The following is a 57,544-nucleotide window of genomic DNA, read 5'->3' on the forward strand; positions in this document are numbered from 1 at the left end:
CCCCGGGCCCCCTCCGTCCTGCGGGTCGCCACGGACCCGCCGGCACGCTCAGCGCGCGGCGCGGAGGAACCCCTCGATGATCGGCCCGGCCGTGCCGGAGCCCGAGTCGCCGAGGTCCACGTAGACCGCCACCGCGAGGTCGCCCTGGGCTGCGACCATCCAGGCGTGGGTGCGGGTCGTGCCGTCGTCGTCGAACTCGGCCGTGCCGGTCTTGGCGATGACGGGGGCACCGGGCACGTCGAGCAGGCCGCGGCCGGAGCCGTCGGTGACGACGCCGCGCAGCAGCGACGTCAGCTGCCGGGCCTCGGCCCCGGTGAGCGGCGCGGCGTCGGCGGGAGCCTCGTCCTGCTCGCCGCGGACCAGCCACGGGACGACGGTCTCGCCGGCCGCCACCGAGCCGATGACCGCGGCCATCGTCATCGGGCTGGCCAGCACCCGTCCCTGCCCGATCATGTCGGCGGCCGCCTCGGTCTCGCTCTCGGGCTCCGGCACCTGGCCGAAGTAGGCGGGGAAGCCGACCTCGTGGTCGACGCCGAGGCCCAGCGAGGCGGCGGCCGCGGCCAGGTCGCCGTCGTCCAGGTCGTCGTAGGAGGAGATGAAGGCGGTGTTGCAGGAGTTGGCCACCGCGGTGGCGAGCGTGACCCGTCCCAGGCCGGAGGCCGGGTAGTCGTCGTAGTTCTCGAACGCGCGGCCGTCGACGGTCGCGGTCGGCGTGCAGGCCACCTGCGTGCTCGGGGTCAGGCCGGCACGCAGCAGCGCCAGGCTGCTGACGATCTTGAAGGTCGAGCCCGGGGCGGCCTGCCCGTAGGTCGCGACGTTGACGCCGCCGGTGCCGGGCCCGTTGGCGGCGGCCAGGATCGCGCCCGTGCTGGGGCGGATCGCCACCAGGGCGCTGGCGGGGCCGACGTCGGCCAGCAGCGCCTCCGCGGACTCCTGGAGCCCGAGGTCGAGGCTCAGCCGGAGGGGCTTCCCGTCGGTGGGGGCCACCCGGAACAGCTCGCGGGCCTCGCCGTCCCCGTCGTCGGCGGCCGGCTCGGCCTCGACCACGAGGCCGGGCGTGCCGCGCAGCGTGTCGTCGTAGCGGGCCTGGAGGCCGGAGACGCCGGCGACGTCGCCCACGGCGTAGGTCTCGGGGTCCTCGGCGACCATCTCGGCCGTCACGTCCCCCACCGAGCCCAGGATCTCGGCGGCGAAGCCGCGGGTCGGCGCCAGGTCCTGGGTGGAGCGGACGGCCAGGACGCCGGGCACGTCCTCGTAGCTCGCCCCCAGCCGGGCCGGCACGTCGGCCAGGCGGTACGTGATCGCCTCGACGTAGGCCTGGTCGCCTGCCTGGCGCACGCGGGAGACGAAGGAGGCCGCGTCCACGTCGGCCAGGCCGGCCAGCGTCCGGGCCGAGGCCAGGGCCCGCTGGAGGCCCACCTGCGACTTGTCGATGCCGAAGGTCACCACCGGGCGAGCGGTGACGAGGGTGCGTCCCCCGGCACCGACCACGTCGCCGCGGTCGGGCGTGAGGGTGGTGGCGTCCAGCGTCTCGCCCTCGGCCAGGGAGGGCTCGACGACGGAGGGCTGCCACACCAGCGTCCAGGAGCGGTCGTCGGTGCCGTCCCCGTCCTCGTCGCGGGCCTGCCCGGAGACCTCGAGGTCGGCGGTCGTCTCGTACTCCCAGGCGCCGGCCGTGAACGGCCACGACCAGCGCAGGGTGACGCTGGCGCGCGGCTCCTCACCCTCCTGCGTCCCGTCGGCGGTGATCTCCGCGGAGGTCACGGTGACCGTGGGCTGGAGGTCGCCGAGACCGGCAACGATCTCGTCGAGCTCGGCGTTGACCGCGCGCGGGGGCGCGCCGACGACGGCACCCTGGAGCGCTCCGGCGCTCAGCTGGGTGGCGAGGGCCTCGGCCGTGCCGGCGGGGTCCGCCAGCTCGGGGTCACCGCCCAGCCCCAGCACCGAGCACGCGGAGAGCGGGCCGACGGCCAGGACCGCGAGAGCGGCGAGCCCGGCGGTGCGGGCGCGGGGGGACGAGGGGGACCGAGACATGCGCCCATGGTCCCAGGACGCACCGACGGCCCCGGCGGCAACCCGCCGGGGCCGTGCTGGAGCGTCCGGGTCAGTCCCGGTTCTTGTGCCGCGGCTTGCGGTCCTTGAAGTCGCCGCGGCCGCCACGGTCGTCGTCACGCCGGGGGCGACCGCCACCGGAGCGGGGGCCGCCGCCGCTGAAGCGCGGGCCCTTGTCGGGCTTGATCTCGATCAGCTTGCCGGAGATCCGGGTGTTCTCCAGGGCCTGGTAGACCGAGGCCGGGAGGTCCGCCGGCAGCTCCACGAGGGAGAAGTCGGGGCGGATCTGGATCTTGCCGAAGTCGCGGCGGTTGAGGCCGCCCTCGTTGGCCAGCGCGCCGACGATCTGGCGGGGCTCGACGCGGTGCCGCTTGCCCACCTCGATCCGGTACTGGGCCAGGCCCTCGCCGCCGCCGCGGCGACGGTCGTGCCCGGCGTTGCCGGAGCGCTCGTCACGCCCGCCGCGCTCGGGGCGCTCACGACCCGGCGGCGGGGTCTCGATGGCGTCGCGGGAGGGATCGAGCAGGAGCGGGGTGTCGCCCTGCGCCACGACCGCCAGCGCGGCGGCCACGTCGGCCTCGGGCACGTCGTGGTGCCGGACGTAGTGGTCGACGATGTCGCGGAAGGCGGTGATCCGCTCGCTCTGCTCCAGCGCCTCGGTGATGGCGTCGTCGAAGCGCGTGAGGCGCGTGGAGTTCACGTCCTCGATGCTCGGCAGCTCCATGGCGGCCAGCGGCTGGCGCGTGGCCTTCTCCAGGTGCTTGAGCAGGTAGCGCTCGCGCGGGGTGACGAAGGAGATCGCGTCGCCGGAGCGGCCGGCACGCCCCGTCCGGCCGATGCGGTGCACGTAGGACTCGGTGTCGGTGGGGATGTCGTAGTTCAGCACGTGGCTGATCCGCTCGACGTCGAGACCGCGGGCGGCGACGTCGGTGGCCACCAGCACGTCCAGGGTGCCGTCCTTGAGCTGGCCGACGGTGCGCTCGCGCACGTTCTGCGGCACGTCGCCGTTGATCGCCGCGGCGGCGAAGCCACGGGCACGCAGCTTCTCGGCGACCGTCTCGGTCTCCTGCTTGGTGCGGACGAAGACGATCATCGCCTCGAAGTTCTCGACCTCGAGGATGCGGGTCAGCGCGTCGATCTTCTGCTGGTAGCGGACCACCAGGTAGCGCTGGGTGATGTTGCTGGCCGTGGCGGTGCGACCCTTGACGTGGATCTCCACGGGGTCGTTGAGGTACTGCTGGCTCAGCCGGCGGATCGTGTTCGGCATGGTGGCCGAGAACAGGGCGACCTGCTTGGTCATCGGCGTCTCGGCGAGGATCGTCTCGACGTCCTCGGAGAAGCCCATCGTCAGCATCTCGTCGGCCTCGTCCAGGACGAGGAAGCGCAGCTCGGAGAGGTCGAGCGTGCCCTTGTCGAGGTGGTCGATGATGCGGCCGGGGGTGCCGACCACGATGTGCACGCCGCGGCGCAGCGCGGAGAGCTGCACGCCGTAGCCCTGGCCGCCGTAGACCGGCAGCACGCGGACGCCGGGGGTCTTGGCGGCGTACTTCTCGAACGCCTCGCACACCTGGAGCGCCAGCTCGCGGGTGGGCGCGAGCACGAGCGCCTGCGGGGAGGACTGCTTCAGGTCCAGGCGGGACAGGATCGGCAGCGCGAACGCCGCGGTCTTGCCCGTGCCGGTCTGGGCGAGGCCCATGACGTCACGGCCGGCCAGCAGCGTGGGGATGGTCTCCGCCTGGATGGCGGAGGGGGACTCGTACCCGACGGCCCGCAGCGCGTCGAGCACCGGCTCGGAGAGACCGAGGTCGGCGAAGCCCGGCGCGGTCTCCTCGACCGCCTCCTCGGGCTGGGTGGCCTGCACGTCGTCGGCGGCCGGGGAAATCTCATCACTCACCTGACAAGGGTAGGGGCTCACCCGCCCGCGGGAACCATCGTCGCGCCCGCCCCCGCCCAGGTGCCCGCTGCCACCGCCGCGACACGCTCCAGGTGAACGACGAGCGACGCAGTCGTTCACCTTCCGTTCACCTTTTCTCAGGACGCCCTCATGGGCGCCGATGAGGACATCGATGCACGTCAGCGGGCTGCGACACCGACTTCGTCAGGCCGGCGGCGACGCCGCGACACGCTCCTGGTCCGGGCAATGACGTGCGAAGGGTGAATCACCCTGCTATCTTCGGTGAACAGAAAGTGAACGGGAGGTGTCGATCATGACTGACACTCTGCTGACCGACGGCATCCACCTGGTGTGGGAGAACGTCGTCGAGTCCGATGGCTCCAGCCACCTGGAGTCGCACTGGGAGCGCGACGGCGTCGTCGTGACCCAGGCAGCCTGACAGGCCTCACGGCCCTCCACGACCTGACGGCGGACCGTCAGGCCCCTGCAGCTCGAGCCGCCCTCGGCCAATGAGGGCGGCTCGAGTGCATTTTTCCGGCACGTGCGTGCGCGGTGTCGAGCACCTTAACTCCCAGGTCAGGGCTCGTGCCAGCGCCGGTGCCGAGGGTGCTGCCACACGGGTGGTCCAGATATTTCTCCGGCGAGGGGGAATGGATCTGGACCGCGGTCCGGTTAGGGTGGTTGAAGTTTGCACGACCTCCCGCCGGGCGGTCGTCCCGCCCGGCGAGATCTCGCCGAACGACCCGATCAGATCAAGGAGAACCACCATGCCGCTCTTCGGCCGCACCAAGACCGAGGCCCCCGCCTCCGCCTTCGACGCCCCCACCCAGACCCTCTCCGACATCTCGGGCGACTACGCGATCGACGCGAGCCACAGCCGCCTGGGCTTCTCCGCCCGCCACGCGATGGTCACCACCGTCCGCGGCCAGTTCCAGGACTGGGAGGGCTCGGCCAAGGTCGACACCGCCAACCCCGCCGCTTCCTCGGTGAAGGTCTCCATGAAGGCCGGCTCGCTGGACACCGGCTCCGCCGACCGCAACGGTCACCTCTACTCCGGCGACTTCTTCGACGTCGAGACCTACCCCGAGGTCACCTTCGTCTCCACCGCCGTGTCCAAGGACGGCGACGACTGGACGATCACCGGCGACCTGACCATCAAGGGCGTCTCCAAGCCGGTCACCATCGAGTTCGAGTTCACCGGCTCGGCCACCGACCCGTTCGGCAACACCCGCATCGGCTTCGAGGGCGCGACCACCATCAACCGCAAGGACTGGGGCCTGGAGTGGAACGCCGCGCTCGAGACCGGCGGCGTCCTCGTCTCCGACAAGATCAAGCTCGAGTTCGACATCTCGGCGATCAAGTCCGCCTGATCCCGCCCGGGCGCGCTGCGCGCCGTCCCCTCTGACTGACAGCGGTCGGGACGAGCGCGCGAGCGCCCCGGACGGACCACGAGGCCGGCACCACCGTGGGGGTGGTGCCGGCCTCGTGCCGTTCCGAGAGGGCCCTCGAGACCGCTCAGGCAGCCGAGCGCGCCGCGCCGGCCGAGGTCATGAACCCGGTGCGGGTCCACTGGTGGCCCGGGAACACCGCGGCCGTGGAGGCACCGGTGCGGGCGCTGACCACCTCGGCCAGCACGTCGCGGTAGTCCGTGGTCACGGGGACGTCGGCGTCCAGGCTGTTCTCCAGGCCCGGCCAGCGCCCGTAGTAGCCGCCCTTGACGCCTGCCCCGGCGACCAGCATCACGCTGCCCCAGCCGTGGTCGGTGCCGCGGCTGCCGTTCTCCTGCACGCGCCGGCCGAACTCGGTGACGGTCACCAGCGTGACCTTCTCGGCCACCGGGCCGAGGTCGGCGAAGAACGCGCCCACGCTGGAGGCCAGCTCGGTGACGTTGTCGACCATCCAGCCGCCCGCGACCGTGCCCATGCCGACGTGCATGTCCCACGAGCCGGTGTCCACGGTGACGGCGGCGACGCCGATGTCCGCCTTGAGCACGCGCGCGACGTCGGCCAACGCCTCGCCGACCCCGCCGGTGTAGCCCCGACGGCGGCCGGTCCGGACCTGCTGGGCGGGTGCCAGGTCGACGAGCGAGGTGAGCGCGGTGCGCACGCCCGCGCCCATCTCCGAGCCCCCCTTCCCCCAGAGCGCGTTCAGCGCCCGGCGGCGCGGCGAGCGGCGGTCGCGGGCGTCCCCGCCGGCCAGCTCGGCGCGGTCCAGCTCGCCGAAGCTCATCACCGTGCTCGGCCCCGCCAGCAGGGTCGGGATGCCCGAGCCCACCGCGAGCGCCTCGACGGTGGCCTGGTCGCCGTTGGCGCCGACGAGGCGGTTGAGCCAGCCGGAGCGCTCGGCGGAGCCCGGGGCGGCGTCCTCGAGCTCCTCCATCGCCGCGAAGTGCGAGCGGTTGGCCACCGGCAGGCCGGTGGCGTGGATGGCGGCCAGCCGGCCGCTCTGCCACAGCGGCATCAGCGGCGACATCGCCGGGTGCAGGCCGAACTGGGCGTCCGCGGCCAGCAGGGCGGCGCGCGGCACGGCCGTGGTCGGCCGCCCGGCGTAGTAGGCGGCGTCGGCGTGCGGCACGACCATCGAGAGGCCGTCGGCGGCGCCGCGCAGCGACACCACGACGATGACGGACGAGGCCGGGCGCGGCTGCGGCGTCACCGGGCCGGCTGCCGCGGCGCCGCCGGCGTAGGTGATCGACGCGCCGCCGACCATGACGGAGGTGCCGCCGAGCACCGCGCCGCGCAGCAGCGAGCGGCGGTCGGTGAGGAGGCGGCCCTCGGTGCAGCCGGGGTGCGGGGCCGCGTCCCCGGTGTCGGGGGCGTCGGGGGCGTGGGACGCGGCGGGGTCGGCGTCGAGCGGGGGGACCGCGCGGAGGGGGCGGTGGGTGGGGTGCGGGGAAGTCATGGGGTTCCGTCCTGGAGGGGATGACCCGGGTCCGTCCTGGACCCGGGCGTGGCGGCTCAGTGGTAGTAGAACTCCGGGCTGTCGAGCACGGCGGCGACGAGCTGGGCCCAGCCGGCGGCGAGTCTGCGGTCGCGGGAGTCGACGCGGACGCCGGGCCCGATCCGGGTGGCGGCGGTGGCCGCCTTGAGGAGGCTGCGGGAGGCGGTGCGGCCCAGCAGCCGGCGGCTGAGGTGGTCGACGAGCTGGTCGAAGCGCAGGCGCCCCTCGGGCACCAGCTGCGTCATCGTCGGGTGGACGACGTCGACGACCGGCCAGGTGCGGCTGGCCATCTGCCAGTGCACCGTCATCGAGGCCAGCGCCCGGGTCGGGGACGCCCAGGCGCGGTTGCCCAGGGGCTGGCCGTCGGGGCGCGGCCAGGCGAAGGGGCTCAGGCCGAGGGAGGCCGCCTGGGAGCGCAGCTGGCGGGCCGCGGAGGCCTCGTTGCGCGGTCGGGTCAGGCGCACGCCCAGCACGCGGTAGGTGGCCACCACGTCGTCGTCCGCGTCGCGCAGCCGACGGTCGACCGCCCGCGCGAACTCCGGCGAGGCGACCAGCACCCGCAGCACCGGCACGATCGCGGTGTCGTGCTCGAGGTAGGCCTGGGCCAGCCGGTCGACCAGCCCCTCGGGCACCGACTCGGCGTCCACGAACGTCATGACGAGCTTGGTGGCGATCCGGCGGGCGGTGGCCGGGTGGTGCGCCAGGTAGGTGAGCATCGCGCCCACGGCGTCCTTGCCGGTGGCGTCGGTGTTGGCGTGCGCGAACCCGCACACGTCGACGGCGCCGGTGGCGTGCCAGTCGGCCCGGAAGCGGGTCTCGAACTCGCCCCAGGTGAAGGTCCAGCCGGTCAGCACGCGGGCCGCGTCCTTGATGTCGTCCTCGGTGTGGTTCCCGACGCCGACGGTGTGCAGCTCGAGGAGCTCGCGGCCGAGGTTCTCGTTCGGGTGCCACCGCGTGGAGCTGTTGTTGTTGAGGTAGGCGAGCATCGCGGGGTGCGTGGTGGTCGCGTGCAGCAGGTCCTCGAACCGGCCCAGCGCGTGGGCCCGGACGCGGTCGCCGTACTCGACGCGCAGCACGCCCATGTTGTCGGCGGCCACCGGCACGTGCAGGTGGTTCTCCCAGAACTCGGTCATCACCTCGAGCACCTGGTGGGGCGAGACGATGCGGCGGGCGAGGGCGCGCTGGGCGTAGTCGTCCATCAGCAGCCAGAGGCTGCGGGTGCCGGCGGTGTGCCGGGCGAGCACCTCGACGCCGGTGAGCGAGAGGTCGGGCCACCAGCCGGCCACCAGCCGGTCGGCGGCACCGGGGTCGGCGGTCGCGGCGGCGACCTGGGCCTCGAACCAGGCGGGCCCGCCGAGGCGGGTCACCTCCTCCACGAGGTCGGGGGTGATGCCGTAGGTGAAGCGGTTGAGCAGGTGCCGGTCGGCACGGCTCGCGACGGGGGTCGCGTTCCAGCGGCGGGGGCGGCGCGTGCGGGACGCGGCCGCGGCGGCCGGGCCGGTGGCGACGCCGGTGGCGGCGGCGCCCGCGACGAGGGTGCCGCCGCCGAGGGCGCGCAGGGCACGTCGGCGGCCGAGGCCGGTCGGGGCGGGGCGGAGGTGGAGCGGGGCGGGTGCGTCCTGGGCACCGGTGGCACCGTGGACGCTGCTGGCGGAGCTGGTCACGGGAGTTCTCCTGGTCTGGGGTCACCCGGAACGTCGGCGTCCGGCGCAACCGATTGAGGAACGCAGCCCGACGAACGTCGGACCTTCACATCTCCCTCATGCGCTCGGGACCCTCGTCCCACGGCTCCGGGACGCCCCGGGGACGCCCGTCTGCCCACCCGAGCGGGCCCTGCACCGGGCCCGCTCGCGCCGCTCGCTCGCGCTGCCCGGGCGCAAACCCGTGGCGCCGTCCGGGGGCCGTGCCCGACACTCCTCGGGTGCCCGACGACGCCGCCACCGTGCCCCTCCCGACGCTGCCCGCGGGCTACCGCGCGCGCCGGCTCGTCCTCGCCGACGCGGCGGCCGTGACCGCCGTCGTCGCAGCCCAGGACGTCGCGGACACCGGCGAGGTGATGGTCGAGGAGGCGGACGTGGTGGGCGACTGGCAGCGTCCGTCCTTCGACCTGGCCACCAGCGCGGTGGGCGTGGAGACGGTGCCGGACGACGCCGCCTCGAACTCCGGTACGGGCTCCGCGTCGGGCTCCGGGGCGGGCTCCGCGACTGGCCAGCAGCCCGGCGTCCTCGTGGCCGTCGCGGAGGTGCACCGCGACCGGGCGGAGGTCGCCGTCCACCCCGCCCACCGTGACCGCGGTCTCGGCACCGCTCTGGACCACTGGGTGCTCGCCCTGGCCCGCGCCCGGGGCGAGCGCAGCGTCGGCTCGCCCGTGCTCGAGGGCTCCGCCGGGGACCGGCTCCTCGCCGACCTCGGCTGGGCCGTGCGGTGGCACAGCTGGGTGCTCGCGCTGCCCGAGGGCGTCGACGTGCCCGAGCGACCGCTGCCTGCGGGCTACACGGCGCGTGCGGCCGCACCGGAGGAGCACCGGGCCTGCTGGACGCTGAACGAGGACGCGTTCCTGGAGTGGTCCGACCGCCCCCGCGACGGCTACGAGGACTGGGCGGCGCTCACCGTCGAGCGCCCCGGCTTCGAGCCGTGGCAGCTGCGGGTGGTGGTGGACGAGGCGGGCGAGGTCGTCGCGCTGGCGCTGGTGCAGATGATGACCACCGAGCAGGACGGCAGGGAGCGCACCGAGGCCTACGTGGCCCGGCTGGCGACCCGGGCCGACCAGCGGGGTCGAGGTATCGCGCAGGCGCTGCTCGTGGACGTCTTCGCCGAGGGACGCCGCCGCGGCGCGAGCCTGTGCACGCTGTCCACCGACTCCCGCACGGGCGCACTGGGGCTCTACGAGAAGGTCGGCATGCGGGTCACCTCGTCGTGGGTGAACCGGGCGGCCGCGCTCGACTGAGCGCTCAGGCCGGCAGCACCACCGTGGAGACCACGCGGGTGACCGAGGGCCGCACCGGCGTCGAGGAGAAGCCGAAGCCGGGCTCGGGGTCGACCGGTGCGAGGTCGCCCAGGTCCACCCCGTCCAGGCTCCCACGGGCGCGGACGACGGCGTGGTGGTCGAGCGCCCCGTAGTACTCGCGCCTCCCGTGCCCGGCGCTGCCGCGGGTGCGCACGCCGCGCAGCAGCAGGCGGGCCACCGGGTCGGTGAGGGTGCTGAACGCCGGGCTGCCGGCCAGCCCGCGGGGCACCAGGCGCAGCGCCGCGCCGAGGGCGGTGCGCCCGCCGACGTCCAGCGTGAGCTCGAGGCTGTCGGAGCGGACCCGCCACCCGTCGGCGGCCACGTCGGCGGCGAACGGCTCCACCCGCACCTCGTCGAAGGTGTAGGTGCTCGCGACGAACTCCGCGACCGCGCGGCTCGGCGCCAGCAGCAGCCGGCGTCCGCCGGCCGTGGCCACCATCGCGTCGGCGAACGCGCCGAGCGGTGAGGTGTGCCAGGCGCCCACGACGACGCGGACCCCCGACGTGGAGCCGACCCCCGCGATCGCGCCGGAGAAGCGCTGCACGCGGGGGCCGGTCGTGGTGCTCACCGCGCCAGCGTAGGCATCCGTGCCAGGGAGGCGGGCCGGGCGCGGGCGCCCCTCACTCCTGCGGGCCCTCCTCGGGCTCCGCCTCGGGGGCGGCCGGGGCATCGTCCTGGGGGCCGGGCTCGGCGAGGATGCCGTAGAGGCGGCGGCGGACGTCGGCCAGCACCCCGGCCGCGGCCTCGCGCTGGGCGGCGGAGCCGACGACGGCGACCTGCCAGACCGCGGCCAGCAGCTGCCCGACCTCGGCCCGCAGCTCGGGGTAGGCGTCCTCGCCCGCGTCGGCCTCGGCGTCGAACGGTGCCCAGACCTGCGCGAGCTCCTCGGCGTGCTCGTCGGCCCAGGCGCGGCCGACGTCCGTCAGCTCGAGTCGGCGACGGTTGCCGGCGGTCACGGTGACCACCAACCCCTCGTCCTCGAGCTGGGCGACGGTCGGGTAGACCGAGCCGGGGCTGGGGCGCCAGGCGCCGTCGGTGCGCTCGCCGATGCGCTGGATGGCCTGGTAGCCGTTCAGCTCCTGCTCCGCCGAGGCGGCCTCGACCAGCACGGCGAGCAGCGCGATGCGCACGTCCCCGCGGCGCACGGGCGGGCGGCCCTCGCGACCAGGCAGACCGCCGCGTCCGCCGGGGCCGCCGAGGCCGAGCAGCGCCACCCACGGCGGCAGCGGGCGGCCGGGGCCCTGGTGCGGGCCGTGGTGGCCGTGCCGGCCCCCGGGGCCGGGCGGCGGGCCGAAGGGTCCGGGGCCTCCGTGGGGGTGCTCGCCGGAGCGGCCGCGACCGCGGCCGTGGGCCTCCCAGGCGGGGCCGTCCCAGGTCGGGCCGGCGTCGTCGGCCCAGCGGCGGCCGGGGCCGCCACGTCCGCGGCGGCGTCCGCCGCCCGGCCCGCCACGCCCTGGGCGGCCGCGGCCCCCGTCGAGCGGGCCGTCGGCGGGACTGGTGTCGAAGGTGTCGTCGTTCATCTGTGGTTCCTCGTTCTCGTGGTGTCGCTCCCTTCGGAACGATCTGTTGGCGATATATCGCGACTGTACGCCGATGATCGGCCGCTGCCAAGAGGTGCGGGTGAGCACCGCGGAGCGGGCGCCTCCTCTACGCTGCTCGGACCGCACGGACCACCGACGCAGAGGCAGGGCCATGACCGACTGGGGGGCGCTGTACGCCGCCGTGGTGGCCGCGGTCGCCGACCTCGCCACCGAGACGCTCGAGGAGCAGGGGCCGGACGCGCTCGAGGTCGTCGTCCCGGCGACGCCCGCCTGGCGTGCGCGCGACGTGCTCGCCCACCTCGCCGGCGTGGCCGCCGACAACGTCTCCGGCGACGAGGCGGACATGGCCGGTGCGCCGAGCCCCGCCTGGACGGCCCGGCAGGTCGCCACGCGCGCCGAGGCCCCGGTGGCCGCGCACCTCGCCGAGCTGCGCGGCCACGTGCCCGCCGTCCGGGCCCTCGTGGCCGACGCGTCGCGGCCCGCCGTCGTGTGGGACGTCTGCGTCCACCACGCCGACCTCTGCGAGGCCCTCGGGACGGGGCGGCCCGACCCGGCGCTGTGGCGGCCGGTCGCGCACGCGGTGGCCCCCGGCCTGCTGAGCACCGTGCCGGCGCGCGTCACCGTGGGCGCCGCCGTCTACGGGGCCGGCGGACCCGAGGACCCCGTGCTCGCCCTGGACGAGTACGAGCTGTTCCGGGGCGCGTTCTCCCGCCGCTCCCGCCGGCAGATGGCCGGCTGGCTCGACGGGCTGCTCGACGCCGACGCGCTGGACGCCCTGTGCATCTTCGGCCCGCGCGACGACGACCAGCCGCTGCCCGTGGCCGCGCCGGCCTGAGCCACGCCCCGTACGGGTCCGCACGACGGGAGCACGACCGCGCCCTGCGAGGACGACCGTCCCGGGCGCAGCCCCGGCCGGGGACCCGTGCGCGGATGTTGCCCGTTGGCGGGACGTCGACGCCGCCTCGTCCCTACCCTGGTGCGGTGCCCCTCCCCGACCGGCGTGCACGCCGGGTGGGGCCCTCGTCCCGGACGACCCTCCTCGGGCTCGTCGGGCTCACCGCCGCCGCGGTGCTGCTCGGCCTCCTCCCGACCGGGTCCGCCGGTGCGCAGGCCCCCGCCGCGACGACCGCCCCCACCGCCCTGAACACCGCCCCGAACACCGGCCTGAACACCGGACCCAGCACCGGGCTCAGCAGCCTGAGCACCGACACGAGCACCGCCGCCCGCAAGGACCCCCGCCGCCGGCTCGGCCTGTTCGTCGACGACCACATGCCCGTGCACGGCCAGGGCCGGCGCTACCGCGGCATCGCCAAGTTCGCGCAGGCCTTGTGGCTCTCCCACGACTACTACGCGACCCGCGAGATCAAGGGCGTCGCCCGCGCCTACCTGCGACGGGCCAAGGACGCCGGCAAGACCCCGATCCTGGTCGTCTACTCGCTGCCGAACCGCGACTGCGGCGGCTGGTCCAGCGGTGGCGCCAGCGGCAAGCGGCCCTACAAGCGGTGGGTCAGCAAGCTGGCCGAGGGCATCAAGGGCAGCAAGCCGCTGCTGGTGCTGGAGCCCGACGCGCTTCCGTTCTACGGCCAGCACAGCTGCGAGGGCACCAAGCCCTGGCCGGAGCTGATGCGTTTTGCCACCAAGCGGCTCTCCGCGGCCGGCGCCTGGGTCTACCTCGACGCCGGGCACTCCGGATGGACCCCATACAAGAAGCGGGCGCGGCTGCTCGAGCGCGCGGGCGTCCAGTACGCCCGCGGCTTCTCCACCAACGTCTCCAACTTCCGCCCCACCGGCGACGAGAAGCGCTACGCCCGCTTCCTGGTGCGGCGACTGAAGGCCCTCGGGGTCACGGGCGTGCACTACGTCGTGGACACCTCGCGCAACGGCGCGAAGGACCCGGTGGACGGTGACGTCATCAACCCGACGTGGGCGCGGATCGGCGCCGGGCCGCGGCTGCTGTTCCGCCGCGCGTTCGACGGGCGGCTGTGGGTCAAGCACCCGGGCGAGTCCGACGGCGAGGTCAACGGCGGCAACGCGTCCGGGTCCTGGTGCGACCTGCTCGCCGACCGCCTGATGGGCCGGAGCAAGGTCCGCAACTACTGCTGAGCCCCCGGCAGCCCTGCACAGGTGGACTCAGCAGGAGGGCTCAGGCACCACGAGCGGCGGCCCGGTCGGGCTGCCGCTCGTCGTGGTCGTGGGGGAGGTGGTGCTCAGGGGTGGTGCTCAGGGGTGCTGCTGGTGGGGGTGGTGCCGAGGTCGGTCAGACGTCGTCGTCGGTGGACGGTACGGGGGCCGTCTCCGCGCGCAGGTTCATCAGGTCGAGCGCCGACAGCAGCTCGTCCACGCTGTCGTAGACCTCGGACGCCTTCTCGAGGAGCACGGTGCTCCACGTCGGCTCGTCGATGAAGACGTTGCCGCCGAAGTAGGCCCCGATGGCCTCGGCAGCGCTGTCATTGCTCATGCTCATGACAGCAATATGACAGGTCAGAGGCCATTTGGGGACACCCAACCCACAATTGCGGCGACCAGGGTCACACCACGGGGTGAGGCCGCGGGCACCAGCAGGGTGGTGGGAGGAACGACCGTACGGGGTTCTGTGGAGGGAGAGGAGGGGGCGGTGCAGACGTCCTCACCGTCCTGACCCACCACCGACAGAAGGTGCCCACATGTCCGAGCAGCAGCAGTCCGGCGACGCGCTGCGACCCCACGTCCTCGTGCTCTTCGGGGCGACGGGGGACCTGGCCGCCCGCAAGCTCTTCCCCGGCCTCTACCACCTCGCCGCGGCCGGTCGGCTGCCGCAGGAGTACGCGATCATCGGCTCGGGCCGGCACTCCCCCGGCACCGACGAGGAGTTCCGGGACCAGATCCGCTCGGCCCTGGAGGAGTTCGTCGACGACCTGGACGGCGGCGTGGCCGACGACCTGCTCGGCCGGCTGTCCTTCCAGACCTCCGACGCCGACGACGGCGCCGACCTCGCGAAGGCCGTGCGGGCCACCGAGGAGCAGATGGCGGACGACGTCGGCGAGGTCCGTCGGCTCGTCTACATGTCCATCCCGCCGGCCGCGATGAAGCCGATGATCGCGATGCTGGGCCGGGAGGAGATCACCGAGCGCGGCCGCCTCGTGGTGGAGAAGCCGTTCGGGCTCGACCTGGACTCCTCCCGCGAGCTCGACGCCGCGCTCAAGGAGGTCGCCGACGAGGAGCAGGTCTTCCGCATCGACCACTTCCTCGGCAAGGAGGCCGTGCAGAACCTGCTCGCCGTGCGGTTCGCCAACGGGCTGTTCGAGCCCGCCTGGAACCACGAGACCGTCTCCTCGGTGCAGATCGACGTGCCCGAGGAGCTCGGGCTCGAGGGTCGGGCCTCCTTCTACGAGGGCACCGGTGCCCTGCGCGACATGATCTCCACCCACCTCTCCCAGCTGCTCGGCTTCGTCGCGCTGGAGGACCCGGGCGAGTTCGACGCCGACGCCCTGCGCGACGCCAAGTCCGCCGTGTTCGCCGCGATGCGCCCGCTCGACGCCTCCCGTGCCGTCTTCGGCCAGTTCGAGGGCTACCGCGACGAGGAGGGCGTCGACCCGGACAGCCAGGTGGAGACGATGGTCGCCATCGAGGCGTTCGTCGACAACGACCGCTGGCAGGGCGTGCCGTTCTACCTGCGCACCGGCAAGGCCATGGCCAGCGGCCGGCGGGTCATCACGCTGCGGTTCAAGACGCCCGACACCGAGATCTTCGCCGGCCGCACCGCCTGCAACGAGATCCAGTTCGACCTCTCCGACAACCCGAAGATGCGCGTCGCGCTCCAGACGAAGAACCCCGGCCCCGACATGACCCTCGGCCGCTCCTTCATGACCCTCGACATGGGCCAGCAGGAGCACGACGAGGAGCCCCTCGAGGCCTACGAGCGCCTCCTGCTGGACGTGCTGCGCGGCGACCGCACCCTCTTCACCCGCGCCGACGAGGTCGACCGCATCTGGCAGGTCGTGCAGCCCCTGCTCGACGACCGCCCCCAGGTGCAGCCCTACGCCCAGGGCTCGTGGGGCCCGCAGGCCGCGCTCGACCTGCCGGAGGGCGGCTGGAGCTTGCACTGATCGGTCGCCTCCGGCGACATGTCGCGAGTCCGGGAGAGCACGATCCCCAGAGGTACACCTCCTGTGCCTCTGGGGATCAGTGCGTTCTCCGGGCTACCTCCCGTCCTCGCGGAGCACCGCACCCCGCGCACCGCGGACGGTGAGCACCGCGCTGGTGCCGGCGACGACACCCAGGACGACGGCCGCCACGACGGCGAGCAGCACGAGCCGGACGACGTCGACCCCGCTGGTCAGGGCCGGCGTGGAGAGGGTGTCGACGTAGCCGAGGACGAGGGTCCGCAGCACCACGACCTGGGCGAGCGTGCCGGCGAGCAGGCCGGCCACCGCGGTGCCGCCGAGCACGACGCCCAGCTCGAGCAGGACCGCCCGCGCCACGGCGCGGCGCGGCACGCCGACGACGCGCAGCGCTGCCGCGTCCCGCCGCCGGGCCGGTAGCTGCACGGCGGTGGAGACGGCCAGCGAGGCGAGGGCCATGACCAGCACGAGCAGCGCGACCACGGCGTAGAGCCGCAGCGCCAGCGCGTACGGCGTCGAGTCGAGGCCGGCCTTCACCTCGGCGTAGGTGGTGTCCTCGGTGACGCCGGCGCGCAGCAGCGCCCGACGCAGCGGCGCGGGCAGGCCGTCGCGGGCGAGCACGTAGGTCTGGGTGCCCTGGTCGTAGAGCGACCGGTCGAGGGTGAGGGTGTCGACGTCGACCAGCCGGCCGACGGGGCCCAGCAACGGCACCGAGCTCGCCTCGAGCACGCCGGTGGAGTAGATGTCCCCGCGGGTGCGGATGGCCTGCGCGTCGTCCCCCATGGCGGGGGCGTCGACGCCCGCGACCACGGGCAGCGCGGCGCCCAGGCCGCCGGTGGAGAGCTGCACGATGGCCGTGTCCTCGCCGGTGTCGACGTCGACGGTGAGGGCGTCGTCGGTGACCTCCACGCCCTCGACGACCTCGGGGCTGGAGGCATCGGCGGAGACACCCCAGTCGGCCGGTCCCAGCCAGTCCGCGACCGGCTCGCCGTCGGCGGTGAGGCCGCTGAGCGTGAGGCTCCCGGTGAGCCGGGTGGGGCGGGCCACCGTGGTGCCGATGGTGACGCCCTCGAGGCGGCAGCCTCGGGCGCAGCCCTCCAGGTCGAGGTCGAGGCGGGTCGTCTCGCCCGTGGGCAGCGGCAGGGAGTACACCGTGTGGCCGTCGCCGCCGTCGGAGACGAGGTCGAGGCGCACCACGACGGGCTCCTCGGAGGTCAGGTCGTTGGTGACGTCCACGCCGAGGCTGGTGCCAGCGACCTCGGGGATCTCGCCGGGCGGGCGCAGCAGGTCGCTGACCTCCTCGGCGTCGGTGCCGGGGGTCCAGGAGTCCGGCCACCGGCCCACGGCGGCCAGCCGGTCGGTGTCGAGCACGGCGTAGGACTCCGAGGTCGTGTAGAAGGCACCGGCCGCCATGAGCCACTCGCCGTCGGGGTCGAGCCGACGCGTGAGCGCGACCGTCTCCTCCAGGCCCAGCTGGGAGGTCCACACCTGGTCGGCCGGAGCGCGGGTGGCGGCGACGCTGGCGCGCCACTCGGCCGCGCTCTGGTCCACGCCCGCGCCGAACACGCCGATCGCGACGGCCGCGGTGAGCGGCAGGATCACCAGCGTGCCCTCGCGCCGGCGGCTCAGGGTGCGGGCCGCGACCCAGCCGGCCACCGAGCGCCCGTGCGGACGACGGCGGGTCACCCAGCGCGCCAGCACCTGCGTCAGCCGGCTGGCGGCGAGGCCCGCCACGGACGCGAGCAGCACGGGCAGCACCAGGTCGACCAGGTCGGGGTCCGAGCTCCCGGAGGTGAGCCGGCTGACGACGGCGGCCACCGCGAGCGCGACGAGCACCAGCTGCGCGAGCACGGCCGAGCGTCGGCTCGCGCCGGGGCGGCGCACCCCGGCCAGCTGCTCGTCGAGGCCGGTGCGCAGCACGAGCCGCACCGCCAGCGCGGCCACGGCCACGGAGCCCACGACCACGGCCAGCCCGGCGGCCACGGAGGACACCGGCACGCGCAGCGGCAGCCCGGGCACCAGCCAGGCGCGCTGGAGCGCGACCGTGGTCGCGACACCCAGCGCGACGCCGATCGGCACCGCCAGGCCGAGCAGCGTGAGCGGCTCGGCCAGGCCCAGGCGCCACAGGCCGCGGCGCGGGAGGCCGCGCAGGGTGGCCAGGGCCATCTCCGGGGTGCGCAGGTCGGCCGCGGCGGTCAGCAGTCGCAGCAGCAGCGCGAGCGCGACGAGCACGAGGGAGAGGACGGCCGGGGCGATCGAGGCCGCGGCCGTCCCCTGCTCGTCGGTGATGTCGGCGATGACCGTGGCGACGTCGTTGATGCCGGTCGGGGTGAGCGTGCCGGCGGCGACCGCGACGCCGGTGACGCTGTCGTCCGACCCGTGGCCCTCGGAGACCGCCTCGATCGCGGGCAGGTCGTCGACGGTGAGGTCGGCGGGCGGGTTGAGCCGCGCGTCGACCCGGACGGTCCAGGGGTGGCCCAGCCAGCCGAGCCGGTCGAACGCGGCCGGCACCGTGACGAAGGGGGCGGGTCGGTAGGGCTGCGGGGCGGCGCCCATCTCGGTCGGCGGGGCGGAGGAGAACCGGGAGACGTCGAACCAGAAGTCAGCCTCGTCCGCGCCGGGGGCCGCGTAGGTGCCGACGACCCGCACCTCGCCCGCGTACCCGGGCAGGCGCACGCGGTCGCCGATCTCCAGCCCCGTGCGGGTGGCGTCGCCGGCCAGCAGGAGCACCTCGTCGCTGTCGGCGGGGCAGTCGCCGGTCACCTGCAGGTGGTCGCAGGCGTCGGCGGCCGCCAGGAGCGTCACCTCGCCGCCGAGGGCCTCGAACGGGCCGCTGACGAGGCTGGTGCGCGGGGCGGCGTAGGCGGCGTCCGCGCCGGCGTCCTCGATCAGCGCCTGCGCGGCGTCGGCGGCCGCGGCCTGCGCCTGGACGGGATCGGTGCCCGCGTCCCCGCCTGGGCTGAGCTGCCAGGTCAGGCCGGTGAGCGGGGTGGCCGCCTCGGCGAGGCTGCGCACGAGGTAGGAGGAGGTGACGGCGCCGGCGAAGGCCGGGCCGAGCACCGCGGAGGCCACGGCGACCGCGGTCAGCAGCACGGTGCCCAGGGAGAGCAGGCCGCGCGAGCGCAGACCGCGCCAGAGCGTGCCGGCCTGGACGGGCAGGCGGGCCATCAGCGGGCCTCCTCGCGGAGCAGGCCCGGCCGCGTGGAGACCGTCCCGACGGAGCGGCCGCGGCCGACGACCGCGACGACCACCACGGCCACGACGGCGGCGAGGACGACGAGCGGGCCGGTGGTCACCCCCGGCTCGAGGGCGAGCCCGTGGTCCGGCACCCGGACGAGGCCGAGGGAGGGCAACAGCAGGGCCGCCGAGAGCGCGGTGCCCAGGGCCGCGCCGGCGGCCCCCAGGACGAGCAGGCCCGCGACCTCGCGCCGCACCGAGCCGCGCAGCGTGGCGATCGGGACGCCCGCGACGCGCAGGGCCGCCACGTCCCGCACCCACCCGCGCCGCTCGCGCACGACCGCGGTGGTGAGCACCAGCACGGCGGCGAGCAGGCAGAAGGCGGCGATGAGCAGGTAGACGCGTGCCTGCACGGCGCCGGTACCGGCCTCCACGTCGGCCCGGACGTCGGCCAAGGTGCGCGGCTGGGCACCCAGCGCGTCGGCCACCTGCGTGAGCAGGTCGTCGGAGGTGCCGGCCGCCGCCACCACGCTCAGCTGGGCCAGCGGCACCGTCGGCGAGGCGCCCTCGAGGGCGCGAGGGAGGTCCATCAGGAGACCATCGGCACCGACCAGCGGGAGGGCCGGCGCGGAGGCGACGACCACCGCGTCCAGGTCGTCGCCTCCCGGGGACTCGGCCACCGGGTCGTCGCCGAAGGTCTCCCCGTCCTCGACCTGCGTCGAGGTGAGGCCGCTGGTGGAGGCCAGGGCGGTGTCGGTGGCGGCGACGGGCACAGCACCCTCGGCGGTGAGCGGCACCGCGGTCAGCGGGTCGCGCGTCGCGGTGGCCAGCAGGCCGTCCGAGGTGACGGTCGGCGGGGCGTGCACCTCGCCCTCCTCCACGTGGTCGGGGCGGCGCAGCACGCCGCCGCGCTCGAAGGTGATGCCCGTCGTCGAGGCGCCCAGGCGCGTGGCGAGGAGGTCGCCGGCCTGCTCGTCCTCGTCCGCGGCACCCGGGGCCGTGACCCGCAGGTCGCGCAGGAGCCACGGGAGCGTGGAGGTGCCGTCGGGGCGGGCCAGGGTGACCGAGGTGAGGGTGCAGCCGTCGGTGCAGGCCACCCGCTGGGTCAGGGTCAGCGGCTCGCCGCTCCTCGGCAGCCGTCCGGCCAGCATCACGGTGAGGCCGCGCCCGTCGGGGCGCGCCAGCTCCACGACGACCTCGGGCCGCACCCGGCCGCGGCTGCGGGCGCTCACGCCGGAGACGGTGGCGGCGAGCCGGGTGCCCTGCACGAGCGTGGTGGACTCGCTGCCGCCGAGCACGTCGCCGAGGGCGGCGACGCCGGCGGCCGGGGTGGAGTCGTAGAAGTCGCCGAGCACGGCGCCGGCGCGGGCGCTGTCCCAGTACACCCGGCGCGCGGGGGCCGACCCGGTGCCGGGCACGGTGACGACGGGCAGCAGGGAGGTGCCGGCGGGGTCCAGCCTGCGGGTGAGCGCGAGCAGCGCGGCGGCGTCCAGGTCCACGTCGTCGCTCGCGCGCACCACGACCGGCCCGCCGGCCTCGAGGCGGGCGGTGTCCTCCACCCAGCCGTCCACGTCGGACGCGGCGCTCACGGCCAGGCCCGCGACGACCGCGGCGGCCACCAGCACGCGGACGGCCGCGGCCGCGTCGGCGGTGCGGGCCAGGCGGCGGGTGGCGACGTAGCCCGCCAGGCCGGCGTCGCGGCGGCGGACCAGCGCACGGGCGCCGGCGCGCAGGAGCACGAGGACGAGGCCACCGACCGCGAGCCCGACCAGCGCCGGGCCGGCCAGGACCACCAGGTCGGGCTCGCCCGTCCCGCTGCCGCTGCCCGTGCCGTCCTGGCCGGCGACCACGGCCCGGTAGCAGGCGAGCGCCCCCGCGACCACGACGAGCACCTGCCCGAAGGCGGCGGCCGCACCGGCGGCGGCGTGCCGCGGGCGTCCGCCGACCTGGTCGGCCAGCGGCTCGCGCAGCGCGGAGACCATGCCGACACCCACCGCGACCAGGCCGGCCAGCAGCACGACCACGGCCGCGACCAGCGCCCCGACGAGCACCCGGGCGGTGAGGACGACGGAGGCCGGCTCGCTCGTCCACGCGGGCACGGCCACCAGCGCGACCCCGAGCCCGGCGACGACGCCCAGCGCACCGCCCAGCAGGAGCACCAGCAGCGGCTCGGCGCTCAGCAGCGCCACCAACGGGGCGCCCTCGTGGCCGCGGAGGCGGGCCAGGGCGATCTCGCCGCGCCGCGCCACGGCCAGCTCGCGGCCGGTGGTGGGCAGGGCGACCGCGCCCAGCACGAGCAGGGGCAGCGCGAGCGCGCGGGAGGTGCCGGTGGCGCCGGCGACGCCGAGCACGGAGACGACCCCGGCCACGACCACCACCGTGAGGCCGAGCAGCGGCAGCAGGGTCCCCCGGCGGGACCACACGCCGCGCAGCGTGCGGGTCACGGTGCTCCCGGCGGACGGCGGAACGCGGCGTGGTCGTCCTCGGTCTCCGGCTCCGCAGCGGCGGCCGGTGCCTCGGGGGCCGGTGCGTCCTCGACGGGCGGGACCTCACCGGAGCCGGCCTCGTCCGTGTCGGTCGCGGAGGTGTCCGTCGCGGGGGTGTCCGTCGCGGGGGTGTCCGTCGCGGAGGTGTCCTGGGTGGGGCGGTCCTGGGGCGCCTCGGCTGCCTCGTCGAGCACCACCCGTCCGTCGTCCAGCGCGACGTGGCCGTCGCAGGCCTCGACCACGGCCGGGTCGTGCGTGGCGACCACGACGACCGCGCCCCGGTCGGCCTCGCGGCGCAGCTCGGCGAGCACGTGGCCGCGGTTGGTCTCGTCCAGCTCGCTGGTGGGCTCGTCGGCCAGCAGGACCGCGGCACCGACCGCGAGCCCGCGGGCCAGGGCGACGCGCTGCATCTGCCCGCCGGAGAGCTCCTCGACCTGCCGGGCACCCAGGTCGGCGATGCCGAACCGGGCCAGCGCGGCCAGGGCCTGCTCGTCCGCCGCCTCCGGCGCCACCCCGCGGGCGCGCAGCGCCACGGAGACGTTCTCGGCCGCCGAGAGCACGGGCACCAGGCCGTAGACCTGGAGCACGAAGGCCACGTCCGGACGCGGGTCGCCGGTGCCCGTCCAGGTGGGCTCGGCGCCGTGGGTGGCGGAGCCGGCGGTGGGACGCAGCAGCCCGCCGGCCACGGAGAGCAGCGTGGTCTTGCCCGAGCCGCTGGGCCCGGAGAGGGCGGTCATGGACCCGGCCGGGAAGCGGACCTCGACGTCGGCGAGCAGCGTGCGGCGGCCGGCGTCGTGGGTCACGCCGGTGACGACCAGGTCGGCCGGGGCCGCGACGGGCTGCTCGGCCAGCGGGCTGCCGGAGGCGCCCTCGGTCTCCTGCTCGGCGTTCTTCTGCTCGGGGGTGGTGGGCTCGGTGGTGCTCACGGGTGCCTCCGGTCGTTCTGGAGCGTCTCCGAGATCCCGCCACCGGCCCCGCCGGCGTCCGGGCCTCGTCCACGGTCCGGGCCCTGGTCCTGGTCGCCCGCCCCGCGGGAGACGACGAGCCGGTCCACGTCCTCCGGCTCGATCCGCACCAGCGTGCCGGCGGGCCACTCCTCGGCCAGGTGCGTGGGCAGGTGGACGACGCCCTCGGCGCCGACCACCACGTACTCGGCGCCCGCGTGGCCCTCGGAACCGACGCGGCCGCCCTTCATCGTGACGGTGCGGGGGAACGTGTCGGCGACCTCGGGGGCGTGGGTGACCACGACGACGGTGGTGCCGAGCTCGTCGCCGAGGTCGTGCAGGAGCGCGACCACGGCGTCGCGGTCGGCGTGGCTGAGCTGGCTGGTCGGCTCGTCGGCGAGGAGCAGCTGCGGGCCGCAGGCCACCGCGCAGGCCAGCGCGAGCCGCTGCCGCTGGCCGCCGGAGAGCGTGGTGACCACCTGGTCCGCCACCTCCTCCAGCCCCACGCGCGCGAGCAGCTCGCGCTCGGGCACCGCCTCCTTGCGCTCGGCCCGGGTCAGCGCGAGCCGCGCGAAGCCGACGTTCTGCCGCGCCGTGGCGTAGGGCAGCAGGTTGCGGGTGGCGCCCTGCAGCATGGTGGAGACCCGGCGCGAGCGCAGCGCCGCGAGCTCGGGCTCGGGCATCCGCGAGATCTCGTGCTCGCCGAGGAAGATCCGCCCGGCGCTGGGCTTCTGGATGCCGCCGAGCAGGGTGAGCAGCGTCGACTTGCCCGAGCCCGAGGGGCCGAGGAACGCGACCCGCTCGCCCGGCCGGATCACCAGGTCGACGCCGGAGAGCGCGACGACGTCGTGGCCCTCGAAGGTGCGGTAGAGGTGGACGACGCCGGAGCAGCGCACGCCGAGGCCACCGGGGTGCTCGCCGGCCGTGCTGCGGCGCGACGCGTCGTCGTGACGCAGCAGGTCCTGGGCGGGTCCGCCGGCAGGGGGCACGGAAAGCTCCTCTGGCTCTGGGGGTGACGGCGGCGATGGTCCGGCACCCGGGCCCGGCCACCGTAGACCGTCCTGCCGACCCTGCCGAAGCCCCTGTGCGGGGTCGTGCTCCTTCCGTGACCTCGGCGCGCGGTCTCCACCGGTGCGCCCGGCCGCCCCGTCCCGCTGCTCCGGCGGCGCTGGGAGTGACCCGTGCCGCAGCCGCGCGACGGCCCGCAGGACGGATGCCGAGGTCCACCACCTGCAGTGGCACAGTGCGGCGGTGAGCACCCGTCTCCGCGCCGCGCTGGCCGACACCCGCCCGCTGGCCGAGCCGCACTTCCGGCGGCTGTGGACGGCCAACATCGTCACCGTCGTGGGCGCCCAGCTGACGATCGTGGCGGTGCCCGCGCAGATCTACGCCGACACCGGCTCGTCCGCCTACGTGGGCCTGACCGGCGTGTTCGGGCTGGTGCCGCTGGTGGTCTTCGGCCTCTACGGCGGCGCCCTGGCCGACGTCTTCGACCGGCGCGCGATCCTGCGGGTCACCACGGTGGGGCTCATCGTCACCAGCGGACTGTTCGCCGCCCAGGCGTTCGCCGGCTCCACCAACGTGTGGCTGCTGCTGAGCCTGTTCGCGGTGCAGCAGGCGTTCTTCGCGGTCAACCAGCCCACGCGCAGCGCGATCCTCCCCCGGCTGCTGCCGGCCGAGCAGCTGCCCGCGGCGAACTCGCTCAACATGACGGTGATGCAGGCCGGCGCGATCGCGGGGCCGCTGGTCGCCGGCGTCCTCATCCCCTTCACCGGGTTCGCCTGGCTCTACGCCGTCGACACCGTCTTCCTCTTCGCCACCCTGTGGGCGGTGCTGCGGCTGCCGTCCCTGGCCGTGGAGGGCGGGGCCGCGCAGGCCCCCGGCATCCGGGCGGTGGTGGACGGGTTCGCCTACCTGCGCCACCAGCCGGTGCTGCTGATGTCCTTCGTGGTCGACCTGGTCGCGATGGTCTTCGGCATGCCGCGCGCGCTGTTCCCCGAGATCGCGCACGTCGACTTCGGCGGCCCGGACGAGGGCGGGATCGTCTTCGCGCTGCTGTTCGCGGCCATCCCCGCCGGCGCCGTGCTGGGCGGCGTGTTCAGCGGATGGGTGTCCCGGGTGGAGCGGCAGGGCCTCGCGGTGCTCGTCTGCATCGCCGTCTGGGGCGCCTCGATGATCGGCTTCGGCCTCGCGGTGTGGGCCGCCACCGGCGCCGGCTCGCACGTGGCGCTGCTGGTCGCCCTGCTGATGCTCGTGGTCGGCGGGGCCGCCGACATGGCCTCGGCCGCCTTCCGGACCTCGATGCTCCAGAGCGCGGCGGAGGACTCCGTCCGCGGCCGGCTCCAGGGCGTCTTCATCGTCGTGGTCGCGGGCGGGCCGCGCGTGGCCGACACCGCGCACGGCATCGCGGCCGCCTCCGTCGGGGCCGCGGCGGCCGCCGCCGGCGGTGGCGTGCTCGTGGTGGTCGGGATCGTCGTGGCCGCGCTGCTGGTGCCGTCCTTCGTGCGCTACCGGGTCACGCGCACGGGCTGAGCGGCCGCCCGGCCCCTCACGCGTCGAGCAGGCCGCGCAGGTAGCCGGCCTGGCCGGCGTGCTGGGCGTCGTCGTCCACGACGCTGACCAGCCGCACCCCGAGGGTCACCGGCGGGTCCCACCGGGTGTCGACGACGGCGTCCAGGTCGGCCGGCGAGAGCGTCGCCAGGAAGGCCGTGGTGGCCTCGGTGACGGCGGACAGGTAGGCCAGCAGGTCCGCGGCCGAGGCCCGGACGGCGGCCACCTGCTCGGCCGTGTGGCCGAACCCGGTGTCCGCGCGCTCGACGCCGGCCCCGAAGCCGGGCAGCAGCCGGTCGGCGAAGCCCTGGGCCTCCCACACCTGCGGCGTGCCCGCCACGTCCGCGACGTGGTCGTCCTGGACGCGGGTCAGGTGCCAGACCAGCCACGCGATCGAGTTCGCCCCCGGGGACGGCTGCCACGCGAGCTGGTCGTCGGTGAGGCCCTCGACCGCGGCGGTCACCGACTCCAGGGAGCGGGAGAAGGCGTCGGTCAGCAGGTCGCTCGGGGTCATGCCACCGACGCTAGCCCGCCCCGTTCACCCCCTCGGCTGCGCGCGGCGGGGGTCCCCTCGGGCGTGCCGGGACGGCCCGGCTGGCAGCATGGAGGGGTGATGGCAGCGACGCCCGAGCACCCGTCCGAGCAGCACCCCGACCAGCACCCCGAGCCCCTCGAGGGGCTGCACGAGCCCCTGCTCCGGGTGGCCGTGCGGCTGCTGGGCACGCGCACCGAGGCGGAGCCGGTGGTCACCGAGGTCGGCCGCCGCGCCGCCGACGCCGACCCGGCCGAGGTCTTCGACCTCGCCACCTGGGCACGCACCGAGGTCGCTCGGGCCTGCCTGCGGCTGCTGCTGGAGCGCTCGCCGGGGCGCCGCGCCGCCGACGCCTCGCTGGAGCCGGCCGCGCTGGTCGGCCCCGAGGACCTCGCGGACCTCTACCTCGACGTCCCCGACGACCCGGCGGCCGCCCGGCCCCACGCGCTCACCCTCACCGCGTCCGCCCGCGAGCTGCTCGCGCACCTGCGGCCGGCCGAGCGGGTCGCGTTCGTCCTCCACGACCTCTTCGGCGACCACTTCGAGGACGTGGCGGGCGTGCTGGGTCGCACGCCCATGGCGTGCCGCCAGCTGGCCGACCGCGCGCGCCGCCGGCTCGCCGAGCTGCGCCGGGCCGCCGACGCCGGCATCGAGCGGCTCGACCGGGACGCGGCCGACCGGGCCGAGGACCTCGCCCTGGACGCCGTGGTGACCGCCGCCCTGGCCGCCCCCGCGGGGCTGGAGCCGCTGCTCTCCCCGGCGGTCGTGCTGCGCGCCGACCCGGCCGCCGCCGACCCGGACGGACCGCTGACCGGGCTGCTCGACGCCGCCTACCTGAGCGGCCCCGCCGCCGTGGCCGCCGCCCTCGCCCCGCTGCTCGCCGACGCGGTGGCCGCGCGGCTGGACGGCTACCCCGCCGTCGTCCGCCGGGACGAGGGGGGCGTGCGCGCGGTCGTCGGCCTGGCCCTGGACGCCGCGGGGCGGGTGCGCGAGGTGGACGTGCTCGCCGACCCCGACGTCCTGGCCGTCACCGACCTCTCCTGACCCGCCTCCCACCCGGCTCCGCCCCACAGGGGTCCGCAGGACGGCGGGGTGAACCGACCCGGCGCGCCCGCTGGGAGCCTGGGCCGGTGCGCCTGCCCAACCCCCTCGACCCCGTCTCCCAGCTGCTCGACCTGCTGCCCCGCGTGGTCGGTCTCGTGCCGACCGTCGAGGGCCTGCTGGACCGGATCGAGTCCACCAGGCTGGCCGCCGAGGAGCTGATCGCCCGGATCGAGACGACCCGCCGCAGCGGCGAGGACCTGCTCGCCGGCGCCGCCGGTCAGGTCGCCCGCATCGAGGCGCTGGTCGACTCCCTGGAGCCGCGGCTGACCGAGCTCGGCCCCGTGCTGGACCGGTTGGTGCCCATCGCCCGCGAGCTGGCCGACACCACCTCTCCCGACGAGGTGGCCGCCCTGGTGAAGCTCGTCGACCAGCTGCCCGAGGTGGCCGACAAGATGGAGAGCGAGGTGCTGCCGGTGCTGAGCACGCTGGGCACCGTCGCGCCCGACGTGCACGACCTCCTCGGCGTCGCGCGCGAGCTCAACGAGGTGCTGGAGAAGGTGCCGGGCGTCAGCCGCGCCAAGAAGAAGATCGACGCCGAGCAGGCCGAGCGCGGCATCGCCTGACCTGCGGCGGGAGAAATCTGTGTAGCCGCTGTCGGAGGGCGTGCCTAGGGTGCCGAGCGTGGCCGGGGCGTCCGGTCGCGAATCCTTCCCCGCTCACCACGCGAGGTGCCCATGACCGCCATGATCTCCGCCCGCGGGCTCACCAAGCGCTTCAAGGACGTCGAGGCCCTCTCCGGCCTCGACCTGGACGTGCCCGAGGGCACCGTCCTCGCGCTCCTGGGCCCCAACGGGGCAGGCAAGACCACCTCGGTGCGCTGCCTGACCACCCTCCTGCGCCCGGACTCGGGCACCGCCACGGTCGCCGGCGCCGACGTGCTCGCCGACCCCGACCTCGTCCGCTCGCGGATCGGCCTCTCCGGCCAGTACGCCGCCGTCGACGAGCACCTGACCGGGTTCGAGAACCTCGTGATGGTCGGGCGGCTCTACGGCCTGGGGCGTCAGCGCTCGCGCGAGCGCGCCCAGGAGCTGCTCGAGCGGTTCGACCTCACGGACGCCGGCGGGCGACCGTCGAAGACCTACTCCGGCGGCATGCGTCGTCGCCTCGACCTGGCCGGGGCGCTCGTGGCCTCGCCGCCGGTGCTCGTCCTCGACGAGCCGACCACCGGGCTGGACCCGCGCTCGCGGCTGCAGATGTGGGACGTCATCCGCGACCTCGTGGCCGGGGGCGCCACGCTGCTGCTCACCACGCAGTACCTGGAGGAGGCCGACCGGCTCGCCGACGACATCGTCGTCATCGACCACGGCCGCGAGATCGCCCGCGGCACCGCCGACGAGCTCAAGGCCCGCACCGGTGGCGAACGGGTCGAGATCGTGCTCGCCGACGGGTCGCACGCCGAGGCCGTCCGGTCGGTGCTGGCCACCGTGGCGGTCGGCGAGGTCGGCGTCGAGGAGAACGGCCGCGAGCTGACGGCCGCCGTGGAGGGCGGCGTCCTCGCCCTCCAGCGGGTGCTCACCGGCGTCCAGGAGCTACCGGGCGTGGAGGTCCTCGACGTGGGGCTGCGCCGCCCCACGCTGGACGACGTCTTCCTCACCCTCACCGGCCACGCGGCCGAGACCGACACCAGCGACGAGACCGCGGAGGCCACCCGATGAGCACCACCGAGAAGGCGTCCCTCGCCCGCGCCGGCCGCGGCCCGCTGGGGGCGCTGGAGGACGGCTGGGTCGTGGCCCAGCGCAACCTGGTCAAGATCAAGCGGGTGCCCGAGGTGCTCGTCTTCGTGCTGATCAGCCCGATCATGTTCGTGCTGCTCTTCGCGTTCGTCTTCGGCGGCGCGATCGACCCCGGCGACGGCAGCAACTACCGCGAGTTCCTGATCGGCGGCATCTTCGCCCAGACCGTGGTCTTCGGCGCCACGTTCACCGGCGCCGGCCTGGCCGAGGACATGCAGAAGGGCATCATCGACCGTTTCCGGTCGCTGCCGATGTCGCCCTCGGCGGTGCTCGTCGGCCGCACCACCTCCGACGTCGTCTACAACGTGCTGAGCCTGATCATCATGGCGCTCACGGGGCTGCTCATCGGGTGGCGCGTGCGCGAGGGCGTGCTCGACATGCTGGCCGGCTTCGGGCTGCTCCTGCTGTTCGCCTACGCGGTGAGCTGGGTGATGGCCTACGTCGGCCTGCTGGTGCCCAGCGTCGAGGTGATCAACAACGCCAGCTTCATCGTGATCATGCCGCTGACGTTCGTCTCCAACGCGTTCGTGCCGCTGGAGTCCTTCAGCGGCGTGCTGCGCCAGTTCGTGCTCTGGAACCCCGTCTCCGCGCTGACGCAGGCCAGCCGCGAGCTGTTCGGCAACACCAGCCCGGCCTCGGCCCCGGACGCCTGGTCGATGCAGCACCCGGCGCTCTACACGCTGCTGTGGGTGGTGCTGATCCTCGTGGTCTTCGTGCCGCTCTCGGTCAACCGGTACCGCCGCGCGACGTCCCGCTGACCCGGCCACGACCTGCCCCTGCCCGGCCCCGGTGCCGCTCCGGCCGGGGCCGGGTCGGTGCCCCGGGCCTGTGGAGAAGGTCCCGCGCGCGGGGCCGCGCTGCGCGATGATGGAGGTCCACGCGGCGTGTGCCGCCGGAGCCGAGGAGGCAGGTCGTGACCACGGACCCGACAGCACCTCCGACCGGACGGTCGGGGAGAGCCTCGACCGGCGGCGGCCACCGACGACTCTCCGACCCGTCCCGGTGCCCGGACTGCGGCGCTCGGCTCGGCCCCGCGCCCCGGCAGTGCCCCGTCTGCGCGCTGCCGCTGGACACCACTGACGCCACGACACTGCTCGACGCGCTCGGGCGGGCCGACGCGGCCCTCGACCGGATGCGGGCCGAGCGCGACCGCCGCGCCGAGGCTGCGGCCGCAGCGGCCGCCGCAGCAGCGTCCCCTGCTGCTCCGACGGACCCCGCGGCCTGGTCCCCGCCACTGCCCCGGCCGACCCCGGTCGCCGCCACGGACGTGGCGACCCCTCCCCCGTCTGCGGCCCCTGCGGCCCCTGCGGCCGCTCCACCCCGGACCGGGCTCACCGGGGCCACCGTCCCGCGGCTGCTGTTCACCCTGGCCGTGGTGAGCCTGCTGCTGGGCGCCGCGATCTTCATGGCGGTCACCTGGACGCGCCTCGGGGTGGGCGCCCAGACGGCGCTGCTCCTGCTCGTCACCGCGCTCGCCGCCACGGGCGCGCACCTGGCGGTGCGGGCGCGGCTGCGGGGTGCGGCGGAGTCGGCCGCGCTCGTGGCGGCCGGCCTCGCCGGGCTGGACGCGTTCGGGGCCCGGGCGGCCGGGTGGCTGGGTGCGGACCCGGACCCGGGGCTCGTGACTGCCCTGGTCGGGGCGGCGCTCGCCGTCGTCCCGGCGCTCCTGCTCCTGCTCCAGCGCAGGGCCGGGTCCGTGGAGCGGCCACGGCCGCCCCTGCCGCCGCTGGTCACCTCGCAGGTGATGCTGGGGCTCGGCACCGTGCTGGCGGCGTTCGGGCTCGCGATCGCGGCCGGAGGCGCCCGCAGCCGCGCCGGCGCCGACGACACCGCCGTCCTCACTGCCGCCCTCTGGGTGCTCGCGCTGGCCGTGCCGGCCCTGACACTGCTGGGCCGGGAGGCGCTGCGGGCGAGACTCGTGGTGACGGCCGTCGTGCTCGTCGTCGGGGCGGCGCCGGCCTCGGCCGCGCTGCTGACCGAGGCCCTCGTGGCCCTCGTGGACGACGGCGACTGGTACCCCGGCATCGTCGCCCGCCTGCTCCTCGCCGGGCTCGGCTGGGCGCTCCTGGTGCCCCTCGCGTCGAGCCGGTCCACCAGCGCTGGCACCGGGCAGCTGCGCGAGTGGGGTCGCGCGGCGTCCGCCCTCGTGGCACTGGCACTCGGGGTGCTGGCCCTCGCCGGGCCCGCCCTCACCGCGCGGCCCGAGGCCACCGTGCTCGTGGCCACCGTGGTCGCGGTGGTGCTGGCGGTGCTCGCCTCACTGGCTCCCTCACCGGCCCGCGACCCGTGGCGCCGTGCCGGCCGCGGGCTCGGCCTGGGTGTCGGCGGCGGTGCCGCCCTGGTGCTGGTGGGCCTGGTGGCGCTGCCGGCCGTCTGGTTCACGGCGCTGCCGACCCCCTGGGAGTCCTCGGCACTGGTCAGCCTCGACCCCGCCACCGACGGCCGGGGCGCGGACCTGGCCGACCTGGCCTGGCTGGTCGCGGCGTTGCTCCTCGTCCCGCTCGTGCTCGTGCCCGTGCTCGTCCGGCTCGCCCTGCCCCGCCGACCCGAGCGCGCCGCACCCCGCACCCTGCGCGCCACCGGCTGGGTCCTCGCCGCCACCGGCACCGCGTGGCTGCTGCTGATCGGCACCGACCTGGTCGTCGTGGTGGTGGCCTGGGCGCTGCTGGGCACGGTGCTGGCCGTCCGTCTCCCGGCGGGCCCCGCACGGGTGCTGCCGGCCACCGGCGCGGCGCTGGTCTGCGCCCTCGTCGGCGTCGGTCTGGGCTCGCCCTCGGCCGGGGCGAGCCTCGTGGCCCTGGTCGCCCTGGCGCTGGTCACCCTGCTCCTCCTGCCCGGGGACGCCCTGGCCGCCGCCCTCGGCGTCACGCGCGCCGGGCTGCGAGGCACGCTGCTCGCGGCGCTGCTGCTCGAGGCGGTGGTGGGCACGCAGGCCCTGGCGCGGGTGGTCGCACCGCTGTCCGAGCGCACTGCTGTGGAGGGTCGGGCCGGCGACGCGCTGCTCGTCGCCCTGGGCGTCCTGGGCGCCGGGCTCGTCGTGGTCGGCGTGGCCGCGGTGCTGCGCGACCTGCCGGTGCCCCTGGTCGTCGGCGCGGCTGCCGTCCCGGCGCTGACCGGGGCCGCCCTCGGCACCGCCCTCGACGGCCGGGCCGACCCGATGGTCGGTGCCCTCCTGGCGGCCGCCGCGGCCGCGGTCGTCGGCGGCGCCGGCACCGCGCTGGACGCGTCCGCGCCACCGCCGGTCGGGCAGCGCGGGGCGGCGAGCGTGGTCGTCCTCCTCGCGTCGCTGGTCACGCTGGCGAACCTGCTCGTCGGGCTCGTGGACCTGCTCGGCCAGGAGTGGCTGACCCGGCCGGCCACCGAGGAGGTCGGGGGGTTCGCCACGGCGGCGGCGCAGGCCACGGCACCGGTCCCCCTCGTCGCGGCCGCCCTCGCCCTCCTCCCGTGGTTCCCCCTCCTGCGCGCGTCGGGGCCGCTCGGTGAGCGGGCCCGCACCGGGACGCGCCGCGCGCTCGCCTGGGCCGCGCTGGTGCTCGGCGCCGGCGCGCTCCTCGGTGGCGGCGTGCCGCGGTGGCTGCCCGTCCTGCTCCTGGCGGTGCTCGCCGCCGGTCTCCTGCTCGCGCTGCCCCTGAGACGGGTCACGCCGCTCACCGGGGCGACGGCCGCCGGAGTCGTCGTGCTGGCGGCCCTCGGGTCGCTGCCGTCCCACGGCCTGGCCGCCGTGACCCTGGTGCTCCTGGCCGCCGCGGCGCTCGCCGCGCACCTCCTCGCGACCCGCAGCGAGCCGGGCGAGCCCCGACTCCTCGCGGACGTCCTCGCTGCCGGCGCCTGGGCCGCGGCCGCGACCGCCGTGCCGGTGCTCGTGACGCTGCCCGGCGGCCCCGGTCTCCGGGTGAGCGGACCGGTGCTGCTGCTCGGGGCCGCACTCCTGGTGGTGGTGGCCGCGGTGCGGCGCCGTGAGCCCGCTCCCTTCCTCGAGGTCGTCGTCGCCGCGTCCGTCCCGGTCGGGGCCCTCATGACCGTGAGCGTGGCCGCCGAGCCGCGTGCCGCGCTCGCCCTCCAGCTGGTCGCGGGCGGTGCGGTGGTGGCCGGTCACGCCGCCGCACAGCCGACCCGCCGCTGGGCCGGCTGGGTGGCCTCGGCGCTGGTCACGGTGGGCACCTGGCTGCTCCTGCACCGCTCGGGCGTGCGGACACCGGAGGCGTACACGCTGCCGCTGGCCGCCGGGCTGCTCCTGCACGGCGCCTGGCTCCTGCTCCGCGACCCGGCGGTCTCGGCCCGCCGGGCCCTCACCGCCGGGCTGTGGCTGGCCCTGCTGCCCAGCCTGTGGCTCAGCCTCCGGGAGCCGCTCAGCACCCGCCCCCTGCTGCTGGGCCTGGCCTGCCTGGCGCTGGTGCTCGTCGGGGTCCGACTGCGGCTGTCCCAACCCGTGCTGGCCGGGGCGGTGGTGGGCCTCGTCCTGCTCGGGCGCGAGGCGACGCCCTGGCTCACCGCCGGGCCCCGGTGGGTGCCGTTCGTGCTCGCCGGCCTGGTGCTCGGGGCCGTGGCGCTGACCTGGGAGGCGCGGCTGGCCGACGTGCGCCGCGCGGCCGCCTACGTGGGCAGGCTGCGCTGACGCCGCGCCGGGGCCACGAGGGGCACCACCCGGCTCAGAGGGCCCGTCAGAGGGCCCAGAGGTCGGGGTGCTCCGCGACCCAGGCCTCGGCGTCGCGCTTGCCCAGGGCCGCGGCGGCGTCGAAGAAGTCGGTGTCGAAGAGCAGGTAGGAGAGCAGCTCCCCCTGGAGCGGGGAGTCGCTGCCGAGCAGCCGGTGCACCATCTGAAGGTCGGGGTCGGCGGCGGTCCCGCGCAGGGAGCCGTGGTTGGCGCGGTAGACCTCCATCGCCACGTCGGCCAGCTCGTCGCCCCGCTCGGGCGCGAGGGCGACGTGCGGCAGCGGGCGCAGCGGCGCCAGCCCCTGACGCTCCCGGTAGCCGGCGAGCGCGGTCGCGACCTCCTCGTCCGCCAGCATCGCGTTCGTCTCGCGCACGCGGCGGACGTCCTGGCGCAGCGGGTCGTCCATGACGGCGCCGAGCAGCGTCGCCCCGCCGTCGCCGAGGTCCACGGGGCGCTGGTCGGCGTCGGTGTCGGCCGCCGGCGGGCGCATGCTCCCGGTGCCCACGGCCACCACGGCGTCCGCCCCGAGCTCCAGGACCGGGACGAGCGGGTTGCGGCGGCGGGTGGCGCCGTCGACGTACCAGCCCTCGGCCTCGGCCGGCTCGCGCACCCGCACCGAGGGGAACAGGACGGGGATCGCGGACGAGGCGAGCAGGTGCTCGACGCCCAGCCGGGCCGGCACGTACGCCCGGTTGTGCGCCTCGTCCAGGGCGGGGAGCGCCTCCGGGCCGCCGACCGCGGCGGGCGCGGTCTGGGCGAAGAGGGTGACCCGTCCGGTGCGGACGGCCGTGGCCGTGACCGCGAGCGCCGAGACGAGCCCGCTCTCGACGTTCTCGTGGACCCGATCCCAGTCGATGGAGCGGCCGAGGGTGCGGGCCAGCGGCTGGGTGCCCAGGAAGCCGCGCAGCCGGAAGCCGCTGAGCCCCACGGTCTCGGAGGCGTAGCGCAGCAGGACCTCGGGGGCCTGGCGCCAGATCGGTCGCATCACGTTCTTCTTCACCGCGCCCTCCAGCACGGCGCGCAGGCCGCGGGCCTGCTCGTCGGCCGGCAGGTGGGCGACGCCGGCGAGCGCTGCACTGAGCAGGGCACCCGCGCTGGTGCCGATGAGCACGGTGGGCCTCAGGTCGCGCCGCTCGAGCTCGGGGAGCAGCACCTCGAGGGCCCCGACCTGGTAGGCCGAGCGCGCTCCGCCGGCGTCGAGGACGAGGGCGACCGTGCGCTGCGCGGGGTCGGTCGCGGGCTTCGTGGGCACGCCCCGACGCTAGGGCGCGGCGGCCGCGGGCGGCCTCACCCGAGGGCAGGGGCCGGACGGCCCGGGCGGGCCCGGGCAGAGGTCCCGGTCCAGGGGGGACGCCTCCCCTGACAGCCGGGACCGGGTCGTCCTAGCGTCGAAGCACGACCACTACCACCAGGACCAGAGCCCACGGAGGCCATCATGAGCAGCGTCTCGATCGACAACCCCGTCGCCCCGCTCAGCGAGGAGGAGTGCTGGGCGCGACTGCGGTCCCAGGAGATCGGCCGGCTCGGCTACCGGCTCGTCGACGAGATCCACGTCGTGCCGGTCAACTACGTGGTCGTCGACTCACGGCCGGCGATCCGCACGGACGCCGGCAACAAGCTGCTCTCCGCCGCCCTGGAGTACGAGGTCGCGCTGGAGATCGACGGCTGGGGCGAGGAGCTGGGCTGGTCCGTCCTCCTGCGCGGCCGGGCGCACATCGTCGGCGAGGCGCGTGCCGAGCAGTACGCCGAGCTGGAGCAGGTGCCCTGGGTGCCCTCCCCCAAGTGGGACGTCATCGAGATCGAGCCCGCGGTCGTCACCGGCCGTGAGGTCTTCCTCACCAAGGGCCGGGTCCCGAGCGCCTGAGCACCCGTCACCTGCGCGAACGGGTGTCCTCCGGTCCCACGGTCCCGGGACCATCGGCCCCGGCGCAGGGGCCTGGTGCGTCGATAACGTCTGCGTCACCACCCTTCCCCACTGACGCCGACGGGCTCCGCCCACCGGCCGACGCCTCTCCCCCTGGAGGCCCGCCATGCGCTCCACCCACGCCTGCCACCAGCTCGACGACGCCCAGTGCTGGGCCGTGCTGCTCGAGCACGACCACGGGCTGACGACGCTGCCCGGCACCACCGGCACCGGCACGGCGGTCGTCCCGGTCGGGTACGTCCCGCTCGCGCCCGGCGTGCTCGCCGTGCGCTGCCCGGACCCCGACCTGGCCGACGGCGCCCGTCTCGGTGCCCGCGTCACCCTCGAGCTCAGCGGCGCCGGCCGCTCCTCGTCGTGGACGGTGCTGGTCAGCGGGGTGCTGCGCGAGCTGCAGCCCGAGGAGACCGGTCGCTGGAGCGACGACGTGCCCAGCCGCGGCCCGGTCGTGACCCTGCACGTGGACGCGGTGGGCGGCTGCGAGGCGCTGCTCGCCCAGCGGGGCCACGAGGTCCTGCGGCCCGCCTCCTGACCCCGCCCCGGACGCCCGTCCTGGCCCGCCCCGGGGTCGTCGGGGCCCGACCGGTCCGGACCGGTGCCCGCACCCGGCTGGACCACCGCCAGGACGCCCCGGACAGCGTGCGACGCGGCACGCACACGATTACGTCGTCCTTTACCTGCGCGAATGACCAAGGTCCTGGGACCTGGGTCACGTGCGGAGGGCCGAAGGTCCCGACGGATCCCCCTCGATTGGTGTGAAGAGCCTGTTCAGATACCTAGGCTGGTGTCTCAGCAGCATCCGTCGCACCGGTTCCCCCCCACCCGCGAGCACGGCCCAGGCACGACTCGACCTCGGAACCGTCGACGGCACCCCCCACCCACCCTCGCTTCCCCGGAGGGCCCGTGACCACGTGCCACACCTTCACCACCGCGCAGTGCTGGACGACGCTGCGTGAGCACTCCTACGCCCGCCTCAGCCTCGGCGCGTCCGGCTCCTGCGTGGTCGGCTTCGCCGTCGTCGACGCCGGCCTGGTCGCCGTCCGCTCGTGCGAGGCCCGACTGAGACAGGCCGCCGAGCGGGGCGAGCCCGCCAGGCTCGAGGTCAGCTGGTCGGGGCCCGTCTCCGGCTGGCTCGTCGTCGCCGAGGGCCGGCTGAGGCCGGCCGGTGAGACCGAGCGAGGGCGCTGGGGCGACGTGCCGGCCAGCGGTGCACCGGTCGCCCTCCAGGTCTCCCGGGTGCGCGGCGTCGACTCGCTCGCGCTGGGCTCCCGGGACGAGGACCGGGCGCCCGGGGTGGACCGGACGGAACGGAGGCAGGACGCGCCGGGCGACGACACGCCCCCGGCGCTCGCCCGACTGCTGCCCGCCCCCGTCCGCCTGCGCCGCGTGGGCTGAGCGCAGGCGCGAGCTGAGCGGCTGGGCCGCCTGGCGCGAGGCTCAGCTGCCCCCGGCGTCCCCGCCGTAGACCGGCGTCGAGCCCTGCGAGGGGTGCGCCGGCGCGTCGGCGACGTCGTGGATGGGCTGCTCGGGCAGCTTCTTGAGCTTGGTGCGGCGCTTGCGACGCGTCGGGATCATCGACCGCATCTCCTCGAGCTTGCCGAAGCAGAGCAGCCGGTCGCCGGCCTCCAGCACGTGACCCGCGTGCGGGTTCGGGATCACCTGGGTGCCCTGGTGCAGCGTGAGCGCGGTGATGTCGCGCTCGCGCAGGCCGGAGTCGCCGAGGCTCTTGCCCACGAGGTCGGACGCCTCGCCGACCTGGATCTCCGCGACGCCGTAGCCGGTGGAGACCGTGAGGCGCTGGCGCACGTCGATCTCGGGGAAGGCGACCTGGTTGTCGATGTAGTCGATGATCGCGCCGGCCACGTCGAGGTTGGTGGCGCGCTCGATGCCCTCCAGGCCCGGGGAGGAGTTGACCTCCATCACCAGCGGGCCGTCGTTGCCCTCGAGCATGTCGACACCGGCGACGCGCAGGCCCATGATCTGGGCCGCGCGCACGGCCACCTTCTCGAACTCGGGGTCCAGCGTCACGGCCTCCACCGAGCCGCCGCGGTGGACGTTGGAGCGGAACTCGTCGCCCTGGGCCACGCGCCGCATCGCGGCCACGACACGGTCGCCGACGACGAGGGCGCGGATGTCGCGACCCTTGGACTCCTTCACGAACCGCTGGATCAGCACGTTCTGGCGGGTCGACTGGAGCGTCTCGATGATCGCCTCGGCGACCTTCAGCTCCGGCGCCAGGATGACGCCGATGCCCTGGGTGCCCTCGAGCAGCTTGATCACGACCGGGGCGCCGCCGACCCGCTCGATCGCGGGGATCACGTCGGCGCGGTCGCGCACGAACGTGGTGGCCGGCATGCCGATCTGGTGCCGGGAGAGGATCTGGGTCGCACGCAGCTTGTCGCGGCTGTTCGCGATGCCCCACGACGTGTTGGGCGTGTAGACGTCCATCTGCTCGAACTGCCGCACGACCGCGGTGCCGAAGTAGGTCACCGAGTTGCCGATGCGCGGCAGGATCGCGTCGTAGGTGGAGAGCGGCTTGCCGCGGAACTGGAGGTCGGGCTCGTCGCCGGCCAGGTCGATGCCGAAGCGCAGCGTGTTGAGCACCTTGACCGTGTGCCCCCGGTCCGCGGCGGCGGTGCGCAGGCGCTGCGTGCTGTACGAGCGCGGGGCACGGGACAGGATGGCGAGCTTCAAAGGGATCCCCCGATGGATGGCCTGGGTCGGCTGGGTGGTCAAGTGGCAGGGTGGGTGTCGTTCAGCGGGCGTCCCGGGCGCCCGTCGCGAGCCGGAGAGGAACACCAGGGTGACCGAAGCCGTGCACACGGACGAGAGCGACCTCGAGGACGAGGGCGGACCTGCCGAGACCCCACCTTCCTACACGGTGGCGGGATGGCGCGAGTGGGTCGCCCTTCCGGGCTGCGAGGTCGCGTGGGTCAAGGCCAAGCTCGACACGGGTGCACGCTCGTCCGCGATCCACGCCTTCGACCTGGAGGAGATCGAGAAGGACGGGGCGCGCTGGGTGCGCTTCACCATCCACCCCTGGCAGGCCTCCGACGAGGACGCCGTGGTCGTCGAGCGGCCGGTGCTGGACGTGCGCGAGGTCCGCTCCTCCTCCGGCCACGCCGACGAGCGGTTCGTCGTCCCCATGGACGTCACCCTCATGGGCCGGACCGTCACCACCGAGATGACCCTGTCGCGCCGCGACGAGATGGGCTTCCGCATGCTGATCGGCCGCGAGGGCCTGCGCCAGGGCTACGTCGTCGACCCCGCGCAGTCCTACCTGGGCGGCAAGCCGCCGCTGGCCACACGTCGACGCAACCGCGGCCGCTGACGACCGGTCGTCGAGGTGCGAGGAGCCCCGGCGACGAGCCACGAGACGCCCGCACCCGGGCACCCACCTCGACCAGCGCAGGACCGGTCGTCGAGGTGCGAGGAGCCCCGGCGACGAGCCACGAGACGCCCGCACCCGGCCACCCACCTCGCCCTCATCAGTCACGATGAAAGACTGACCGGGTGCGTCCTTCCTTCGAGATCGGCCCGGTGCGGGTGCGTGCCGGCCGCACGCAGTCCGTCTCGCTGCCCATCACCCGCCTCGTCACGGGCGCGGACGTCGACCTGCCGGTGCGCGTGGTCCACGGCCGCGAGGACGGCCCGACCGTCTGGATCGACGCCGCCATCCACGGCGACGAGGCCGTCGGCGTCGAGGTGGTGCGCCAGGTGCTGGCCGGTCTCGACGCGAAGACGATGCGCGGCACGCTCATCGCGGTGCCGATCGTCAACGTCCTCGGCTTCTCCAACGGCGACCGCTACCTGCCCGACCGCCGCGACCTGAACCGCTCCTTCCCCGGGGCGGCGCGCGGCTCGCTGGCCTCCCAGATCGCGCACCTGATGATGACCGAGGTCGTGGCCAAGTGCGAGGTCGGCATCGACCTGCACACCGGCTCGGACCGGCGCACCAACCTGCCGCAGATCCGCGCCGACCTCGAGGACCCCCGGACCCGCGAGCTGGCCAGCGCGTTCGCCGCGCCGGTGATGATGCACGCCCGCCTGCGCGACGGCTCGCTGCGCTTCGCCGCCCGCGAGCGCGGGGCCACCGTGCTGCTCTACGAGGCGGGCGAGGCCTGGCGCATGGACCCCTGGGCCGTGGACGCCGGCGTGCTCGGCGTCCGGCGGGTGCTGGCCGCCCTGGGGATGACCGACCCGGTCGAGGAGGAGCCGCCCGCCGCGTCCGCCGTGTCCTGGCGCTCGGGCTGGGTGCGCGCCCGCGGCACGGGGATGCTGCACCTGGAGGCCCAGCTCGGTGACCGGGTCACCAAGGGCGACCGCCTGGGCGGGCTCTTCGACTCCTTCGGCAAGCGCGTGCGACTGGTGCGCGCCGACCGCGACGGCATCGTCATCGGGCGCACGGAGGCGCCGCTGGTCAACAGCGGCGACGCCGTCATCCACCTGGCGGAGGTGGAGGAGCCGGCCACGCCGGAGGGCGAGCACGGGGTGCCGCACGCCTCCGACTGCTGAGACCTGCTGAGGCCTGCTCGACACTCGGAGCGCTCAGCCGGCCACGACGCCGACGGCGAGCACCGCGCTGGTCTCCAGCTGCAGCATCCCGTCCACGAGGAGGTCGGCCACGTGCCGGTCGTGCGCGGTCTGCATCGCCTGCTGCACCTCGGGCGTCTGCGCGCGCAGCGTGACGCCGATGCCACCGACGCCGCCGGCCGCCCCGCGCCACAGCGTGTCGGGCGGGCAGGTGTGGGTCCAGGCCACCTCGCGGGCCCGGACGTCGACCAGGCCGGCGCCGGCCAGCAGGCCGGCGAGGCCCTCGACGGTCCGCGGGAAGTCCCTGTGGGCGGGCAGCCGCACCCCGGGTGGTCGCACGGCGCCGGCCTCGGCCAGCACCTGCTCCCACAGCCGGCCCTGCACGTGGGCGCCGCTGGGCCAGATGGTGACCACGACGCGACCGCCGCTGCGGGTCACGCGGGCCAGGTCGGCGACGGCGGCCCGGGGGTCGTCCAGGTGGTTGACCACGAACACCGACGCGGCCGCGGCCACCGCGTCGTCGGGCAGCGGGAGGTCGGGCAGCGCACCCTCGACGAGCCCGAGGGAGGGGTCGGCCAGGGCCCGCATCGCCGGGTCGGGCTCGACCGCGACCACCTGCGCGCCCGCGGCGGCCAGGCGGTGCGTGAGGGTGCCGGTGCCGGCCCCGGCGTCCAGGACGCGACGTCCCGCCACGTCGCCGAGCGCAGCCAGGACGGCGGGGTGCACGCCCGCGCACAGCGGCGCGAACGTCTCGGCGTAGGCCGCTGCGACCCCGGGGTCGTTCCATCCACCGCTCACGGGCGGGCAGTGTGCCAGCCCGGGGGCCGGAGCGTCGTCAGCGCGTGCTGACGAGCTGCGCGTCGCTGCCCGAGGAGTCCGTGTCGGAGGAGTCCGTGCTGCCGTCCACGCGGATGGGACCCAGGACGATGATCGAGGCCACCGTGGTGACCACCGTGGTGCGGTAGGCCATCCTCCCCACGCCCGCGCGGCGGCGGGGCGGGTGGGAGCGGTCGCTGTCTCGTCCGGGCGTGCGCATGGTCGGTCACCTCGTCGTCGGGGCATCAGGGGTCGTGCGCGGCACCGCGTCGTTGCGCCGAGATTGCGCCGCTACTCCCTAATGTCACCGTTTGGTAACGGTCCTACACCCCCCGCCCGGTTGGAACCGGTTCCTGAAACGGACCCATCCGCCGACCGGCGCGCCCCGAACGCGCAGGATGGGTCGCGTGAGCGACGAGCAGCCCCCGCAGACGGACCCGCAGACCGACCCGCACTCCGACCCCCGTGACCTGCGGCGCAGCGACTTCGGCGAGCACCGGACGGTCGCGCTGCGCTGGGCCGACACCGACCGCTACGGCCACGTGAACAACGCCGTGCACTACGAGCTGATGGACACCGCGGTGAACGCCTGGCTCTGGGAGACCAACGGCCTCTCGCCCGAGGCGCTGGACGCCGTGGGCGTCGTGGTCGAGACGGGCATGGGCTACTTCGCCGAGATCCACTTCCCCGGCTCCGTGGAGCTGGGCCTGCGGATCGAGAAGGTCGGCCGGTCCTCGGTGCGTTACCGCTGCGGCATCTTCCTGCCCGGGGTCGAGGAGCCCGCGGGGGTCGGTCACTTCCAGCAGGTCTACATCGACAAGCGCACGCGGCGCCCCGTCCCCGTCCCCGAGGAGGTGCGCCGCGTGCTGGGTCCGATCACCGTCTCCTGACGCAGATCCAGGTCAGGCCGTGAACGTGTGCGTGCCCGGGCCGACCGCGACCGGCTCCCCGCCGGGCAGCAGCACCGTGCCCGTGGTGCCCGTCGGCAGCGTGGCCTCCACGCTCAGCGCGCCGTCGGCGTCCACCTGCCAGGCCACCGATGCCCGGCCGTAGGGCGTGAGGTGGGCGGCGGAGGCGTGGGTGAGGCCGCCACCGGGGCGGGGCTCGACGCGGATCTCCCGCCAGCCGGGGGCCGCCGGAGCCAGGCCCGCGACGCGGCGGTGCAGCCAGTCGGCCACGGCCCCGAGCGCGTAGTGGTTGAACGACGTCATCTCGCCCGGGTTCACGGTGCCGTCGGGCAGCATCGAGTCCCACCGCTCCCAGATGGTGGTCGCGCCCATCGAGACGGCATAGAGCCAGGACGGGCAGCCCCGCTCGAGCAGCAGGTCGTAGGCGGCGGCGTCCTGGCCGGTGCGGGAGAGGGCCTCGGTGACCAGGGGCGTCCCCGCGAAGCCGGTGGCGATGCGGTTCTCCGCCTTGGCCACGAGGGCCGCGAGCCGCTCGCCCGCGGCGGGCAGGTCGGCCTCGTCGAGCAGGTCGAAGCAGATGGCCAGCGCCAGCGCGGTCTGGGTGTCCTCGGTCAGGGTGCCGTCCTCGGCGCGCCACCGGCCGAGGAACGCCTCCCGCACCTGGCCCGCCAGCGAGCGGTAGTGCCCGGCCACGTCCTCGAGCCCGAGGACGTCGGCGGTGTCGGCGAGGCGTCGCGCGGACTGGGCGAAGAAGGCGGTGGCCACCAGCGCCGGGTCGGTCACCGCGGCGGCCGGGTCCTCCGGCGGGGCGGCCGGGTCGAGCCAGTCGCCGAGCTGCTGGCCGCCCTTGGTCCACAGGTGCGTGGGGCCGGCGAGCCGGTCGACCAGGTCGACCCACCTGCGGCCCGACTCCAGCTGACGCGCCAGCAGGTCGGTGTCGCCGGTGGCGGTGAACAGGTCCCACGGGGTCAGCACGGCCGCGTCGCCCCAGACGGCGCCGGGCTTCGGCGGCGTCCACTGCGGGGTGGTGTCGATGTAGGGCACGTACCAGGGCACGTTGCCGTCCGGCTCCTGCTCGGCGGCCAGGTCGCGCAGCCACCCGGCGAGCATGCCGGTGCAGCGGTACAGGAACGCGGCGGTGGGCGCGAAGGCCTGGATGTCGCCGGTCCAGCCGAGGCGCTCGTCGCGCTGCGGGCAGTCGGTGGGCACCTCGAGGGTGTTGCCGCGCATCGACCACACGACGTTGGCGTGCAGCCGGTTCACGTCGGGCTCGGAGCAGGCGAACTCCCCGGCCGCCTCCATGCCGGTGTGCAGGACGCGGGCCACGACGGCGTCCTGGATCGTCTCGGGCGTGCCGCCCGGCCAGCCCGTGACCTCGGCGTAGCGGAAGCCGTGGAAGGTGAAGCGCGGCTCCCAGGTCTCCTCCCGGCCGGCGAGCACGAGGGTGTCGGTGGCGTCGGCGAAGCGGAGGGGGCGCGTGTAGAGCTCGCCGTCCTGGAGGACCTCGGCGTGCCGCAGCCGCACCTGCTCGCCGGCGTCCCCGGCGACGGTGATCCGCAGCCGCCCCACCAGGTTCTGGCCGAAGTCGAGGAGCACCGCGCCCGACGGGGCCGTCCACGCCGCCACGGGGGCGACCTCGTGGGCGCAGCGGACCGGGGGGCCGTCGGGAGCGACGAGGGTGGCGGGGTCGCGCTCGAGGACGCGGACGCCGCCGGTGGGCTCGCCTGCCCAGCCGGCCGTGCTCCAGTCCGGGTCGGCCGCGCGGGCGTCGTGGGTCTCGCCGTCGTAGAGCGAGGTGGCGGTGATCGGGGCGTCGTGCACCGCCCACGACTCGTCGGTGCCGAGCGTGACGGTGCTGCCGTCGGCGAGCGTCACCTCCAGCTGGGCCAGCAGGCCGAGGGTGTCGCCGTAGCGCTCGGCCCGGCCGCCGTGGAAGCCGAGCCGCCCGCGGTACCAGCCGTCGGCCAGCCACGCGCCGATCGCGTTGGCGCCCTCGTGCAGGTGCTCGGTCACGTCGTAGGTCAGGTAGCGCAGCCGGCTGGGGTAGCTCGTCCAGCCGGGGGCGAAGGCGTCCTCGCCGACCCGGCGGCCGTTCAGCTCCACCTCGGTGACGCCGTGGGCCGTCACGTAGAGCCGCGCCGACGCCACCGGGGCGGGCAGGTCCAGCTCTCGACGCAGGCGGACGACGCCGGTGACCGGCACCTCGGCGAGGGGGCCGACCATCACCGCGGACCAGTCGCCGGGCTCCAGCAGACCGATCTCGACGTGGGTCCAGCCCGACCAGTCGCTGGGGTCGGCGTGCTCGCCCCACACACGGACCCGCACCCGGACCGCCTCGCGGCTGCCCAGCGGCGCGAACGGCCACGGCCGCAGCACGCTGTCGTCGTCCTCGACCCACCCGGAGGTGGTGGTGACGCCGCCGGCGTCCAGCTCCACCTCGTAGCTGCGCTGGCGCCAGGAGGCGTCGGCGTCGACGACGAAGGAGAGCCGGGGCCGGGTCTCGCCGATGCCGAGGGCCTCGCGGTGGTGCTCGACGGTGGGCGCGCTGACCAGCGGGGAGGTCATGGGGGTGCCTTTCGTGGACGTGCCGGCGCGGGCCCGAGAGGCCGCCGGACGCGGAGAGGGGGGTGCTGCGGGTGCTGCGGGGTGCGGTGAGGTGCCGGGCTCAGCCCTTGACGGCCCCGCCGGCCATGCCCTTCATGACCTTCTGGTTCAGGAAGAGGTAGAGCGCGAGGGTGCCGAAGACGTTGATGCAGATGGCGGCGAACAGCGGCCCGTACTGGGTCTGGCCGAACTCGCCGGTGAAGTTGAGCAGGCCGGCCTGGATGGTGCGCAGGTCGTCGCTGCTGGTGAAGGTGAGCGCGATGAGCAGGTCGTTCCAGATGAAGAAGAACTGCACCAGCGCCACGGTGACCACGGCGTTGCGGACCATCGGGAAGCCGACGAGCAGGAACGCCTTGTAGATGGACGCGCCGTCGAGCACCGCGGCCTCGAAGATCTCCCGGGGCACCGCCCGGAAGTAGGTGGCCATCATGAACACCGTCAGCGGCAGGCCGATGGCGCAGTAGGTGATGAACAGCGGCCACAGGGTGCCGGTGATGCCGATCTCGAAGTAGGCGGTGAACAGCGGCAGCAGGATCATCTGGGCCGGCACCATGATCCCGAGCAGGAACATCAGCAGCACGGTGTTGCGGCCCTTCCAGACCATCACCTCCAGCGCGAAGCCGGCGGCCGTGCCCGCCACGACGATCACCGCGAGCGCGGGGAAGACCGTGATGACGGAGTTGCGGACGTAGGTGGCCAGGTTGCCGTCCGTCCAGGCGCTGGCGTAGTTGCTCCACACCCACTCCTGGGGCAGCGACCAGGCGCTGTTGTTGAGGAACTCCTCCTGCGTCTTGAGCGAGCCGAGGAACATCCACACGAGCGGGTAGACGACGGCCACGAGCATGATCGCGACGAGCAGCCGGGCGGGCAGCTGGGAGACGAACGAGCGCATGGGTCAGGCCTCCGTGACGTCGCGCCGCGCGGAGCGGAAGACGAAGATCGTGAACAGCAGCGACAGGATGGTGAGCAGCAGCGCGATCGAGGCGCCGTAGCCGTAGTCGCCGTAGCTGAACGACGTGCGGAACATGTAGAGCGTGAGCGGCGCCGTCTCGGTGCCGGGCCCGCCGTTGGTGAGGGCGACGATCGAGTCGAAGACCTTCAGCGTGCCGTTGATCGAGAAGATCAGCGAGGAGAGCAGCACCGGCATCGAGAGCGGGATGATGATGTGCCGGATCATCTGGAAGGTGCCGGCGCCCTCCATCCGCGCGGACTCCATGACGTCCTCGGGGATGTCGACCAGCCCGGTGTAGAGCAGGACGGCGTAGAAGCCGGCCGAGCGCCACAGGTCCATCAGGATGATGACCCAGAAGGCGCTCATCCCGGAGCCGAAGAAGTCCATCGGCTCCGAGCCCAGGGCCAGGAGCATCTCGTTGACCGGGCCGGTGTTCGGCGCGATCTCGAAGAACTTCTGGAACATCAGGGCCACCGCGACCGTGGGCAGCACGATCGGGAAGAACAGCAGCGTGCGGATCAGCGAGGACGCCCGCTTGAGCACGAACACGTACAGCAGGGCCAGGCCGTAGCCGAGCGCCACCTGCGTGGTGGTGAGCACGAGGGCGTACTTGATGGTGAAGACCAGCGACTGGTGCACCTGCTCGTCGCCCCACAGCCGCGTGAGGTTGTCGACGCCGACGTAGCTGAAGCCGGTGATGGCGTTGCCGTCGAACAGCGAGTACCCGAGCGAGACGAGCACCGGGATCATCATCACCAGCGTGTAGACCAGCATGGCCGGCCCGAGGAGGACCAGGACCGCCTTCCGGTCGCCGAGGACGCGTTCCACTTCAACCTGCTCTCTCCGGGTCGCCGCCCGTGGGCGGCAGGGTCAGGGGGCCGGGCGTCGGGGGTGCCCGGCGGGTGCCGGTCCCCCGGGGGCACGCCCGGGGGACCAGCCTGTCGTCACTCGCTGTCGAGCGCCGACTGGACGGTGGACATGAAGTCCTCGGCCGAGGTGTTGCCGGAGACGAACGAGGCCGCGTTGGTCTGGCTGACGTTGGTGGCCTGGGCCCCGAAGAGGGCCTCGAACCAGAGCACGGAGCTGTCGGCGGCCGCGACCTGGTCGGAGACCTCCTGGGTCAGCGGGTCGAGCTCCACGTCGGAGTTCACGGTGAAGCCGGAGACCATGTCCTGCACCTCGAGCGCGGCGGCGCCCCAGTTCTCGGAGATGCAGGTCAGCCAGTCGCCGACCTCGGAGTTGTACTGCTTGGCCGAGAAGGTCATCGGCAGGCCCACGTTCGCGGGCGTCTGCTCGGCCGACCCGGCGCCGCCCTCGACGTCCGGGAACGGGAAGTAGCCGATGCTGTCGTTGCCGATCTTGTTGAGGTCCTCGTCGGAGAAGTTCGAGAGCACCCAGCTGCCCATGTAGAGCATGCCGGCGTCGCCGCTCATGAACGTGTTGACGGCGGTGTCGTAGTCGATGGAGCCGAGGCCCTGGCCGAACCAGCCCTGCTCGCCGAGGTCGGCGACGGCCTGCGCGCCGGCCACGTACTCGGGGTCGGTCAGCGCCGCGTCACCGTCGGCGACGGCCTGGAGGGCGTCCGGGCCGAGGTCGCGGAAGAGGTAGCCGGAGACCAGGCGGGTCAGCGGCCAGCCCTGCTCGCCGGAGGCGGAGAACGGCTGGACGCCGGCGGCGTCGAGCTGCTCGGCGGCGTCGACCATCTCGTCCCAGGTGGTCGGCACGTCGATGCCCAGCTCGTCGAAGAGCTCGGTGTTGTACCAGAAACCCTCGATGTTGTACTGGTACGGCAGGACGTTGAAGCCGCCGTAGAGGGTCTCGATCGTGGAGATCGCCGCCGGCGAGATGTCGTCGATGACGCCGAGGTCGGTGAGCGTCTCGTCGAAGTCGAGCAGCTGGCCCGCCTCGTCCAGCGTCTTGACGAGCTCGGGGGTGTTGCCCGCGGCGAAGGAGACCGGCAGGGCGTCCTGCCCGGCGAGCAGCTGGAGCTGCTGGTCGAGCTGGGTCTGCGGGATGGTCTCGATCTCGAGCGGGAGCGCGTCGTTCTCGGCGGAGCACTGGTCCGCGGCGAGCGACTCCAGCACCGGCGGGATGTTGGTGTTCTCGCTGTTGATCAGGAACGAGAACGCCTCCGGGTCGCCCTCGCCGGACGCGGAGTCCGAGCTGCCGCCACAGGCGGCGAGCGTGGTCAGCGAGGCGACGGCGAGGCCGACCCCGACGATCGTGGACCGGCGGCGCCGGCGAGTTCCCCAGGTGTTCACAAGCTTCTCCCTTGATCGCTCGCGCTCTGGATTGAAGCGCTTCAACATTCGTGACCGTAGCCACACGGCCGACGTGGTGTCAACCACATCTCGCGAACTCGTCGGGCGGTGGGGCCTTCGGGCTAGAGTCCGGGGTCCAACGGCACCGGCCTGCGCCGCAGGGCCGGGCGAGGCGCCCGGGAGGCCGGTCGCAGGGGCCGTCAGCAGAGTGAGAACACGCAGGTGAGAGGGGGTGGACGAGCTGGCCGAGAGCAACGGGCGGCGCAGCGTCCGCATGGCCGACGTCGCCGCCCACGCGGGCGTCGCGCTGGGCACCGTCAGCCACGTCCTCAACCACCCCGAGAAGGTCTCCCCGCACACGCTGGAACGAGTCCGCCGCTCCATCGACGAGCTCGGTTTCGTGCCCAACTCGCGGGCCCGCGCGCTGGCCGCCGGCACCAGCTCGATGATCGCCTTCATCGTCATCGACCTGGGCAACTCGTTCTTCCTCGACATGGCCCGCGGGGCCGAGCTCGAGGCGCAGGAACGCGGTCTGAACCTCGTCCTCGCCAACTGCGACATGAACACCGACAAGGAGCTCGTCTACCTGTCGCTGTTCGACGCCGAGCGCATGGCCGGGGTGCTCATCGCACCGCTGCCGAGCAGCGCGGACGACCAGTGGCGACTCCAGGAGTGGCAGAGCGACGTGGTGGCGCTCAACGTGGACGCCTCGGGGCGCGGCTGCTGCGTCACCACCGACGACGAGCTCGGCGGCTACCTGGCCGCGCAGCACCTGATCGAGGCCGGGTGCCGGCGGCTGCTGTTCACCGGTGGTCCGTTCTCGCTGCTGCCCATCGCGGACCGGTACCGGGGCGCGCAGAGGGCCGTCGCCGAGGCGGACGGGGTGAGCCTCGAGCTGCTCCGCACCCTCCAGACCAAGCCGGCCGACGGCCGCAAGGTCGGCGACGCGCTGGCCGCGCGCGCGGCGGACGCGCGCCCGGACGGGGTGCTGGCCGCCACCGACCTCATCGCCTTCGGCATCATCGAGGCGCTCGGCGTGCAGGGGGTCTCGGTGCCCGACGACGTGAAGGTCATCGGCTACGACAACAACCGCCAGGCGTGGGAGTCCACGGTGCCGATCTCGACCATGGCGCAGCCGGGCGAGGAGATGGGCCGGCACGCGGTGCGGCTCCTCGTGGACGAGATCCGCAACCCCGGCTCGCACGAGCACGAGCACGTGCGGCTCACGCCGACGCTGATCGCCCGGGAGAGCACCGGCACCTGAGCCGTGCTGCGGCCGGCGTCCCGTCTGGACGGGGTGAGGCGCCGCGTCCGCACGCTCTGGGAGCCTGCCCGCGTGAGCGAGCCCCAGGTCGGCGTCCCCGTCGTCGTCGTGAACCCGATCAAGGTCGAGGACCTCGAGGAGGTGCGCTCCTGCCTGGCCGCCGTGGCCGCCGAGCTCGGCGTGCCCGAGCCGCGCCTGGTGGAGACCACCGAGGACGACCCCGGCTTCGGCCAGACCCGCGACGCCGTCGACTCCGGCGCCTCCGTGGTCTGCGCGCTGGGCGGGGACGGCACCGTGCGCGCCGTCGCCCAGGAGCTGGCCGGCAGCGGCGTCCCGCTCGGGCTGCTGCCCGGAGGCACCGGCAACCTGCTCGCCCGCAACCTCGACCTGCCCGTGACCTCCCTGGAGGACGCGGCCCGGGTGGCGCTCGGCTCCTCGACCCGCACCATCGACCTGGGCTGGCTCGTCGCCGACCCGGCGCCCGGCCAGACCCCCGACCTCGCCGACCCGCAGCCGCCCGCACCGGCCGACAACGTGCACGCCTTCGCGGTGATGGCGGGCCTCGGCTTCGACGCCCACGTCATGGACGACGCCCCGGAGGACGTGAAGGCCAAGGCCGGCTGGGCCGCCTACGTGGCCAGCGGCGCCCAGCACCTCACCGACGACCCCTTCGACCTGGAGGTCTGGCTCGACGGCGGCGAGCCGTCGCACGTCGAGGCCCGCACCGTGGTCGTCGGCTCCTGCGGCGAGCTCACGGGCGGTGTGGTGCTGCTCCCCGACGCCGAGGTGGACGACGGCTGCCTCGACGTGGCCGTGCTGACGCCGAAGGGCCTCTTCGACTGGGTCGGCACCGCCGCCCGCGTGCTCGTCGGCCACACGAAGGACGGCCCGTCCCTCGAGCGCTCGCGCGCCAAGGTCGTCCACCTGCGCACCCCGTCGCCGCAGCCCTGCGAGGTGGACGGCGACGTGCTCGGCGAGGCCACCGAGACGGTGTTCGTCGTCCAGCCGGGCGCACTGGTCGTCCGCGCCTGACCCCTGCCGGACCCGCTAGATCTCGGCCAGCCAGGGATGCTCGGGGTCGAGGAACGACAGCGTCTCGTGCAGCCACGCCCGGGCGGTGCTGCTGAGCAGCGGGAGCGCCGCGCGCAGGTCGGCCTCGTCCTGCGGTCGGCGGCCGGGCGCCTTGTAGAGCAGCTGGATCTCGGGGCGCAGGTAGGGGACGCCGTCCACGCTGGTCAGCGCCTCGGCCATGGGCATCCGGATGCGTTCGTCGCGTCGGTAGACCCACTCCCGCGCACTGCCCGGCCCGACCACCACGTCGTACTCCCAGGGGTGGCGGGCACTGGGGCGGGTCCAGAGCTGGACGCACCCGTCGGGGAGCACCTCGGCGGCGGTGCCGTCCGGGCGGTCGTCCGGCAGCAGGGGCGCCAGCGCACCGCTGGTCGCGCTCCAGCAGTGCAGCCGGCCGGCCACGTGCCGTCGGAACAGTGGCAGCTCGTCACCGAGGACGGCCAGGTCGAGGTCGTGGTGGCCGCGGTGCGGGCCGGTGAGCGCCTCCACCGCGTACCCGCCCGCGACCCACCACGTGCCGGGGTAGCCGGTCATCAGGGCCACGGCGTCCGTCGGCGTGCGCCCGGCCCAGTCGCCGTAGAGGGCGGTGAAGTCCTCGTCCGAGAGGTCGTTGACGCCCATGTGGCAACCCTACGGCGGCCGGGCCGCCCCACGCTCAGCGCTCGACGGCTGCGTCGACGGCCAGGAGGTCGTTCTCGAAGCCGGCCCCGGGGGTGGCGCCGCCGAGCTCACGGACGCGGACGACCACCCCGGTGGCCACGTCGACGGCGACGTCGAAGGCCTCGGGGTAGACGCGCTCCTGCCAGTCGTGCGGGACGTTCTCCTCGCCCTCGGAGAACAGGCCCGCCACGCTGGGCAGCAGCTCGCAGCAGTCCCCTCCGCAGCGTGGCAGGTAGCCGTCGTGCGGCCGCATCGTCGCGGCCCAGGTGGTCCTGCCGTCCCGCTGCTCCACCCGGACGTCGCTCATCGCCACGCCCGTGGCCAGCTCCTCGGGGTCGAGCATCGCCACCCAGCGGAAGCTCCCGACCATCGGGTCGTCGTAGTCGACCCAGCGTGGTCCCACCCGGTCCGGGCGCGTCAGCACCAGGCCGTCGTCGCGTCGTTCGGGCTCGACCTCCTGGGGCGAGAGCCCCGGACCGGGCTCGATGGCCGGCGCACCGGCGCCGATGGACATCGTCACATGGCTGTAGGGCACGCCAGTCGCGACGCCGGACGCGTCACCGCGGACCCAGCGCGTCCACCCCGGCCGCACGACCCACGCCTCGGTGTCACCCCCGGGACGCTCCTTGCCGCCGACCTCACCGTGGACTTCACGGTGGACGAGGTGCAGCGTCGTCCACCGCCACGGCGAGGACCGGCACAGCGCGCGGAGGTCATCACCGGTCGGATGGGTCGGCAAGGCAGTCACGACACGAGGGTGACCGGAGGGCAGGCGCGGCCGCCACTGGTTTCACGTGCAACCAAGCAACTGCTGCCCAAGGTCCACGGCGCCCAGGTCAGAAGGCCTGCACCCGGTCCGCCCGCCCCCGCTGAGGCCTCAGCGTGCGGAGGAACAGAGCCAACGCCTGCCACCCGACGTAGAGGCCGGTCCCGAGCGCCGCACCCCACGCCACGACGGGACCGCCGAAGCCGTCGATCTGACCCAGCAGCACGGCCCAGAGCAGCGCGCTCGCGAGACCGGGCAGCGCCCAGACGAACGCCTCCTGCCGGGTCGTCATCGTCTCCCGCCGGTAGGCGCGACCGAGGAAGGTGGACGCGGCGAGCACGTACGGGACGCCGAACAAGAGCAGCGGCCAGGCTCCCAGGGGGACGAGCAGCGCCAGGCCGAGCCCGCCGGCCACCAGGTTGCTGATCAGGATGTCGCGTCGCACCGAGCACCTCCGAGCACCGCCCGGAGCGTCCGGTCGGGCATGCCTGACACTACTCCCGCCGACCGGTCTCGGCTCCCAGAAGTGCAGGTCAGCCGTGTCTGGTCGGTCTCAGTGCGCCATGTCGACGAAGCGAGAGTAGTGACCCTGGAAGGCCACGACGATGTCGCGGGTCGCGCCGTTGCGGTGCTTGGCCACGATCAGGTCCGCCTCGCCGGGGCGCTGCGACTCCTTCTCGTAGACGTCGTCGCGGTGCAGCAGGATCACCATGTCGGCGTCCTGCTCGATCGATCCGGATTCGCGCAGGTCGGACATCATCGGGCGCTTGTCGCCTCGCTGCTCGGGTCCACGGTTCAGCTGGGAGAGCGCGATGATCGGCACCTCGAGCTCCTTGGCGAGGAGCTTGATCTGACGGGAGAACTCCGAGACCTCGAGCTGGCGGGACTCGACCTTCTTGCCCGAGCTCATCAGCTGGAGGTAGTCGATCACGATGAGCTTGAGGTCGTGCTGCTGCTTGAGGCGCCGGGCCTTCGCCCGGATCTCCATCATCGTCATGTTCGGGGAGTCGTCGATGAAGACCGGCGAGCTGGAGACCTCGCCCATCTTGCGGGCCAGCTTCTGCCAGTCGTCGTCGGTCATGTTGCCGTTGCGGATGTGGTTCAGCGGCACCTTCGCCTCGGCGGAGAGCAGACGCATGGTGATCTCCGAGCGCGTCATCTCCAGGCTGAAGAAGACGCTGGCGAGCCCGTTGTGGATGGACGCGGCCCGCACCAGGTCGAGGGCGAACGTCGACTTACCCATGGCGGGTCGCGCCGCGACGATGATCATCTGACCGCCGTGCAGGCCGTTGGTGAGGTCGTCGAAGTCGGCGAAGCCCGTCGGCACGCCGTACACGCCGGCCTCGCGGTTGCCGATGGCCTCGATCTCGTCGAGGACGCCGTCCATGATGTCGGCGAGGGGCACGTAGTCCTCGCCGTTGCGCTTGTCGGCGATCTTGTAGACCTCGGCCTGGGCCTCGTCCACGATCGAGTCGACCTCGCCCTCGCCGGCGTAGCCGATCTGGACGATCTTGGTGCCGGCGTCCACGAGCTTCCGCAGGATCGCCTTCTCCCGCACGATCTCCGCGTAGTAGCCCGCGTTGGCCGCGATCGGCACGTTGGCCGAGAGCGTGTGCAGGTACGGGGCGCCGCCGATCTTCTGCAGCTCGCCGCGGCGCTGCAGCTCGTGGGCGACGGTGATCATGTCGGCGGGCTCGCTGCGCCCGTAGAGGTCGATGATCGCGTCGAAGATCGACTCGTGCGCCGGGCGGTAGAAGTCGGTGCCGCGGATGATCTCGCCGACCTCGGAGATGGCCTCCTTGGAGATCAGCATCGAGCCCAGGACGGACTGCTCCGCCGCCATGTCCTGCGGCGGCGTGCGGTCGCCGCCGCCGGACGTCGGACGCTGCCCCGCCTCGTAGGAGACGGGGCCGTCCCCCCAGTCCTCGAAGGGCGGCTCGCCGCTGCTCCGCTGGGTCTCCTCGGCGATGCTCATGCGGTTCCCGGCTCCCGTCCGTGAGGCGTCGACGTCCCTGCTCCGCCAGGCTAGGTCGCTGCTCCGACACTGCGGTGGACGCAGGGGCGGACGCGCGGCGCCGGGACGGTCGGCTGCTCCGGGTGAGCACCACCCGGAGACGTCATCCGGCGGGACGTTACGACCTCGGGGGCGGCCCGTAAAAGCTGGTTCTCCACAGGTCCTGTGGAGAACGTGGGGATGGCTGGGGAGTCCCTGTTGATCACTGCCCACAGGCTGGGGAGAACTCTGTGGAGCCTCGTCCCCAAATGTGGTGAACGGACGCTCTGACCTGCTGTTTCACAGGACACCGATCTGTGTGGAAAAGAATTTGTGGCCGCGAGCGTTCACTCGTCCGACACGTGGACGCCCCCGTGCAGCCATGTCGACAAAGCTCCCCGACGCACGTTTTCCACCGATCGGCAGGAGTTTTCCACCGGTCCGGGCAGATTCTTCATCGGCCTCTCAGGAAACCGCAGGTGGGGACCCTCCCGGGGGTGTGCCTCACCCCCAGGGCTCACCGCTGGAGGGCGTCCGGCGTCGCGGTCGGAGACGCTGACTAGCCTGGTCCGGTGCCGAGCGAGACGACCCCCAGCGCTGCGCCGTCCACCCGTCGCGAGGTCGACCGGGAGATCCTCCGCCTGGCCTGGCCGGCGTTCCTCGCGCTCGTCGCCGAACCGCTGTTCCTGCTCGGCGACGCGGCCGTCGTCGGGCGCCTGGGCACCACCCCGCTGGCCGGGCTGGGCATCGCCTCGGGCCTCCTCCAGACTGTCGTCGGCGTCTGCGTCTTCCTCGCCTACGGCACGACCGCGTCGGTCTCGCGCCGCCTCGGTGCCGGGGACCGGCGGGGCGCGCTCGCCCAGGGCGTCGACGGGCTCTGGCTGGCCGTGCTCATCGGCGTGGTGGCCACCGTGGTCGCCATCCCCCTCGCCCCGTTCCTCGTCGGTCTCTTCGACCCCACCGCGGCCACCGGAGACCAGGCCGTCGCCTACCTGCGCCCGGCGCTCCTGGGCACGACGCCCTTGCTGCTGATGCTGGCGGCCACCGGCGTGCTGCGCGGTCTCCAGGACACCAGGACGCCCCTCGTCGTCGCCGTGGTCGCCAACGTCGCCAACCTCGTGCTCAACGTGCTCCTCGTGCACGGCCTCGGCTGGGGCATCGCGGGCTCCGCGTGGGGCTCGGTGCTCGCCCAGGCCGGTGCCGCCGCCGCCCTCGTGGTGGTCGTGGCGCGCGGTGCCCGCCGGGAGGGCGCCCCCCTCCGCCCGGACGCCGGCGGGGTGCTCGCGGCCGCCCGGGCCGGTGCCCCCCTCGTGGTGCGCACGCTGACCCTGCGCGCCGCGCTCCTCGCCACGACCGCCGCCGTCACCCTGGGCGCCACCGGCAACGCCCTCGACGTCGACCTCGCCGCCCACCAGCTGGCCATGACGCTGTGGACGTTCCTCGCCTTCGTGCTGGACGCGGTGGCCATCGCCGCCCAGGCCCTCACGGGCCGCAGCCTCGGCGCCGGGGACCTGGCCGACACCCGGGCACTCACCCGCCGGATGATCGGCTGGGGGCTCGTCGGCGGGGTCGCCACGGGCGCCCTGCTCGCCGCGGCCAGCCCGTTCCTCGGCCCGCTCTTCACCCCCGACCCGGCCGTCGCCGACCGGCTCGTGCCGGTGCTGCTCGTCGCCGCCGTCCTCCAGCCCCTCGCCGGCGTCGTGTTCGTGCTCGACGGCGTGCTCATCGGCGCCGGGGACGGCTCCTACCTCGCCTGGGGCGGGCTCGCGGTGCTCGTCGTCTACCTGCCCGCTGTGCTGCTGGCCGGCCACCTCGCCGGGCTCGTCGCCGTCTGGGCGGCCTTCAGCGTCGTCTTCATGGGTGCGCGGGCCGTCGTCCTGCTCCTGCGCAACCGCTCGGGCGCCTGGATGGTCACGGGCGCCTGAGCAGCAGCCCTCCGGACGCGGACGAGGGCCGGACCCCTCGCGGGGCCCGACCCTCGTCGGATACTGCTGCGTCGAGCGACGCGTCAGGCCTTGACGACCTCGACGGTCACCGTGGCGGCGACCTCCTCGTGGAGGCGGACGGTCACGGTGTGAGCGCCCAGCGACTTGATCGGGTTCTTGATCGCGATCGTGCGCTTGTCCACCGACTCGCCGGAGGCCGCGCCCAGGGCGTCGGCGATCTCGGCGGGGGTGACGGAGCCGAAGAGACGACCCTCGGCACCGGCCTTGACGGACACCGTGGCCTGAGCGGCCTCGAGCTTGCCCTTGACCTCGACCGCGTGGTCGAGGTCGCGGACGGCGCGGGCGCCGCGGGCGGCCTTGATGGACTCGACGGTCTTCTCAGCACCGCGGGTCCAGCGGATGGCCACGCCACGGGGGACGAGGTAGTTGCGGCCGTAGCCGTCCTTGACCTCGACGACGTCGCCGGGGCCACCGAGACCGGTGACCTCCTGGGTGAGGATGAGCTTCATGTCTCAGGCTCCTTCTCAGCGACCGGTCGAGGTGTAGGGCAGCAGGGCCACCTCACGGGCGTTCTTGACGGCGGTCGCCACGTCGCGCTGGTGCTGGACGCAGTTACCGGTCACCCGGCGAGCGCGGATCTTGCCGCGGTCGGAGATGAACTTGCGGAGCAGGGTGGTGTCCTTGTAGTCGACACCGCCCGTCTTCTCCTTGCAGAACTGGCAAACCTTCTTCTTGGGCTTGCGCATCACTGCCTTGGCCATTGTGGTGCTTCCTTTCTAGAAGCCCGCCCCGGAGTGGCTACCGGGTCGGAATGGTTGAGGTTGATGAGCTGGGTACTGCTGGTGGACGGGCCCCGTCAGAACGGGGGCTCGTCCTGACCGACGCCGGGAGCGCCCCACGGGTCGCCACCGCCGGAGCGGGACGAACCGCCGCCGCCACCGCCCCAGGAGTCGCCTCCGCCGCCACCGCGCTGCGGTGCCGGGGTGGCCCAGGGGTCGTTGGCCTGCTGGGCAGGCGCGGAGGACTGCTGGCCGCCACCGGAGTAGCCGCCACCCCCACCGCCGCGGGACATGCGGGCGACCTTGGCCGTCGCGTTGCGCAGCGACGGGCCGACCTCCTCGACGTCCATCTCGAAGACCGTGCGCTTCTCACCCTCGCGGGTCTCGTAGGAGCGCTGCTTCAGCCGGCCGTGAACGATGACGCGCATGCCCTTCTGGAGGGACTCGGCGACGTTCTCGGCGGCCTGCCGCCAGATCGCGCAGGAGAGGAACAGGCTCTCGCCGTCCTCCCACTCGTTGGTCTGCCGGTTGAACGTGCGGGGCGTCGACGCCACCCGGAAGTTCGCCACGGCCGCCCCAGACGGGGTGAAGCGCAGCTCCGGGTCGTCGACGAGGTTCCCGATCACGGTGATGACGGTCTCGCCTGCCATGGATTCTCCCAACGCGCCGACGCGGGTGCGTCGGCAACTGGTCGTGTGTGCCGGTCGCGGTGCGAGGACGATCCTGCCCTGTCGCACCGACACCCGGCGAAGGTCTTCCACAACCGTCCGTCACGTCGTCGCCGACGAGCGGCGCCGCGGACGGACGGAGAGGCTCAGTGAGCGTCGGGGCGGAGGACCTTGGTACGCAGGATGCTCTCGTTCAGGGTGAACTGACGGTCGAGCTCCTTGACCGTCGCGGGCTCGGCCTTGAGCGAGATGACCGCGTAGATCGCCTCGGAGTTCTTCTTGATCTCGTACGAGAGCCGGCGGCGGCCCCACACGTCGATCGACTCCACGGAACCACCGTCGTTGGTGACGACGGAGAGGTACTTCTCCAGCGACGGCTGGATGGTGCGCTCGTCGAGGCTCGGCTCGAGGATGACCATCACTTCATAGGCACGCACAGCGTCTCCTCCTCCTCTGGACTCAGCGGCCACGGTCTCTCCGTGGCAGGAGGGCTTGCGATCCCCGGCAGCGGCCGCACGGCCGACAGCGGGGTTCCTCGCGCTCGCACTTCCGTCGGTGGAGGCTCACGTGAGGACAGTGCAGGCTACCAGCGGGCGCGCGCCGCCCACGATTCCACGGGACGGGCTCCCCGACGGGCCCCGACGCGGCGCCCACGCGGGTCGTCCGACTGATCCTGCCTGATCAGGGGTACAACCACCCCGTGACCAGTGCCACCACCCCTCCCGCCGACGAGAAGCGGCCCACCACGCCCGTGGCCGGCTCCGTCCTGGCGGGTCGGCTCGTGCTGCGCGACCCGGTCGGCGAGGGCTCCCTCGGCCCCGTCTGGCGGGCCTTCGACCTCGAGGTCGGACGCTGGGTCGCCGCCGCTCCCCTGGAGCCCGCCGAGGTCGGCCGGGCGATCGTCGAGCACCCCCACGTGCTCGGCCTGCTCGACCACGTCCGCACCCCGGAGGGCCCCTGGGCCACGGCGCCGCTGGTCGGTGGGGGCACCGCCACCCAGCTCCTGGCCGACCACGGCCCGCTGCCGACACCGTTCGTGGCCGTGCTGCTCGACCAGCTCCTCGACGCCCTGGTGGCCGTGCACGCGGCCGGGCTGGTGCACCGCGACGTCACCACCACCAACCTGCTGCTGCGGCCCACCGGTTCGGGGCGTCCGCACCTGCTCCTCGCCGACTTCGGCCTCGCCACCCGCGCCCACGGCCGTGGGCGCATCCTGCTCGGCACCCCCGGCTACGCCAGCCCCGAGCAGGACGACGGCGCGCCACCGCACCCGCGGGCCGACCTGTACTCCGCGGGGGTCGTGGCACGCGAGCTGCTCACGGGGGCACCGCCGCCCGGCCACGCCTCGGAGCCGCCGCAGCCCACCGTGGCGGGCCCGCTGGCCGACCTGGTCGCCGAGCTGACCGCCGAGGACCCCGACGAGCGTCCCCTCTCGGCCCGCGAGGCCCGGTCGATGCTCCAGGCGGCCGGGGTGCCGCCGTCCGCCCCGTGGGCCGAGGACCTCCGACCGCCGTGGGTGCCCGACCGGCTCGGGCCCGACCCCGAGCCGCCCGGCGAGGTGGCCGTGGCCGGGTCGCCCCGCGCGCAGGAGGACCGGGACGAGGCCGGCCACCGGCACCGCTGGTGGGTCCGCTGGCTCGTGGGCGGCGAGGGGAGCGACGAGCAGCCCGGGTGACGGTGCCGTCTCC

50 protein-coding genes are annotated in these 57,544 nt (G+C 74.6%); 22 read left to right on the plus strand and 28 right to left on the minus strand.

All coding sequences use genetic code 11. The annotated features are described in order from the left end of the window. Positions 1–48: 48 nt before the first annotated feature. Together M8316_RS14680 and M8316_RS14685 are read right to left on the minus strand one after the other, a co-directional pair. Positions 49–2,034, minus strand: a complete 1,986-nt coding sequence (locus M8316_RS14680) for a penicillin-binding transpeptidase domain-containing protein (RefSeq protein ID WP_250055741.1) — start codon at positions 2,032–2,034, stop codon at positions 49–51. 70 nt (positions 2,035–2,104) lie between these two features. Further along, a complete protein-coding gene (locus tag M8316_RS14685) occupies positions 2,105–3,946 on the minus strand; it encodes a DEAD/DEAH box helicase (RefSeq protein ID WP_250055743.1) in 1,842 nt (613 codons plus the stop codon). 313 nt (positions 3,947–4,259) lie between these two features. On the opposite strand from M8316_RS14685, the gene M8316_RS20770 reads away from it, so the two are divergent. Both M8316_RS20770 and M8316_RS14690 read left to right on the plus strand, forming a co-directional pair. Beyond that, positions 4,260–4,385: a hypothetical protein gene (locus M8316_RS20770; protein ID WP_272495299.1), complete on the plus strand. Its 126-nt coding sequence runs from the start codon at positions 4,260–4,262 to the stop codon at positions 4,383–4,385. A gap of 328 nt (positions 4,386–4,713) precedes the next feature. Beyond that, positions 4,714–5,316: a YceI family protein gene (locus tag M8316_RS14690; RefSeq protein ID WP_250055745.1), complete on the plus strand. Its 603-nt coding sequence runs from the start codon at positions 4,714–4,716 to the stop codon at positions 5,314–5,316. Positions 5,317–5,461: 145 nt separating this feature from the next. Here M8316_RS14690 and M8316_RS14695 read toward each other — a convergent pair whose 3' ends face one another. Together M8316_RS14695 and M8316_RS14700 are read right to left on the minus strand one after the other, a co-directional pair. Beyond that, a complete protein-coding gene (locus M8316_RS14695; RefSeq protein WP_250055747.1) occupies positions 5,462–6,847 on the minus strand; it encodes a DUF1501 domain-containing protein in 1,386 nt (461 codons plus the stop codon). 56 nt (positions 6,848–6,903) lie between these two features. Then, on the minus strand, positions 6,904–8,550 hold the full coding sequence (locus M8316_RS14700) for a DUF1800 domain-containing protein (protein ID WP_250055749.1): 1,647 nt from the start codon (positions 8,548–8,550) through the stop codon (positions 6,904–6,906). A 257-nt stretch (positions 8,551–8,807) separates the two neighbouring features. Here M8316_RS14700 and M8316_RS14705 point away from each other — a divergent pair, with 257 nt between their 5' ends. Continuing rightward, complete coding sequence (locus M8316_RS14705) at positions 8,808–9,833, plus strand: GNAT family N-acetyltransferase (RefSeq protein WP_250055751.1); 1,026 nt, start codon at positions 8,808–8,810, stop codon at positions 9,831–9,833. 4 nt (positions 9,834–9,837) lie between these two features. On the opposite strand, the gene M8316_RS14710 is transcribed toward M8316_RS14705, so the two are convergent. Together M8316_RS14710 and M8316_RS14715 are read right to left on the minus strand one after the other, a co-directional pair. Further along, positions 9,838–10,461 (minus strand): hypothetical protein, encoded by a 624-nt coding sequence (locus M8316_RS14710; protein WP_250055753.1) that lies wholly within the window; start codon positions 10,459–10,461, stop codon positions 9,838–9,840. 52 nt (positions 10,462–10,513) lie between these two features. Next, positions 10,514–11,413 (minus strand): PadR family transcriptional regulator, encoded by a 900-nt coding sequence (locus tag M8316_RS14715; protein WP_250055755.1) that lies wholly within the window; start codon positions 11,411–11,413, stop codon positions 10,514–10,516. A 172-nt stretch (positions 11,414–11,585) separates the two neighbouring features. Between M8316_RS14715 and M8316_RS14720 the strand changes: the two genes are divergently transcribed. Together M8316_RS14720 and M8316_RS14725 are read left to right on the plus strand one after the other, a co-directional pair. Beyond that, on the plus strand, positions 11,586–12,269 hold the full coding sequence (locus M8316_RS14720; RefSeq protein WP_250055758.1) for a hypothetical protein: 684 nt from the start codon (positions 11,586–11,588) through the stop codon (positions 12,267–12,269). Between the two features lie 146 nt (positions 12,270–12,415). Then, positions 12,416–13,537 (plus strand): glycoside hydrolase family 6 protein, encoded by a 1,122-nt coding sequence (locus M8316_RS14725; protein ID WP_250055759.1) that lies wholly within the window; start codon positions 12,416–12,418, stop codon positions 13,535–13,537. A 154-nt stretch (positions 13,538–13,691) separates the two neighbouring features. On the opposite strand, the gene M8316_RS14730 is transcribed toward M8316_RS14725, so the two are convergent. Then, positions 13,692–13,898 carry a hypothetical protein gene (locus M8316_RS14730; RefSeq protein WP_250055761.1) on the minus strand — a complete coding sequence of 69 codons (207 nt, stop codon included), beginning with the start codon at positions 13,896–13,898 and terminating at the stop codon, positions 13,692–13,694. Positions 13,899–14,097: 199 nt separating this feature from the next. On the opposite strand from M8316_RS14730, the gene zwf reads away from it, so the two are divergent. Continuing rightward, positions 14,098–15,519: a glucose-6-phosphate dehydrogenase gene (zwf, locus tag M8316_RS14735; protein WP_250055763.1), complete on the plus strand. Its 1,422-nt coding sequence runs from the start codon at positions 14,098–14,100 to the stop codon at positions 15,517–15,519. A gap of 93 nt (positions 15,520–15,612) precedes the next feature. Here zwf and M8316_RS14740 read toward each other — a convergent pair whose 3' ends face one another. The 4 genes from M8316_RS14740 to M8316_RS14755 are packed head-to-tail and all read right to left on the minus strand — an operon-like array spanning position 15,613 to position 23,130. Beyond that, positions 15,613–18,702 (minus strand): FtsX-like permease family protein, encoded by a 3,090-nt coding sequence (locus tag M8316_RS14740; protein WP_250055765.1) that lies wholly within the window; start codon positions 18,700–18,702, stop codon positions 15,613–15,615. Further along, entirely contained in the window at positions 18,702–21,155 is a 2,454-nt protein-coding gene (locus tag M8316_RS14745) for a hypothetical protein (protein WP_250055767.1), read from the minus strand. The genes M8316_RS14740 and M8316_RS14745 overlap by 1 nt, the downstream gene beginning before the upstream one ends. Next, positions 21,152–22,123 carry an ABC transporter ATP-binding protein gene (locus M8316_RS14750; protein ID WP_250055769.1) on the minus strand — a complete coding sequence of 324 codons (972 nt, stop codon included), beginning with the start codon at positions 22,121–22,123 and terminating at the stop codon, positions 21,152–21,154. The genes M8316_RS14745 and M8316_RS14750 overlap by 4 nt, the downstream gene beginning before the upstream one ends. Then, on the minus strand, positions 22,120–23,130 hold the full coding sequence (locus tag M8316_RS14755) for an ABC transporter ATP-binding protein (RefSeq protein ID WP_250055771.1): 1,011 nt from the start codon (positions 23,128–23,130) through the stop codon (positions 22,120–22,122). The genes M8316_RS14750 and M8316_RS14755 overlap by 4 nt, the downstream gene beginning before the upstream one ends. 262 nt (positions 23,131–23,392) lie before the next feature. Between M8316_RS14755 and M8316_RS14760 the strand changes: the two genes are divergently transcribed. Beyond that, positions 23,393–24,673, plus strand: a complete 1,281-nt coding sequence (locus M8316_RS14760) for an MFS transporter (RefSeq protein WP_250055773.1) — start codon at positions 23,393–23,395, stop codon at positions 24,671–24,673. Positions 24,674–24,689: 16 nt separating this feature from the next. On the opposite strand, the gene M8316_RS14765 is transcribed toward M8316_RS14760, so the two are convergent. Then, on the minus strand, positions 24,690–25,205 hold the full coding sequence (locus M8316_RS14765) for a mycothiol transferase (protein WP_250055775.1): 516 nt from the start codon (positions 25,203–25,205) through the stop codon (positions 24,690–24,692). Positions 25,206–25,304: 99 nt separating this feature from the next. On the opposite strand from M8316_RS14765, the gene M8316_RS14770 reads away from it, so the two are divergent. The 5 genes from M8316_RS14770 (at position 25,305) to M8316_RS14790 (ending at position 32,675) form a co-directional block, all read left to right on the plus strand. Then, entirely contained in the window at positions 25,305–26,267 is a 963-nt protein-coding gene (locus tag M8316_RS14770; protein WP_250055777.1) for a sigma factor-like helix-turn-helix DNA-binding protein, read from the plus strand. Between the two features lie 86 nt (positions 26,268–26,353). After that, the gene (locus M8316_RS14775) at positions 26,354–26,890 is read left to right on the plus strand and encodes a hypothetical protein (RefSeq protein WP_250055779.1); all 537 of its coding nucleotides are present in this window, start codon (positions 26,354–26,356) and stop codon (positions 26,888–26,890) included. Positions 26,891–27,001: 111 nt separating this feature from the next. Beyond that, a complete protein-coding gene (locus M8316_RS14780; protein ID WP_250055781.1) occupies positions 27,002–27,982 on the plus strand; it encodes an ATP-binding cassette domain-containing protein in 981 nt (326 codons plus the stop codon). Then, a complete protein-coding gene (locus tag M8316_RS14785; protein ID WP_250055782.1) occupies positions 27,979–28,818 on the plus strand; it encodes an ABC transporter permease in 840 nt (279 codons plus the stop codon). Before M8316_RS14780 ends, M8316_RS14785 begins: the two co-directional genes overlap by 4 nt. 617 nt (positions 28,819–29,435) lie before the next feature. Then, positions 29,436–32,675 carry an SCO7613 C-terminal domain-containing membrane protein gene (locus tag M8316_RS14790; protein WP_250055784.1) on the plus strand — a complete coding sequence of 1,080 codons (3,240 nt, stop codon included), beginning with the start codon at positions 29,436–29,438 and terminating at the stop codon, positions 32,673–32,675. Positions 32,676–32,721: 46 nt separating this feature from the next. Here M8316_RS14790 and M8316_RS14795 read toward each other — a convergent pair whose 3' ends face one another. Further along, a complete protein-coding gene (locus M8316_RS14795; protein ID WP_250055786.1) occupies positions 32,722–33,966 on the minus strand; it encodes a patatin-like phospholipase family protein in 1,245 nt (414 codons plus the stop codon). A 183-nt stretch (positions 33,967–34,149) separates the two neighbouring features. On the opposite strand from M8316_RS14795, the gene M8316_RS14800 reads away from it, so the two are divergent. From M8316_RS14800 to M8316_RS14810, 3 genes are all read left to right on the plus strand, one after another. Further along, entirely contained in the window at positions 34,150–34,578 is a 429-nt protein-coding gene (locus M8316_RS14800) for a pyridoxamine 5'-phosphate oxidase family protein (protein WP_250055788.1), read from the plus strand. 166 nt (positions 34,579–34,744) lie between these two features. Next, entirely contained in the window at positions 34,745–35,167 is a 423-nt protein-coding gene (locus M8316_RS14805; RefSeq protein WP_250055789.1) for a hypothetical protein, read from the plus strand. A 371-nt stretch (positions 35,168–35,538) separates the two neighbouring features. Beyond that, positions 35,539–36,030: a hypothetical protein gene (locus M8316_RS14810; protein ID WP_250055791.1), complete on the plus strand. Its 492-nt coding sequence runs from the start codon at positions 35,539–35,541 to the stop codon at positions 36,028–36,030. A 42-nt stretch (positions 36,031–36,072) separates the two neighbouring features. Here M8316_RS14810 and M8316_RS14815 read toward each other — a convergent pair whose 3' ends face one another. After that, the gene (locus M8316_RS14815) at positions 36,073–37,329 is read right to left on the minus strand and encodes a RimK family alpha-L-glutamate ligase (RefSeq protein ID WP_250055793.1); all 1,257 of its coding nucleotides are present in this window, start codon (positions 37,327–37,329) and stop codon (positions 36,073–36,075) included. Between the two features lie 109 nt (positions 37,330–37,438). On the opposite strand from M8316_RS14815, the gene M8316_RS14820 reads away from it, so the two are divergent. Together M8316_RS14820 and M8316_RS14825 are read left to right on the plus strand one after the other, a co-directional pair. Further along, positions 37,439–37,966, plus strand: a complete 528-nt coding sequence (locus tag M8316_RS14820) for an ATP-dependent zinc protease family protein (protein ID WP_250055795.1) — start codon at positions 37,439–37,441, stop codon at positions 37,964–37,966. 182 nt (positions 37,967–38,148) lie between these two features. Continuing rightward, on the plus strand, positions 38,149–39,150 hold the full coding sequence (locus tag M8316_RS14825; protein ID WP_250055797.1) for a succinylglutamate desuccinylase/aspartoacylase family protein: 1,002 nt from the start codon (positions 38,149–38,151) through the stop codon (positions 39,148–39,150). Positions 39,151–39,183: 33 nt separating this feature from the next. Here M8316_RS14825 and M8316_RS14830 read toward each other — a convergent pair whose 3' ends face one another. Then, positions 39,184–39,966: a class I SAM-dependent methyltransferase gene (locus tag M8316_RS14830; RefSeq protein WP_250055813.1), complete on the minus strand. Its 783-nt coding sequence runs from the start codon at positions 39,964–39,966 to the stop codon at positions 39,184–39,186. Between the two features lie 37 nt (positions 39,967–40,003). Then, positions 40,004–40,204, minus strand: coding sequence for a hypothetical protein (locus M8316_RS14835; protein ID WP_250055815.1), 201 nt, complete (start codon positions 40,202–40,204; stop codon positions 40,004–40,006). 187 nt (positions 40,205–40,391) lie between these two features. Between M8316_RS14835 and M8316_RS14840 the strand changes: the two genes are divergently transcribed. Next, entirely contained in the window at positions 40,392–40,874 is a 483-nt protein-coding gene (locus M8316_RS14840; protein ID WP_250055817.1) for an acyl-CoA thioesterase, read from the plus strand. Between the two features lie 12 nt (positions 40,875–40,886). Here M8316_RS14840 and M8316_RS14845 read toward each other — a convergent pair whose 3' ends face one another. The 4 genes from M8316_RS14845 to M8316_RS14860 all read right to left on the minus strand — a co-directional run bounded on the left by M8316_RS14845 (position 40,887) and on the right by M8316_RS14860 (position 46,709). Next, on the minus strand, positions 40,887–43,457 hold the full coding sequence (locus tag M8316_RS14845; protein WP_250055819.1) for a family 78 glycoside hydrolase catalytic domain: 2,571 nt from the start codon (positions 43,455–43,457) through the stop codon (positions 40,887–40,889). Between the two features lie 100 nt (positions 43,458–43,557). Continuing rightward, entirely contained in the window at positions 43,558–44,388 is an 831-nt protein-coding gene (locus tag M8316_RS14850; RefSeq protein WP_250055821.1) for a carbohydrate ABC transporter permease, read from the minus strand. 3 nt (positions 44,389–44,391) lie between these two features. Beyond that, a complete protein-coding gene (locus tag M8316_RS14855) occupies positions 44,392–45,276 on the minus strand; it encodes a carbohydrate ABC transporter permease (protein WP_250055823.1) in 885 nt (294 codons plus the stop codon). A 116-nt stretch (positions 45,277–45,392) separates the two neighbouring features. Next, positions 45,393–46,709, minus strand: a complete 1,317-nt coding sequence (locus tag M8316_RS14860; RefSeq protein WP_250055824.1) for an ABC transporter substrate-binding protein — start codon at positions 46,707–46,709, stop codon at positions 45,393–45,395. Between the two features lie 232 nt (positions 46,710–46,941). Between M8316_RS14860 and M8316_RS14865 the strand changes: the two genes are divergently transcribed. Both M8316_RS14865 and M8316_RS14870 read left to right on the plus strand, forming a co-directional pair. Further along, a complete protein-coding gene (locus M8316_RS14865) occupies positions 46,942–47,973 on the plus strand; it encodes a LacI family DNA-binding transcriptional regulator (RefSeq protein WP_250055825.1) in 1,032 nt (343 codons plus the stop codon). A 72-nt stretch (positions 47,974–48,045) separates the two neighbouring features. Continuing rightward, on the plus strand, positions 48,046–49,005 hold the full coding sequence (locus M8316_RS14870) for a diacylglycerol/lipid kinase family protein (RefSeq protein WP_250055826.1): 960 nt from the start codon (positions 48,046–48,048) through the stop codon (positions 49,003–49,005). A 15-nt stretch (positions 49,006–49,020) separates the two neighbouring features. Here the strand turns inward: M8316_RS14870 and M8316_RS14875 are convergent, their stop codons facing one another. The 4 genes from M8316_RS14875 to dnaB form a co-directional block, all read right to left on the minus strand. After that, positions 49,021–49,665, minus strand: a complete 645-nt coding sequence (locus tag M8316_RS14875; RefSeq protein WP_250055827.1) for a hypothetical protein — start codon at positions 49,663–49,665, stop codon at positions 49,021–49,023. A gap of 34 nt (positions 49,666–49,699) precedes the next feature. Beyond that, positions 49,700–50,452, minus strand: a complete 753-nt coding sequence (locus M8316_RS14880) for a hypothetical protein (RefSeq protein WP_250055828.1) — start codon at positions 50,450–50,452, stop codon at positions 49,700–49,702. 88 nt (positions 50,453–50,540) lie between these two features. Continuing rightward, positions 50,541–50,915: a hypothetical protein gene (locus M8316_RS14885; RefSeq protein WP_250055829.1), complete on the minus strand. Its 375-nt coding sequence runs from the start codon at positions 50,913–50,915 to the stop codon at positions 50,541–50,543. Positions 50,916–51,023: 108 nt separating this feature from the next. Beyond that, positions 51,024–52,445: a replicative DNA helicase gene (dnaB, locus tag M8316_RS14890; RefSeq protein ID WP_272495302.1), complete on the minus strand. Its 1,422-nt coding sequence runs from the start codon at positions 52,443–52,445 to the stop codon at positions 51,024–51,026. A 590-nt stretch (positions 52,446–53,035) separates the two neighbouring features. On the opposite strand from dnaB, the gene M8316_RS14895 reads away from it, so the two are divergent. Then, entirely contained in the window at positions 53,036–54,388 is a 1,353-nt protein-coding gene (locus M8316_RS14895) for an MATE family efflux transporter (protein WP_250055830.1), read from the plus strand. An 83-nt stretch (positions 54,389–54,471) separates the two neighbouring features. Here M8316_RS14895 and rplI read toward each other — a convergent pair whose 3' ends face one another. From rplI to rpsF, 4 genes are all read right to left on the minus strand, one after another. Continuing rightward, entirely contained in the window at positions 54,472–54,918 is a 447-nt protein-coding gene (gene rplI / locus M8316_RS14900) for a 50S ribosomal protein L9 (protein ID WP_250055832.1), read from the minus strand. 15 nt (positions 54,919–54,933) lie between these two features. Continuing rightward, positions 54,934–55,170, minus strand: a complete 237-nt coding sequence (rpsR, locus tag M8316_RS14905) for a 30S ribosomal protein S18 (protein WP_250055834.1) — start codon at positions 55,168–55,170, stop codon at positions 54,934–54,936. 95 nt (positions 55,171–55,265) lie between these two features. Further along, positions 55,266–55,838, minus strand: a complete 573-nt coding sequence (locus M8316_RS14910) for a single-stranded DNA-binding protein (protein WP_250055836.1) — start codon at positions 55,836–55,838, stop codon at positions 55,266–55,268. A 164-nt stretch (positions 55,839–56,002) separates the two neighbouring features. Further along, positions 56,003–56,293, minus strand: a complete 291-nt coding sequence (rpsF, locus tag M8316_RS14915) for a 30S ribosomal protein S6 (protein WP_250055838.1) — start codon at positions 56,291–56,293, stop codon at positions 56,003–56,005. A 263-nt stretch (positions 56,294–56,556) separates the two neighbouring features. Between rpsF and M8316_RS14920 the strand changes: the two genes are divergently transcribed. Beyond that, complete coding sequence (locus M8316_RS14920) at positions 56,557–57,531, plus strand: serine/threonine-protein kinase (RefSeq protein WP_250055840.1); 975 nt, start codon at positions 56,557–56,559, stop codon at positions 57,529–57,531. Positions 57,532–57,544: the final 13 nt, after the last annotated feature.

This window comes from Nocardioides bruguierae, assembly GCF_023554635.1.
Classification (GTDB): domain Bacteria; phylum Actinomycetota; class Actinomycetes; order Propionibacteriales; family Nocardioidaceae; genus Nocardioides; species Nocardioides bruguierae.

Bases quoted from the DNA above. Each gene is read 5' to 3' on its own strand.
- rpsR (WP_250055834.1), bottom strand. From the start codon at position 55,170: ATGGCCAAGGCAGTGATGCGCAAGCCCAAGAAGAAGGTTTGCCAGTTC.
- M8316_RS14850 (WP_250055821.1), bottom strand. From the start codon at position 44,388: ATGCGCTCGTTCGTCTCCCAGCTGCCCGCCCGGCTGCTCGTCGCGATC.
- dnaB (WP_272495302.1), bottom strand. From the start codon at position 52,445: ATGAGCATCGCCGAGGAGACCCAGCGGAGCAGCGGCGAGCCGCCCTTC.
- M8316_RS14730 (WP_250055761.1), bottom strand. From the start codon at position 13,898: ATGAGCATGAGCAATGACAGCGCTGCCGAGGCCATCGGGGCCTACTTC.
- M8316_RS14720 (WP_250055758.1), top strand. From the start codon at position 11,586: ATGACCGACTGGGGGGCGCTGTACGCCGCCGTGGTGGCCGCGGTCGCC.
- M8316_RS14845 (WP_250055819.1), bottom strand. From the start codon at position 43,457: ATGACCTCCCCGCTGGTCAGCGCGCCCACCGTCGAGCACCACCGCGAG.
- M8316_RS14800 (WP_250055788.1), top strand. From the start codon at position 34,150: ATGAGCAGCGTCTCGATCGACAACCCCGTCGCCCCGCTCAGCGAGGAG.
- M8316_RS14910 (WP_250055836.1), bottom strand. From the start codon at position 55,838: ATGGCAGGCGAGACCGTCATCACCGTGATCGGGAACCTCGTCGACGAC.
- M8316_RS14695 (WP_250055747.1), bottom strand. From the start codon at position 6,847: ATGACTTCCCCGCACCCCACCCACCGCCCCCTCCGCGCGGTCCCCCCG.
- zwf (WP_250055763.1), top strand. From the start codon at position 14,098: ATGTCCGAGCAGCAGCAGTCCGGCGACGCGCTGCGACCCCACGTCCTC.
- M8316_RS14715 (WP_250055755.1), bottom strand. From the start codon at position 11,413: ATGAACGACGACACCTTCGACACCAGTCCCGCCGACGGCCCGCTCGAC.
- M8316_RS14740 (WP_250055765.1), bottom strand. From the start codon at position 18,702: ATGGCCCGCCTGCCCGTCCAGGCCGGCACGCTCTGGCGCGGTCTGCGC.
- M8316_RS14690 (WP_250055745.1), top strand. From the start codon at position 4,714: ATGCCGCTCTTCGGCCGCACCAAGACCGAGGCCCCCGCCTCCGCCTTC.
- M8316_RS14770 (WP_250055777.1), top strand. From the start codon at position 25,305: ATGGCAGCGACGCCCGAGCACCCGTCCGAGCAGCACCCCGACCAGCAC.
- M8316_RS14785 (WP_250055782.1), top strand. From the start codon at position 27,979: ATGAGCACCACCGAGAAGGCGTCCCTCGCCCGCGCCGGCCGCGGCCCG.
- M8316_RS14835 (WP_250055815.1), bottom strand. From the start codon at position 40,204: ATGCGCACGCCCGGACGAGACAGCGACCGCTCCCACCCGCCCCGCCGC.
- M8316_RS14780 (WP_250055781.1), top strand. From the start codon at position 27,002: ATGACCGCCATGATCTCCGCCCGCGGGCTCACCAAGCGCTTCAAGGAC.
- M8316_RS14765 (WP_250055775.1), bottom strand. From the start codon at position 25,205: ATGACCCCGAGCGACCTGCTGACCGACGCCTTCTCCCGCTCCCTGGAG.
- M8316_RS14805 (WP_250055789.1), top strand. From the start codon at position 34,745: ATGCGCTCCACCCACGCCTGCCACCAGCTCGACGACGCCCAGTGCTGG.
- rplI (WP_250055832.1), bottom strand. From the start codon at position 54,918: ATGAAGCTCATCCTCACCCAGGAGGTCACCGGTCTCGGTGGCCCCGGC.
- M8316_RS20770 (WP_272495299.1), top strand. From the start codon at position 4,260: ATGACTGACACTCTGCTGACCGACGGCATCCACCTGGTGTGGGAGAAC.
- M8316_RS14875 (WP_250055827.1), bottom strand. From the start codon at position 49,665: ATGGGCGTCAACGACCTCTCGGACGAGGACTTCACCGCCCTCTACGGC.
- M8316_RS14680 (WP_250055741.1), bottom strand. From the start codon at position 2,034: ATGTCTCGGTCCCCCTCGTCCCCCCGCGCCCGCACCGCCGGGCTCGCC.